This window comes from Eisenbergiella tayi (genome assembly GCF_001881565.1).
GTDB classification, from domain to species: Bacteria; Bacillota; Clostridia; order Lachnospirales; family Lachnospiraceae; genus Eisenbergiella; species Eisenbergiella tayi.
Map to the genome: position 1 here is coordinate 1 of NZ_MPDJ01000008.1, position 57,671 is coordinate 57,671.

Consider the following 57,671-nt stretch of genomic DNA (forward strand, 5'->3'; position numbering starts at 1 on the left):
TCACTTTTCTTCAATGAAAATGATACAGTCATCTCCGTTTGGATGTATCTTTTTTTTATTATTGCACACTACTAAATCTGCTTACTCAATCTTCGCACCTGCCCCTGTCCCTACCGGCCCCTGTTTTCGTGGCGTCGGCCCGGTTTGGAACCCCTTCCCTCTGCACCGGCCATGCAGGAATCCTTAAAGGGGACGTTTTCGCTCGGATAAACACGCAGCGGTACTAAGGCCGCAAAATACGCGGCCTAAGGACCGGCGAGTTTATACGCCCCTTACAGGAAATCCTGCATGGCCGGTGCAGAGGGAAGGGGTTCCAAACCGGGCCGACGCCACGAAAACAGGGGCCGGTAGGGACAGGGGCATGTGCGAAGTTTGAGTAACCTATATCAAGAAAGAAGGTGATGCCCATGAATACAGCTGAAAACGTACCCAATCGCTTAATCAATGAAAAGTCTCCATATCTGCTTCAGCATGCCTACAATCCGGTGGATTGGTTCCCCTGGTGTGAGGAAGCATTTGCGAAAGCAAAGGCGGAGGACAAACCGATTTTTTTAAGCATTGGGTATTCTTAGGTGTGTTCGATTAATCAGTTTGTCACTGGTGCCATGTTATGGAACGGGAATCCTTTGAAAATGCTGCAATAGCCGGACTTTTAAACAGGGAATATGTTTGTATAAAGGTGGATCGGGAGGAACGGCCGGATATTGATTCCGTATATATGTCGGTCTGCCAGGCTATGACAGGGCAGGGCGGCTGGCCGCTGACCATAATCATGACACCTGACTGCAGACCATTTTTCGCAGGCACATATTTTCCTCCCACAGCCCGTTATGGCAGTGTGGGGCTGCAGGAGCTGCTGACGGCAGCGGCTGCACAATGGAAGCTGGAAAAAGAAAAAATCCTGGACAGCGCTAAGCAGATAACCGCATACGTAAAAGAACAGGAACAGCCGACGGCGGCCGAACCGGGAAAAGACATGGTACATCTGGCTTTCCGGCAGTTCGCGGATAACTTCGATAAAAAGAACGGCGGATTCGGCGGTGCCCCGAAATTTCCCACACCTCATAACCTGATGTTCCTTCTGGAGTACGGCATTCGGGAAAACAGCCGGGAGGCATTGGATATGGCGGAAACGACTCTGATACAGATGTACCGCGGAGGGATATTTGACCATATTGGCGGAGGATTTTCCAGATATTCTACAGATGACAGATGGCTGGTGCCGCATTTTGAAAAAATGCTGTATGACAATGCGCTGCTTGCCATCGCTTACCTGGAAGCGTACAGCCGGACAGGGCGGAAGCTGTATGAATGTGTGGCCAAGAAGGTTCTCGGATATGTGGAACGGGAGCTTACGGATGCACAGGGCGGATTTTACTGCGGACAGGATGCGGACAGCGACGGTGTGGAAGGAAAGTACTATGTGTTTACACAGGAGGAAATAAGGCGGATCCTGGGAAAGGAAGAAGGAGACGCTTTTTGCGTGCAGTATGGGATTACCGCGAATGGCAATTTTGAAGGAAAGAGCATACCGAACCTTCTGGGGAATAAAGATTATGAAAGGATCTGTGAGGAACAATTCGGCTGTGACGGTGGAGGCCATATGGACGGAATCGGAAGAGAAGCCTTCCAAAAGCTTTATGAATATCGTATCAGGCGTGCACCGCTTCACAAGGATGATAAAATACTGGTTTCCTGGAACGGCTGGATGATCTGTGCATTTGCAAAGGCAGGCGCCGTGCTTGGAGATAAAAGATATGTGGATATGGCTGTCAGGGCAGAAGGCTTTGTCAGACAAAAACTCATGAAAGACGGTCGTCTGCAGGTGCGATACCGGGATGGAGATGCGGCAGGAGAAGGAAAGCTTGATGACTATACCTGCTATATTCTTGCCCTGCTGGAGCTTTACCAGGTGACATTTCAGACAGCTTATTTAGAGCAGGCTGCCCGCTGTGCGGAGATTTTGCTTGAACAGTTTTTTGTTCAGGAAAAAGGGGGCTTCTATCTGTATGCCGAAGACGGGGAGCAGCTTTTTATGAGGACAAAGGAGAATTACGATGGCGCGATGCCGTCAGGGAATTCTGTGGGCGCCCGGGTGCTTCATAAGCTGGCACAGATCACAGGTGAGACAAAATGGCAGGAAGCGCTGGATAAACAGCTGTACTATCTGGCCGGTGCCATGGAAGGGTATCCCTCAGGGCACAGCTATGCGCTCTTAACTATGATGGAGGTGCTTTATCCGACAAAAGAACTGATATGTACGCTTTCCTGTGATTTTGATTCCGATACGGAAAGACGGACGAAGCGGCTGGCACAGCTTGCATATCTTGCGGAGACAATACCGGGACTGTCTGTTATAGTGAAAACACAGAAGAACGGAGAGGTGCTCGGAGGACTGGCGCCATATATACAAAATTATCCTATACCGGAGAAGGGTGAACAGTTTTACCTTTGCAGCGGCAGTCAATGTATGCAGCCCGTATCCGAGCTTACACAGCTGCAGCGGCTGTTGGGAGCGGAAGGGGCAGCGGAACACGATATTTTCAAGGATTTTAAGCGCTTTTAGAGTCACAGGCTGATCCGCCGGACATAAGATAATTATTTAAAGAATTTGGATAATATCGTGATAACAGAAACGGAACGGTATGTAATCAGCTTCTTTGGTGTTGATTCAAAATATTATACAAATGAATTTGTTGCACATCTTTGGGAAGAGAGTTCAAATAAAGAATACCGGAATTCGGGCATTTTTATTACAGCGCGGATGAGCATAGAAAGGCTTGTGTGCGGACAGATAAGAGGGTGCACATTAGGCGATACCGCACACATTATTACGTCGGTAAGAAATCCGGTGGAAGTGAGAAGCCAGGAGGCGTTCTGGAATTCATATATAAATATTACGAAGGAAGTCAGAGAAAAACTGGGGAATCCAAGCTGTACGATTTCCATTGAAAATATTAATTACAGGTATTTTACTGAAATATGATATTTTCAATGGAAAAGAGGATACAGGAAACGGCGCCTGTATAAGAAAAAGGTGGATTATGCTCCGGTTAGACAGGGCGCCGTAATCACAATAAATGTTGTGTCAACTTTTGCTTGTATGTCAACGAAAGATACTCCTTGAACGGTTTTATAGGTTTTATCGCGGATAAAAGGGTCATATTGAATGAGAACTTTTTGTATGCTATAATTCGGTTAAAATCGGCAAAGAAAGGTAAGGGCAGGACATATGAAAACGCTTGATACCGGAGAATTGATGCAATTACTGCAAAGTAAAAAGAGTTTTGAACATATTATTTCTGTGGGAGAAAGCAGCATGAAGCCGCTTTCTCTTGAAGCTTTTATGGAGAGGAAAAGGCAGGAAAAGGGATTAACGATTCCGCAGGTCATGATATCTTCCGGGTTGAGCAAGTCTTATATTTATCAGATCTTTGAAGGAAAAAGAAGGGCGGGAAGGGATGTAATGCTTCGGATTGCTTTTGGAATGAGGCTATCCGTGGAAGAAACACAGCGGCTGCTTACACTTTCAGGTAATAGTATTCTATATCCGAAGGTAAGAAGGGACGCCGCTCTTATTTATGCGCTTGATAAAAAAGGTACGCTGATAGAAGCCGAGCAGTTGTTGGAAGAACTGGACGAAAAACCATTGTATGGAGAAAATCGGAATGAGTGAGGCTGAAAAATTTATCGGGCGGTATGAGCAGGATATTTTGAGCAGGGTATATCTTCCAAAGGCCATAAAGGAGAGGTGCCGGTTAACAGCATGTTTGAAAGCAGAGGATGACAGGGAAGTGTACCTCGTAAAAGGAATGGACGAAAGGAAGATGATTCTGAAGATTCGGGCGGTGGGGAGACCGGATTCCCTGGAAAGAGAATATCAGATTCTGAAGGAACTTTCACATCCCCAGCTCCCGGAAGTCTTTTTTTATATGGAAGAGGCGGGTAAGGAATACATGCTCCGCTCTTATATTATGGGGAGAAGCCTGGAAACAGTGGTGAATGAAGAAGGTGCATTATCGGAAAAAGAAAGCATCCGGATTCTGCTATCATTCTGTGATGTAATTGAGTACCTGCACAGCAGGAAACCGCCGGTGATTCACCGAGATATCAAACCTCAGAATATCATACTGACGCCGGAGGGTAAGTGTGCACTGATAGATTTCGGTACGGCCAGGTTGTATAAGGAAGCAAATAAAGAAGATACGATTTTCATGGGAACCCAGGCGACTGCGCCTCCGGAGCAGTTTGGTTATGGGCAGTCGGATGAAAGAACGGATATCTACGCGTTGGGTATGCTTATACGTTTCCTGCTGACAGGCAGTCTTGAAAAAGAAAGCAATGCAATATACTCTGGCGCTCTGAAAAAAATAGAAAGTAAGTGTACGGCATTTGACCCCGATAAACGTTATACCGATATTCACAGAGTTATCATCGCTTTAAAATTTGTACAGCACAGGAAAACGACGTATAGAGCGGCTGCAGCCATTTTTTCTGTCATTATAATTTTCATAGCGGCAGCAGGAATATGGAAAGTGAATACAGGTGCGGAATTTAGCAGCCCGCTTCTGGAGCAGGCGATCCGCCAGGAGCTGGACATCCCGCCGAACGAAACCATTCCGAAAAATAGGCTTTCAGAGGTACGACAGATTACTATCTGCGGCAATGATGTACTGTCGGACTGGACGGAACACAGTTCATCTCACTATGATATGAAAAATGACAGCACACTATGGAGTGGGAAAGGAGATATATTTGAGCTGAAGGAATTAAAACAATTGCCGAATCTCGAGGCACTGGTTCTGGATTATCAGGATATTTCCGACATTACGCCTTTGGCAGATATGCAGCTGAAGTATTTAAGCCTGTGCGGGAATCCCTTTACGGATTTGACTGCTCTGGCAGAAATAAAGACGCTGCAGGCACTATGGCTGGAGGATGTGCCTGTATCGGATGCTTCTGTGTTAGCACAGCTAACTTCTCTTCAGGAATTGGAAATCAGCGGGACGAACCTGGCAGATGCGGAGGATTTCTGCAGGCTTCCGTTGGAAAGCCTGAAAATGGGCAATACATTAATAACGGATTTATCTCCGTTGAGATGGCTGAGAGGGCTTACCGTCCTTAATGCAGGCACAGTGAATGAACAGGGAATGGAAACCATTCAAACCATGACACAGCTTGAATATCTGACAGTCAGTGGCCGGTTAGAGAATCTGGAAGGTTTTTCAGGTTTCCAGCGGCTTAAAATGCTGGATGTGAGTATGAGCCGCCTGAAAAGTCTGGAAGGAGTAGAAAAGCTGCCGCATCTTGAATATATGGGATTTGGTTATACCGAGCCGGACAGTCTGGAGCCTCTGACGCGGAATAAGGTTTTTTATATTGCGGAAATGGTGGGGGCAGAAATAGAGGATTACACGCCGCTTCTTCGCTGTGAAAATCTTAGAGAAGTGCATGTGGGACTTAGCCAGAAAGAGGAAACGGAAAGACAGCTGAAGGGATCGGGCCTGAAGATTTATGCATGGGAAGGATAGGGCAGTGCGAGAAGTCCGCAGTCTGCGAACCATATCTAGTGACCGTTTTGCTATAATGAGAAAAATAGTAAATATGGAAACGGAGGATAGATATGAAAGGATTGAAGAAATGGACTGCGTTTTTAATTGCATTAACACTGTTGGTATCGAGCTGTATTTCAGTGTTGGCTGCGCCCGAGGTAGGAGAAGATTGTACCTTCGATGACCTTTCACGTTTTACGGAGTATTATTTTGATGAGTTTTTTAGGAATCGGGATATATGGGAGCGGGAGGACGGGGAATCCATGGATCCTAAAGATATCCCGGAGGGGCAGGAATTTGTCAGTAAAACCTATGCTGATGCTTTTAAAGAAAAGGCAGACGAGCTGTGGGCTGTGGGAGATGCAGGTGAAGATGCTATTAAGGAATTTGACGTACCGGAGAATAAAGATGCACGTCGTGAGCTGTATCAGGCATTGAAGGAGCGGGCAGAAGCATTAGACAATAATGTGGAGACGGGGACGCGCCCGGCTGTTTTGGATTCGCTTTATACGAAAATGGATAAGGCATGGGATCTGGTGAACAGCCTTACGGACAGCTATGGGGATGTGGAAGACGAGGACAACAGTGCGAAAAATGTCCATGTGATTTGGCTGGAAGAAGAGGAAACAGTGGATGAAGAATTTATTAAGGAAATGAATGCTGAGATTCCGGGTGGTCATTATTGGATTCTGGGTGATGACTGGATGAATTATTGGCAGGGCTCAGAGGCTATGGATTGGATTCTTGAAACATTGAATGACTGCGGTGCGAAGCTGGAAAAGGCTGAAAATGCAGGAAGCTGGGACGAACTGGATGGTTTGTCGGGGACAATAGACAAGGCGGCTGACAGAGCGCAGGAAATGCGCCGGTATCTGGAAAGCCATCTGTATCCCAGGCCGGAGCCCGGAAAGCAGGAGGCCTCTTCACAGGCGGAAGAGAGCCGTGGAGAAGCAAAGGATAAACAGGAGACACCTCTTCCGGAAAGGACCGCGAATCAGGTAAAAGGTTCTGACGGAAGGGAAATAGTATCCACGCTTGCGGGTGTGTATTCCGCCCAACAAATAAATGGGATCGCTGTGATAACAGGAAAAGAACAGGCAGAAGCGGCGGCGGGGCTGCAGACTGCAGGAAGCAGACTCAGCATGTATACCAGTGATGTCTCTGAAAATAAGGAAATAGTAAGTGTAATGTCGGATGCGGCAAGGCTGTTAGGAGCGTATACAGCATGTTCTTTACAAATTGATTTATATGAAATCGAAGGGAACAGGGTAAATGCTGTCAGAAATACACAGGAACCCTTACGGCTGGTACTGGAACTTCCCCGGAACATGATTAATGCCAGCCATACATTCAGCATACTTGTTCCGGACGGCATCGGCGGCGTGCTGGAAATGAAGGATTTGGATCAGGATCCGGCAACAATTACCATAGATGCCACAGTTTTTGGAATGTGGACAATTATATACAGATAACAGAGCGGTTAAAAGAAACAGGGCTGACATTTTCAATTATCCATATGCATACCATAGAAAGAAGAAAAAGAGTCTGAGGATCATATGGAAAATTGTAACAAAGAAGAGACATTTCCCACATCCTTTCCTCCGCAGCACCAATGCAGGCAGCCGGGAATAGAGTGGGAGATGAGGCCGAGACCCGTATTTGAGGACCCATGCTATACAGGAAGCTGTAAGCTGAAAGGGAAAACAGCGTTAATTACCGGAGGGGACAGCGGAATCGGCAGGGCGGCGGCAATTGCCTTTGCCAAAGAAGGCGCCAACCTGGCCATCGTTTATTTGAATGAGAATGAAGATGCAAAAGAGACAAAAAAGCGGATAGAAGAATTGGGGCGGGAATGTATCCTGCTCTGCGGGGACATCCGCAGGGAGAGTGTATGCAGACAGATGGTGGAAAGCACGGTATCCGAGATGGGCAGCCTGGATATCCTTGTGAATAATGCTGGCGTGCAGTTTCCGCAGAACAGCATTGAAGATATTACCGAAGAACAGCTTCGGACTACTTTTCAGGTTAATCTGTTTCCCATGTTTTTCTTTGTAAAGGCGGCACTGCCTCATATGAAGAGAGGGGATTGTATTGTAAATACTGCCTCGGTTACCGCATATGAAGGCGAAGCGGATCTGATCGATTATTCCGCAACCAAGGGAGCCATTGTTGCTTTTACCAGATCTCTGTCCCTGTCCCTGGCAGACAGGGGGATACGCGTAAATGCGGTGGCTCCCGGCCCTATCTGGACACCGTTAATTGTATCTTCCTTTACGGCGGAAAAAGTAGCCGTATTCGGCCAGGATGTACCTATGAAACGGGCGGGGCAGCCCTGTGAGCTCGCACCGGCTTATGTATATCTGGCAAGCGGTGATTCGTCTTATGTTACAGGGCAGGTGATACATGTGAATGGCGGGACTATAACGGGGAGCTGATTAAGTCCGGTGGTTCATATGATAAATTGTAAGAGCAGCGGTCCCGTGGGATTCCCACGGGACCGTTTGTTATATAGTGGGGAAATCCTTTTGCTGAAGGGAAAATGAATAGGAGTATTTGATTTTGGAGGTTTGTTCGTATAATATGAATGTGAGAACCTTTCTATTCTTTCAGGAAGAAAATCAGTAAAGGGAGGTGCAAGGCTATCAGAAAGTTTTTGACAATTCTGGGATGGTGTCTGCTGATTGGCGGATTCATGGCAGCGATCTGGTTCGTATCCGCTCCCGAGAATCAGGTGACGGGGCCTGTGACTGTAGTATGCATGCAGACCGAAGATGATGCGGATGCTTCGCTGCTGTATCAGGATGGTGCGGCAGTATTGATTGATACAGGAGAAGAGACGGATGCGGATCATATTCTGGAGGTATTAGAACAATACGGAGTTACCAGACTGGATTATCTGATATTGTCTCATCCGGATGCGGACCATATCGGAGGAGCGATGAAGATCCTGAGCAAAATACAGGTGGAAAGAGTAGTCCAACCCTATTATCCGAAAGAGAATAAACGGCTGAAGAAGCTGAATGAGTGGCTGGACGAGCAGGGGATTCCGGTGATATATCCCACGCGGACACGGCGTCTGCAGGCCGGCGGAATGAGGCTGCTGGTATACCCGCCTATGGAGAAAAAATATAATGATTCCAATAATTATTCTCTCGGAGTGCTTGTACAGCATAATGATGTAAATCTGATGTTTGCGGGAGACGCACTGCGTAAGCGAAGCGAGGAGCTGCTTACTATTGATTGGCCTGAGATTAGTCTTTATAAGGTAGCGCACCACGGGAGAGCCAACTCGGCATCTGAAAAACTGTTCAGGGCTCTTCAGCCCCGTTATGCCGTGGTGACAGCATGTCCGTCGGATGAGATTATACAGGAAGTGGCCGGGGAACTGGGAACGATGCTGTACTATACGGCGGAAGGCGATCAGGTGTTTATGAGTGACGGCATCGTATTAACGCCGCAGTAAAACAACTCTGATGGCACTGGAGCAGCTAAAGGACAGGAGAACAGAAAAAAATAATAACATGTTTGGAACAATAGCGGTTCCGTGAGATTCTCACGGGATCGTTTATTATATACAGACTTAGTAAATTACCGCAATTGAGGACTGAAATGTTTCTTGTAATATAAATTTCTATATTGGCTGGGAGTCATATTCTCGGTCTTCTTAAAGGTTTTCATGAACTGCTTTTCATCGGAGAAGCCGGAATTAATGGCGATTTTCTTGATGGGATCAGAGCTGTTGAGAAGCATTTGCTTGGCAATGGAAATACGTGATATGTAGATATATTTATTCAGCGAATACCCTGTATGCCGTTTGAAAAGTGAAGAAAGATAATTAACATTATAGCCAAAATGAAGCGCAACATCATGAACCGATAGCTTGGTAATACAGTTTGCGTGTATCCATTCTTCTATCTCTTTGACATTATATGCCGTCTTATTCATAATGCCGTTTTCGGAATTAAATAAAGTTTCGTTCATGATTTCAAGAATAAGTAAACTTAATGCATAGTTCCCCTGATATTTTGAAAAATAGTTCTGCTGGGATAAATCCATAAGCAGACGGAAAATAAGACTCGGTTTATCCGCATTGTACATTGTCCCTGTTTCGGGCAGAAGATAACCTGTAAAATTTGCAGCGGACTTGTCTGTATTTTTATGAACAATGGATTTGGCAGCCTGTTCCGAAATGATTTCATACTCATTGTTTTTAAAACGAAAATGGCACCAGTAATAGGACAAACCTGGAGTGGACGGGAGATATCCATAATGCTCTTGTCCGGGAAAAAGAATGACATATTGATTGGGGTGCAGCTCATAAAGATTTTGGTTCTGGGCGATGAACAGGGTGCCGTTGCAGAGAAGGATCAGGACAAAAACATCCATACTCCGCTTGATGTGAATAAATGTATCATGAGAATATAATTGGCCGCATTCGTCATATTCAATTGGCTCACTGCTCGGAGCGAATAAGTAATTCATGTATTTTTACCACCAAATCTATTATTTGATTACTTTCATTTTCTAAAATATAATATTATAATTAAGATGTCAATGATGCAAATTGACCAAAAAATATGTCAATGATAGCGCTTGAGTTGAGCATATTTATTTCGTCAGGTTCTAATTGATAAAAAAACATAATTTTTTTGATGTTTGAAAAAGAGTGTTATATAAAAGGAAGGATTCAAAAAATGCAGGTTTTTTTATATGTGATATTTGGCACCTTATTTATCATTTTGATATATGAGAGAATACCGGACGAAAAGGTTAGTCAAACAGCTTATGAATAATGCCGTGAATATTCATAAGCTGCACGGCGGTTAAAGAACAACGATACAACGTAAATGTAAAACAAATTAAAATTGTTTTGGGGGTTTCGTATGAAAAAAAATAAAGTTTTGGCAATCATATTGTCTGTTTCTTTACTTCCCGCAATGCTGGCCGGATGTATGCCCGGATCCATGCAGGAGAACAAAGAAAGTGCTCCGGTTGAATCGCCTGCGTCGGACAGTCAGGCAGTGAGTGAAGCGGCTTCGACGGAAGAAGCTTCTAACGCGGCAGACGGATATTCTCTGCCGTTCTGTGAACCGGGAAGCGTGAGTTTTTCTTTCCTTACTTATCAGAACTGGCATGCTTCATCCTTTTATGATTCCACGGATGGTCTGCCGGTGGAAAATAAACTGGAGGAATTGACAGGGGTTCATATTGACTGGGAATGTCCTACTTCCGATTATAATACGGTTGCACAGACCAGACTCGCAGCAGGAACGGGGCTGCCGGATATTATGCGTATTCCCAATGGTACTACCGGCCTGATGAATGCTGTAAACCAGGGACTCATACTTCCGTTAAGCGATTATATGAGTCCGGAGACGACGCCTTATCTCTATAAATTAATGGATAAGCAGCCTATCTACCGTGCTTATATGCAGGCTCCTGACGGAAAAATTTATGGGGTGGCTCATTCGGAATATAATGTAAACAATGTGGTATTTATGTGGAATACGATTCGGAAGGACTGGCTGGATAAGCTGAATCTGAAGATGCCCGAAACAATTGATGAATATCATGATGTTCTTGTGGCATTCAGAGATCAGGATCCCAATGGAAACGGGGAAAAGGATGAAATTCCGCTGATATACCAAAATGAGGATATGTTTGGCCTGTATTCCTTTAAAACTGCGTTTGGTTTTAAATATTCGGATATATGGTCACAAACGGATGGGAAGGTTGCATTTGACTTAATGGATGATAAGTTTTTTGATTGTCTTACAACTCTGCATCAATGGTATGAGGAAGGTCTTTTGCAGCAGACGATCACCAGTTCGGAAGGTTCCACTTATCTGTCACAGGATCGGGCGGGCGGCCGTGTCCTTTCTTCTTCTGATAACCTGATCAGTGATGCCAACCTTTCAAAAGCGATTGAGCCGGATGCGGAATTCGTATTTATCAATCCGCTTTACAATCCGGATTATCCTGAAAATACAGATCCTTATATCAATAAAAGAAATGAATTTAATGATTATTTTGTTATAACAGCTGACTGTAAAAATCCTGAAATTGCCGCTAAATGGCTTGACTGGGTTTATGCCAGTGAGGATTCTGTAACCTTACGTTATTGGGGAATTGAAGGAGATACCTATACTGTTGATGAAAATGGGAACAAAGAATATACCAAGAAGGTTACGGACGGAAGTCCTATTGATGTTCTTCGTGAAATCGGAGGATTCCCCAATTTTGTGGGCAATGAATATGGAGAACCGATATTGGCCATGTATAAAGATACTTATGTGGAAGAAGCTTACAAGACCTTCAGTGACAGGCTTGAATCCAGGCTGCCCATAATTCTTGGAACGGAAGAAGAAAATGAGACCTATTCCAAGCTTTGGCCGGATATCGATACTTATGTCAGGGAAAATGTTGTTAATTTCATTATTGGCACACGTCCGTTAACAGACGCAGAGTGGGAGAATTATAAAAAGGATTTGACGAATATGGGAATAGAAGATGTTATTGCCGTTAAGCAATCCTGGTATGATCGTGCAGATGAAATTATGGGAACCAATAATTAATTGGAAGGATATCCTCCCGGACTGTAAAAATCCGGGAGGATATCAAAAAAAGCCCGTCTGTTCGGAAGGGAGGAACAATTGTGAGCAAGGTCAGGATTGATAAGAAAAATATACGGAAATCTTTTTTTAAGTCTGTTAAGAGGGATAAGTATCTGATTCTCATGGTTTTGCCCTGTATTTTATTTTTTGTCATTTTTCATTATATCCCCATGTTCTGGAATATCATAGCTTTTGAAAAATATAATGCCCGCCAGGGGATTTTTGGGAGTCAGTGGGTCGGACTGGAAAACTTCAGACGTTTTTTTGCAAGTCCGTATGCTTTTCGGGTAATTCGAAATACATTGGTTATCAATTTAATGGATCTTGTTTTCGGTTTTCCGGTACCCATAATATTTGCACTGCTGCTCAATGAGGTACGCAACAACAAAGTGAAACGCACCATTCAGACTTTTACCTATTTGCCGCATTTTATTTCTGTAGTAGTGGTAGTAGGAATGATGAATATTCTGCTTTCGCCTACAGATGGTTTGGTAAACAAGCTCATTGTGGGGCTGGGCGGAAACAGTATTAACTTTCTGGTTGATGTGAAGTGGTTCAGATGGCTGTATGTATTATCTAATATCTGGCAGAATTTCGGCTGGGATTCTATTATTTATTTCGCGGCTATTGCAGGGATTAATGCAGAAATATACGAAGCGGCCATGGTGGACGGGGCCGGCAGATGGAAAAAGATGATTTATATTACACTGCCGAGTATAGTTCCCACTGTAATCATTTTGCTGATTATGCGTATCGGATGGCTGCTGAGTGTAGGGTTCGAAAAGGTGCTTCTCATGTATAACGAGGCTACCTATGAAGTTGCCGATGTGATATCTACTTATATCTATCGGGCATCTCTGCTTAATGCAGACTTCTCTTACGGAACGGCAATAGGACTGTTTAACTGCGTCATCAGCCTTGTGCTGGTACTGGGTGCAAACTGGGTAAGCAGGCGCTTCAGTGAAACTTCATTATTTTAGGAGGTAAAGAAATGGCAGAAAAAATAAAACGGTCAAAGCGCCGCAGGGATGGCGGAATAACAGGAAGCATTGTGATATATCTGATAATGCTGTTTGCGTCAGTCATTACCCTTTATCCGTTCCTTTATGTTATTGCCAACTCTTTGAGCGATCCGGCCGAAGTCCTGCGACGGAGTGTGGTTTTATGGCCGGTTAATTTCTCTATCCGTTCTTATCAGGTACTGCTGGGCCAGAAGGACGTTTTTCAGGCGTACTATAATACGATCTGGTATACGGTAGTGGGTACGATTGTCAATATTATTTTTACAATTATGGCGGCATATCCGCTTTCTCTGAAACGGTTCTGCCTGAGAAAGTTTGTATCCACTATGGTGGCAATAACCATGTTTGTATCAGGAGGAATTATTCCTACTTATATCGTTGTGAATCGGATTGGTTTATATGATTCGCCATGGGCCTTGGTTATTCCTACGGCTGTTTCCGCCTATAATCTGATTGTGGCACGCAGTTTTTTTGAATCCCTGCCTTTGGAACTGTCAGAATCTGCATATCTGGATGGGGCAAATGATTTCGTGGTACTGTGGAGAATCATTGTCCCTGTTTCGAAACCGATTATAGCAGTTCTCGTTATTTTTTATGCCGTGGGCCATTGGAATGACTATTTCAATCCTCTTATTTACCTGAAGAGCGGTTCACTGAAGCCGATTCAGATTTATCTGAGAGGCATTCTTATCGCAAATGACAGCGGCTTGACAAATACAGGCGGCGAGATAGGATTAGAGCAGAAGTATTTATTCGAAGCCCTGAAATTTGCGGTAATTGTAATTACCGTTCTACCCATTACCGTTATTTATCCTTTTTTCCAAAAGTATTTTGTGAAAGGTGTAATGGTGGGAGCGGTGAAAAGTTAAGATTTAGTGCCGGTGAAAGAACGGCAGAAAGGATTTTTTATGGAAAAATATTTGTTTCGGCAAATGCCGCGTGGTTATGCCGGGGGCTGGTATGCACCGATTGATGAACCGGTGCTGGGGGGCTTATACGGTACCTGTTTTGATGTGGAGGTGGCAAAGGAAGATGATACATACCGAATGTGGTTTTCCTGGCGTCCGACGCGTTTGATCGGACATACCACCAGCAAAGACGGGATTCATTGGGAAATGCCGTCTGTAGTTCTGGCATCCGTACCGGGATCCGACTGGGAAGGATATGAGGTCAACCGTCCCACACTTGTAAAGAGGAATGGTCTGTACCATATGTGGTATACGGGACAGACAGTATCCAGTGAGTTTACGAAAGCCTCCAGTTCTATCGGCTATGCGACAAGTGTGGATGGACTGAACTGGGAAAGGCATCCTGAACCGGTTATGCGTCCTGAATATCCATGGGAAAAATATGCGCTGATGTGTCCGTTCGTTTTATGGGATGAAGAGAATTCCATTTACAGGATGTGGTATTCAGGAGGAGAACAATACGAGCCTGATGCCATCGGATACGCCACAAGTAAAGACGGCATTCACTGGGACAGGCTGGAAAATCCCATATTTGTACCCCGGGCCGACAGCTATTGGCAGTGCAAAAAGGTTACGGCTCCTTTCGTATTAGAGGTAGACGGCGGATATGTCATGTATTATATCGGATTTGACGGATCAGGCCACAGTGCTGTGGGTGCTGTCTGTTCTGAGGATGGAATAAGCGGCTGGACAGAACATCCGGATAATCCTCTGATTGCAGGAAAAGACGGCTCCTGGGATCATAACGGTATATGTAAGGTCAGCATTATTGAGGAAGAATCCGGCGGCTGTAAATTATGGTATAACGGCTGTAACCGCCAGCGTGAGGAAATAGGTATTCTTCTGAAGGATGAGTATCATACGATGTGGGGAGTGGAAGGTGCGCCTGTGGTGGAAAAGCAGAGAGAGCCTATTGAATATCAGGGACCTGTAGAAAAGAAAATGTGGCTTTAAAGGAGGAGCAAAGTATGAATCAAGCTATAAAGTGGATACCCCGTGGATGTTCCGGCGGTTGGACAAAACCTCTGACATCACCGGTCCTGGGACCAGAATATGGCACCAGTTTTGATATGCAGGTTCTGAAGGAAGACGGTAAATACCGCATGTGGTTTTCCTGGCGTCCGGTCAACCTGATTGGTTATGCGGAAAGTACGGACGGGATAACGTGGACTCTGCCCCGGGTAGTATTTACCCCGGATCCATCTTCTGACTGGGAAGCGCATGAGGTTAACAGGCCAAGCATCATTAAAAAAGACGGCATGTATCATATGTGGTATACAGGGCAGATGTTCCCCGGAAATGAAACACGGGGTTCCAGTGCAATCGGTTATACCACAAGTCCGGATGGAATTACCTGGACTCGTTATAATAAGCCGGTGCTGAGCCCTGAGGAAAAATGGGAAGGGATTTCCGTTATGTGTCCGGAAGTCCATTGGGATGAAAAACGTAATATATTCCGGATGTGGTATTCCGGCGGCGAGATGGAGGAACCGGATGCCATAGGCTATGCGGAAAGCAGTGATGGTATTCAGTGGATTCGTCACAGCAGTAATCCGATCTTTGTTCCCGACAGCAGTAAATTCTGTGAAATGAAAAAAGTTACGGCAGGGCATCTTCTGATACAGGAGGACTGGCACTATATGTTCTACATAGGCTTTGACGGCGACGGACGTCCTTCCTGCTGTCTGGCCCGTTCCAAAGATGGTATTTCCGGCTGGGAGCGCCATCCGGATAATCCGGTGATTGCCGGATCAGACGGATACTGGGATCATGACGGTGTATACCGTGTCAGTGTGGTGAAAGAGGATGATGGTTACAGCTTATGGTATAATGGCGCCAATTATCCGTACGAACTGATCGGATATGCAAGACATGAAGGATTCGATCTCGGTTTTGACAGTATGCCGGAACGTAATGACGGAGGTTACAGAGGCGTGCTTAATCTGATTTAAATACTGCTGCTCAAAGAATTCAGTACTGTATGGTGTGAACCCCATCTTTTCCCTGGAAAGATGGGGTTTTTCAGGAAAGGAATAAATACTATGTATCAGTCATTTTATTATAAACAGCTGACGCCCCCAAAGCTGAAACCGGAGGGCTGGATGTATCGTCAGCTGAGAACGCAGGCAGACGGATTATGCGGTAATCTGGATAAAGTATGGCCGGATATAAAGGAAAGCGGATGGACGGGAGGCGAAAAGGAAGGATGGGAGAGGGTTCCTTATTGGCTGGATGGATTCATTCCCATGGCCTGGCTGCTTGATGATTCTGACTTGAAGGCCTGTGCGGATAAATATATAAATGCAATTCTCAGCCGGCAGCAGGAGGATGGGTGGATATGTCCCTGTGATAAAGAAGAACGTCCCCGCTATGATATCTGGGCGGCTTTTCTCATCTGCAAGGTACTTGTGGTTTATTACGAATGTACGGAGGATGCGCGGATTGAGCAGGCTGTATACAAGGCGTTAAAATGCATTTCCAGGCATTTGGAGGTGCATACGTTGTTTGACTGGGGGGCTTCCAGATGGTTTGAATGTCTCATTCCATTGGGCTGGTTATACGATCGTCATCCGGAAAGGTGGATGCAGGATCTTGCCGTTTTACTGCGTGTACAGGGAGTTGATTATGAAAAGCTGTTTGAAAACTGGCCTTACCGGAAACCGCAGGAAAAAGGCCGCTGGAATTACCTCACCCATGTGGTGAATTTATCAATGTGTCTGAGATCAGATATGCTGTATAATTCATTTGAGGGAAGAAAAATTGGGGATTTTGCGGAAAAAGCGCTGAATATGCTTCTGGATTATCATGGGATGCCGATTGGACATTTCTCAGGTGATGAATGCCTTGCAGGGAAAAGTCCTTTAAGCGGAACGGAACTCTGCGGGATTGTAGAAGCTATGTACTCCTATGAATGGCTTTTATGCGGAACCGGCGGGGATATCTGGGCAGATCGTCTGGAGAATCTGGCATTTAATGCGCTGCCCGCCACAATCAGTTCAGATATGTGGACACACCAGTATGATCAGATGTCCAATCAGATTCAATGTTCGATACTGTCTCCGGAGAAAACTCCTTTTCTTACAAACAGCGGCGAAAGCCATATATTTGGCCTGGAACCGAATTATGGATGCTGTACGGCCAACTTTGGACAGGGATGGCCGAAGCTGGCAATGTCTGCGATCCTTTTAAGCAAAAAAGGAATTGCTGTGGGGGCGGTTCTTCCCTGTTCGGCAAGTATGGAAATTGATAGTACACAGGTATATTTTCAAATTGTGACGGATTATCCGTTTGCGGACGGATACCGGGTTATTGTGCAAACAGATCGTCCTGCTGAATTTGAAATTTCCCTGCGCATTCCGGACGGAGCTGCTGAAGCCTATGTTGACGGTGAAAAGGTTGAAGGAAATCGGTGTAAACTTCAGCGCAGGTGGGAAGGGAAAAGTGAAATAAATGTTGTATTTGCTTTCGAAGCAAAACTGCAGCCGCAATATGAAGATATGTATTATGTAAAGAGAGGCCCGCTTGTTTTTTCACTGCCGGTTAAGGCACAATGGCGTAAAAAGGAATTTGTACGTGATGGTGTGGAACGCAGATATCCATACTGTGATTATGAACTTTATCCGGAATCCGCGTGGAACTTTGCTTTTGCGGATGGGAAATTTATGTATAATAAAAAAAATCCGGGTATAGGGGCATTTGATTCCCAAAATCCACCGGTGTGCCTGAAAACAACGCTCTGTCCTGTGGAATGGCCTGCGGAAAATGGGGTGGCGGCCATAAGACCGTCTTCTCTGACTCCGGTTGGACCCGAGGTGGAAGCGGAGCTTGTTCCATACGGATGTACGGATCTGCGGATGACAGTTATGCCTGTTGCGGAACCTTACAGAAAAGAAATATAGCAGGTACGATAAGAAGCTGCCGGTATAATGATATGATATCGTATCATTACCGGCAGCTTTTTTCCAGGTAAACAAACCGTAATTCATCATTAACAGTCGTTTCTTTGAAAATCACATAGCCAAGCCGCTCATATAGCTTTATATTTCCTGTACTTCGGGTACTTGTAAATAATTCATAGCGTTCTCTTTGACAGAGCTGTTCAATTTCCAGCAGCAGCCTGGTACCAATCCCCTTTCTCTGCCAATCCGGATGAACAATTAACTTACCTATATATGCGGTGTCATGATTACAGAAGGCCCGTACGGAGCCCACGATTTTTCCGTCTTCATTAAGAGCTTTTAAAAGAATACCCTTTTCATATTCAGAATACACTTCAGGCGGAGTCTGCTTTAACGGCGGGATATCCGGATTATTAAATAATTTTGCTTCACTCTGATACGCCAGATACTGCAAAGCAAGTATTTCTTGTAAATCATCCTCGGTCGCTTTTTCAATAATCATCAGTATGCCCTCCCTTTTATCTTCCTTCTATGCTGCCTAATATATCCATATCCCCATTATGATCTTATGAAAGATTATTTTCAAGGAAAAAGTCATACGTTCTATTTTCTGATAATAAAAATTCTATCATATTCCACATTGTTTATACCTCAAAAATTGAAATGGTACAGCAGAGGTATTCGGCTTTTTTGAATGAATGCCGAAAGGTTGACACACAATAAATCATATGATTAAATAAAAATGTACTTCATAAAACGTTATTTTTTATGGAAAATATCTTATAATTAAGAGAGCGCTTTCAAAACCTATAGGATAATGGCACAAAACAAAAGGGTTCATACTTTTGAGTATTTCAGAAATTTTGAACTGGAATGGGTATCTTTATGGACTAGGTTAAGGAGGGTGTTTTTTTTATGCGAAAATATGGGAAATTAGTCAGTGCAGTTCTTAGTATCATGATGTTGGGTTCCTGTCTGGCCGGATGCGGGGCCGCTGCTGGTACGGGAGCAGAGGGCAGTACTGTGAGCAGTACGAATACAGAAGCGGACGGGAAAATAGGGGAAGAGGCCCAGGAAAATCTGCCGGAAATTATTGCCCGGGCGAAAGAGGATATGAATTTTAACGAAGAAGGATATCCGCTTGTAAATGATACGGTAAAGAAAACAATCATGATAAAAAAGCCCGGCAATATCGGTGATGTGAAAGAGATGGAAACGCTCCGTTATATTGCGGAGAAAATGAATATCGAAATAGAATGGATTGTGGTGGGTGCAGACGGCTGGAATGAACGCATTAATCTGATGCTTGCAACAAATGACCTGCCGGACATTATCATGAAAGGGGCTATTCCCAACCTTTCCACTGCGATTGAGGATGGACAGGTGATTGCGATCGATGAATTAATGGATGCCTACTCTGACGGATTAAAACCGCTGCTGGAAGAATATCCGGGAGTTGCCGTTTCGGCAAGAGCCTCCGATGGGAAATTATACACCCTGCCGGGCATTAATACGCTGAAGCCGAATCTGACAAGCCACAGGAATCTCTGGATCAACAAACAATGGCTTGACAATCTTAACCTGGAAATACCCACAACGACAGAGGAACTTCTGGATGTGCTGCGCAGCTTTCGTGATGAGGATGCGGACGGCGATGGGAATCCCAATAACGAAATTCCTTACGCAGTGGAAGATTCCGGCGCGGGACATACGGCCAGGGCGGACATTATTTCGGGGTTATTCGGACTGTATTATAACCTGGACTATGAAAATATAAAATTGGAAGAAGGAAAGGTCAGTTTCTTGAAAAATACGGACGAGTGGAAAGAAGTGCTTCAGTACATGAACGTTATGTATAAGGAAGGCCTTTTGGATAATGAGGTATATACGCAGACAGGCGACTCGTCTATCGGAAAAATATCCTCCGGTAACTGCGGCGTGTTCGGCTTGTCCTCAGATGACCTCTTTACCATGGTAAACGACCAGTATGTTGCTTTGGCCCCTGTGAAAAGCCCGAACGGAAAGGAGCCTGTGATTCAATTGGCGTCCAACAGCATGGGAAGTAATACTTTTATCACTGCTGCAGACGAAACACCGTGGGTTTCCTTCAGATTCCTTGACTATTTCTTTACGGAAGAGGGTTCCATGACGATTGGCTGTTTCAATGAAGACCTGATAGGGATTACCTGTCAGAAATATGATGACGGAACATGGGATTATACGGATGAAATGCTTCATGATGAACGAGGCGTTGCGGTAGCGGTTGGAGATGCCTGCCCGCTTCCCGGTGGCGGTTTTGGGTATTGGAGAAATGAAAAGAACTCAAATTATATTTATTCCGCCAAGGTACAGGAAAATGTTCCTGTGTGGGAACCGTATTATCAGAAGGATCCGGTTTACGGCACCCCGTTGTTCGATTCGGATACGCAGAAAAAGGTGGATGCGATCAGAACGGATCTTGATGTTTATGTTTCAGAATGTCAGGCGAAATTCATCACGGGTGAAATGAGCTTTGACGCCTGGGATGACTACTGTGCTACATTAAAATCTCTGGGTGTTGATGATCTGGTATCGTACTATCAGGACTATTATGATTCCCTTTCATAAAATTTCTGCCGATTATGATTACAGATAATGAATTTAATTAGGGAAGGGGGACGAGAAACTTGTCATCTAATCAGACAAAGAAAGAATCTTTATGGAAACGGATTCTGGCATGCAGGGAATTGTATTTGATGCTTCTGCTCCCTGTCATATGGTATATCCTGTTCCTGTATACACCCATGTACGGCATTTTGATAGCTTTTAAGGACTATCGTGCGGCGAGAGGCATATGGGGAAGTGAGTGGATCGGCCTCGAACATTTCAAACGCTTTTTCAGCAGTTTTTATTTTGGAAGGATTGTGGGAAACACACTGACGATTAATATCCTGAGCCTTTTGTTCGGCTTCCCTTTCCCTATTTTTCTGGCTTTGCTGCTGGGGGAACTGCGAAACGGAAAATTCAGGAAAGTGCTTCAGAATGTTGCTTATATACCGCATTTCCTTTCAGCGGTTATTGTGGTAAGTATCATGCAGCTGATCCTGAATCCCAATACCGGTGTATATAATATGATACGCCAGTGGTTCGGACTTCCCGTTACAAATTACTTTGCGTCAGTCGGTGCTTTTAAGCCGATGTACATCATATCCGGTATCTGGCAGAACATGGGATGGGATGCCATCCTCTATATTGCAGCCCTGGCGGGAATCGATACCACGCTCTATGAAGCGGCATCCATAGACGGAGCGGGAAGACTTCAAAAAATATGGCATATTTCGCTTCCGGGGATCAGCAGTACCATTACGATTATGCTGCTGCTGCGCTGCGGGCAGATTATGAATATCGGATATGAGAAGGTGCTCTTAATGCAGAACAGCCTGAATCAGGCATCCAGCGATGTGATTTCCACTTATGTGTACCGTGTGGGAATCTTGGAGGGTAATTTCGATTATTCAACGGCAATCAGTCTTTTTAATTCCGTATGTAATATTCTTCTGCTTCTGCTCGCAAATGCGATTGCAAAGCGGGTAAATGGGACGAGCTTATGGTAGGAGGCGGGTAATGAAACAAAGAATAAAAGAGAAAAAAGAAATTCCGCAGGATAAAGCGGTCAGTATTTTTTTCAATACGGTGGGAATTTTGATCCTGATTGTGGAAGCATATCCTTTGATTTATGTACTCAGCGCTTCCTTCAGTTCTTCGGATGCGATATCCCTGGGAAAAGTTTATTTGTGGCCGGTAGAATTCAGTATGGAAGGCTACAAAATGCTGGTTCAAAATTCCCAGATCCTGAACGGATTTAAGAACAGCATTATTTATATGGGACTTGGTGTTCTCCTTAATATGTCGCTTACGATGCTGCTGGCTTTTCCGCTGTCCAGAAAGGAGCTGCCGGGAAGGAATCTGATCACTGTTTTTGTCGCAGTTACCATGTATGTCAGCGGCGGGTTAATACCGACATTTCTGCTCGTAAGCAAACTGGAACTGGTTGATACGCTTTGGGGGCTGATTTTACCGACTGCGATCTCGACGACAAATATGATTATAATGAGGACATATTTTAACTCCACGATACCGGAAGAATTGAGGGAAGCGGCTTTTTTGGACGGCTGCAGCTATACGAAATATTTTCTCAGGATAGTAATTCCGTTATCGGCGCCCATTTTGGCAGTGATTGCCCTGTATTATGCGGTTGATTCATGGAATACATATTTTAACGCGCTGATTTACCTGCGTTCCACGGAGAAAGCAAATCTTCAGCTTGTACTGAGGGATATCCTTTTGGCGAATCAGGTGAGTTCAGGAGACGGTTCCTATGCGGAAAATTCAAAGCTTGGCGTTACGATAAAATATGCGGTTATTGTAGTCAGCTGCGTACCCATGTTAATTGTTTATCCTTTTGTACAGCGTTATTTTACAAAGGGTGTTATGATAGGATCGATAAAGGGCTGAAATCAAATGACGGAAAGGCAGTGAAATCTAAAATTGGGAGGAAAAGAGAAATGAAGCAATCCTGCTGTGAATTATGGAATCAGGAGCTGAAAGGGCATCAGATTGAACGGGTGCAGTTTTATCGGTGCCGGGCAAGATATCCGAGGCTGCACGGGAAAAATGCAATCCGGGGTTATCACGGTTTCGGCGGAGAGATTGAAGTGGCCAAACTGACTACGAAGGACGGAATCACAGGCTGGGGACAGCTGAGCAGAGGCATGGATGAGGCAAAAAGGAATAAGGAGCTTTTGCTGAAACGTCCCCTTACGGAGCTTTTTGATTCCGGGACGGGAATCCTGGATGAAAAGCTGCTGGCCTTTGATATCCCGCTGCACGATTTGGCAGGGAAAATTCTGGGAATTCCTGTATGCCGCATGATCAATCCGGATTCGGTGCTCCGCGCACCTGTGTATGACGGGGCGATTTATATGAACGATATCATACCGGAGGATGCTCCTTTTGGAGTCGATCGGGTGATACAGGAGAGTGTGGCTGATGTGCGTTTGGGCCATACGATACTGAAAGTAAAAATCGGCAGAGGGCATCGATGGATGGAGCATGGGGAAGGAATGGCGAGGGATATTGAGATTGTCAGACGGATTCATGAGACTCTGCCGGGGATTGCCATTATGGTGGATGCAAACGATGGGTATACGCTGGAGGATGCCATTGCCTTTCTTGAGGGAATCGGTGATACGGAGATATTCTGGTTTGAAGAGCCATTCCGTGAGGAAGAAGGGAAAAACCGGCTGCTGAAGGATTATTTATTGAAGGAACGGCCCGGTACTCTGATTGCGGACGGAGAATCCGATACAGATATCCCGCTGTTGAGAGGACTGGCGGAAAAGAAGCTTCTTGATGTATGGCAGCCGGATGTCTGCGGCTATGGATTTACCAAATGGAGAACCCTGATGAAGGAAATCAGCCAAAACGGCTGGCTGGCGTCACCGCATGCATGGGGAAATGTAACGAAAACACATTATTGTGCACATCTTGCCGCAGCGTATCCTCATCATATTCCCTGCGTGGAAGCTGTTTTAGGCTCCATAGAGGGTGTGGATTTTGACGGATACTGCCTGGAAAGAGGAACAATGAAGATTCCCGACAAACCGGGCTTTGGCATGGATCTCATCTGGGCAGGTGAAATAACCGATTCCTGAAGGGAGGACTTGAAATGATAGACAGTGGGAAGGAAACAGCGGAGTTCAGTTTGGATGATAAGCACGGCCTGCGGAAGATGGCAAGGGCGCTTTCCTCTGAAACAAGACTTACTATTCTGGAAACGCTGCAGTCCGGAAGCAGAAGCATCGGCGAGTTATCTGAGGAACTGCAGATCCCCATGTCTACCGTTTCAACTTCGGTGAGTATTCTGGAAGAGAGCGGACTGATTATTGCCAAAAATAAATCACAGGAGCGCGGCATGCTAAAGCTTTGTTCTCCTTCCGTATCCCAGGTGATTTTCAATCTGAACAATATCGGATCCGTTGAAACGGATGAGACACCCCAAAGTCTTACCATGAGCATGCCGGTAGGATGTTATACGGATGCACAGAATATTACGCCTACCTGCGGTATGTGCAATGAGTATTCGATAATTGGGGAAAAGGATAATCCGCTTTGCTTTTTCCATCCGGATCGATTTCAGGCCCAGAGAGTCTGGTTTCATTCCGGTTTCCTGGAATATCGTTTTTCCTTTGCCTTTATGTATGACATCACTCTGAAATGGCTTGAAATATCCTTTGAAACATGTTCGGAAGCGCCAATGTACAGAGATCCGTGGAAGAGTGACATCAGTGTTTTTGTGAACGATAAAAAACTTGGAATTTTTGAGAGCCCCTGCGACTGCGGGGGTGCCCGCGGAGTTCTGACTCCATCCTGGAACAGCATATTATCCACTCAATATGGATTTTTAATCACATGGCGGCTGGACGAAAGCGGCACATATCTTGATGGGATCAGGACCAGCAGGCTTACTATTTCGGATATCCGTTTTTCTGACTTGCCTTACATCAGTGTTAAAATCGGTGTTGCGGAGGATGCTGTTCATTTGGGGGGCGTGAATCTGTTCGGGGATAAGTTTGGGAATTATGCACAGCCTTTGGTGCTTAAACTGGGGTATCAGCTGGATAAATGAAGGCTGTTGAGGTGTAAGGGATTCTGGAATATAACTTCTGATATTATGATAACGGACTTAGAGGGCGTCGGTCAGACGCCCTCTATTTGTTTGCCTCTATTAAAATTCGTGATTTATTGCCTTATAAATTCACACAGAGAAATCAGAGGATAACGTAAATAATTATACATAAAAAACAGTAGAGATGACTAATATATTGAGAAAATATGCCGATTCTATAGTATAGAAACAAACAGATTATCACATAAAAGAAAGGAGTGTTTCCAAAATGATTATTCTAGGTCACGTCGGAATACAAAGCTATTATAACAAGGTTTCTTCCGCATCAACGCGTTCTGCTTTGGAGAAAATTGCGGAACGGTTACTGGCCAGGCAGCCCCAGAATTACAACCAACCCAATGTAGACAGGGTAGAATTGTCTTCTTCTGCAGAAGAATATGCCAGAATGCATGGATATGAAAACAAACTGCAGAGAATAGATTTTGGGTGCGAGGTCAAGCAAGCGGAACCAATGCACGTTCCAGAATTACTGCCACCATCAGAAGTGATTGATTATACGGAGCATGACGCTCTGATGAACCAGTATATGAAGCAGTACCGCTTTGAGGAGGGGAAGCCGATGAGGCTGTGTGCCCCCGGTATGGTAAGTGACGAGAAGCTTGAAAATTTCCGTAAGGAACTCAATGAAAATGGCCTGGGCGAGGATATTGATTGGCGGGGTGTCATAGAAGATTTTTGTTCCATGGATATCAGATTTGGTAATGTGGAACGTCTGGAAACCAAAGCAGATTATATAGCCTCCAGGTATGCGGTGCTGAAGGACAGGATTCAGACGCAGTATGCCGGCGATGAACAAAAGGCTCAAATGGATAAGCTGGATAGTATATATAATCAGGCAAAAGAGGAAATGGCCGATACATATGCGCAAAATATCGGAGGATTTTATGAAGATTTGGGGCAGACAGGAGTCATAGAGGATATGAGGTCAAGTGTCCTGGCGATGGTAGATGAAAGGGAAGCCGCTTATGAGACGTATTTGGCTGGTGCGGGTGACTATGCCAACCTGAAAGACTCGGAAGACAGTTGGCTTGCACAGGATGATGCTTATTTAGCAGCGCGGCTGCGGGATAGTTTTGCGGCAGATGGGGGCAATATACAATCTGGTTCCTCAAAGGCTGTATACAGTGGCGATGATTTGACATTTGCGGGAGTTTATGCAAAATCACTCTCTCAGCAAATAAAAAACGCCGGACACGTATGGGAGGTATGGCGGCCGTGCGAATCCGACAGTGAGCTGGGAAAATTTTTGGTTAAACAATATCAGGACACAAGACAAATTGTTGCTGATGCGGGTGTCAGCGATAAACTGGCCGGAATAATCCAAAACACATTCCGTCCATTCATGGAAAAATTTATGGATGCGCTGGACGGCCAAATTGATAAGAATCTGGCAATGGTAGAAAACAAACCCTGGATGGGCGGAGTCCTTCGCTTGGACTATATTAACCGCAATGCCGTTTACCGGATGTATCTTTCTATTATTGGCAAATAATATTTCCTCATGTTCCGAAAGGATAGAAAGCTGTCAAACTAATAAAAACAGAACAAATGTTCCTGTGCCTATTGCATGCCATATCCCAGTCTATTATAATGAAAATAGAAACTGAACACCTATAATTTATCTGGCTGGGAGGTGACCGGATGGCAGTTTGGAATCCATGGCATGGCTGTAAAAAGATCAGCCCGGGCTGCAGAAATTGTTATGTTTACCGGAGAGATGCCGAGTTCGGCAGGGACAGCAGCGTCGTAACACAGACGGCAAATTTTTCCCTGCCCATAAAATGCAGCCGAAGGGGAGAATATAAGCTGAAAACGGACGGGGAAAGTATTTATACCTGTATGACATCGGATTTTTTCCTGGAAGAAGCGGATCAATGGCGGCCTGAGGCCTGGAACATGATACTGCTGCGGGGCGATCTGCATTTTGTCATCATTACCAAAAGAATCCACCGTTTCCGCACAGGCCTGCCGGAAGACTGGGGAGAAGGGTACGATAATGTTACCATCTGCTGTACCTGTGAAAACCAGAACCGGGCAGATTACCGGCTTCCCATTTTGCTGGAGCTTCCCATAAAACACAGAACCGTGATTCACGAACCCATGCTGGAACCCATAGATATCCGCAGGTACCTGTCAACAGGATGTATTGAACAGGTAACCTGCGGAGGAGAGTCCGGCCCTGAGGCACGCCTCTGTGACTTCGGCTGGATTTTAAATTCCATGGAACAATGTGTGGAATACAATGTCCCATTTTGGTTTAAACAGACCGGCGCGCTCTTTAAAAAAGGGAACCGGATATATCACATTGAGAGGAAGGACCAGATGGACCAGGCGGAAAAAGCGGGGGTTAATTATAACTGTGGAGTATAAATGGGACGTACCCGTCTTTTCTGTCATTTAATAAAATGCACTCATGTCTTTCTGCGAATTTGCTTCCGGCTGTCCGGAGCTTCCGCTTTGGGAGCCGGAATTTACCGCGTGTCCAAGAGTAACGGATACCGTTTTTTCCGTGTAGGCGTTATCACTGCCGATAGTCTGGATAGTGAGTTCCACGGTTTCCCCTGCCGGATAATACTGTAGAAGTTCAGTCAGCTCCTGGATCTGGGTAATGTTTTTACCGTCAAATTTTGTAATGACGTCGCCCTTCCTGAGCCCTGCCTTCTCTGCCCCGCTGCCTTCAGTTACGCCGGCAACATAGACACCGGAAGGAATGCCATACACACTGTTTACGGATTCTGTGACTGTGATCCCGGTAATACCGATGCTGGATTTCTGATCTTCAGTAACTTTGCTTCTGGTAGTTTCGTTCATCAGTTTTTCGATAATGTCGGAAACTCTGGAAACAGGGATGGCATAGCCCATGCCTTCCACTTCCGTGCTGGCTAATTTAGCGGAATTGATTCCGATGACTTCACCCTTCATATTAACCAGCGCACCGCCGCTGTTGCCGGGGTTGATGGCCGCATCGGTCTGGATATAGGCGGGCTGGTCTGCGGAGTCCTCCGATGTATTTGCGGTATTCATGTTGGAGTTCAGGGTACGGTTGGTGGCGCTTACGATACCCGTGGTAACGGACTGGCCATAACCCAGGGCATTGCCGATGGCGACAACCTGTTCGCCGACCTTAAGGGAATCGGAATCGCCGATGGAAGCAACGGCTATCTGTGACATGGTATCCGCAGATATGCTTTCCAGAGGAACTGCGATTACGGCAAGATCGTTGTCCGGATCCGTACCCTTTGTATTCGCTTCATATACCTGGTTGTCATTGAAAGCGACGGAGAGTGTATCGGCGTCTGCAATCACATGATAATTGGTGACAATCAGGAGTTCCGTATCATTTTTCCCAATGATAATACCGGAACCGCGGCTTTCTGTTTCCTGGGGAATGGTTTCTCCGCTGTAGCCGTAACCGAACAGGCTGAAATAATTCTGTACCTCCTGTACCGATTTATTTGTAATGGATACAATGGAGGGCATTACGGCTTGTGCAATGTCGGAAACATCCAGGCTGCCCTTTCCGTCGGCTGTACTCGGAAGAGAGGCAGTCTGCAGAAGGCTGGCTGTATTGTTTCCCGCAGAAGCCGCTGCGGATTCAGCTGCCGGTGTTTGGTAGCCGGTTAAATAATTGACTGCCTGGAAGGAACCTGCGGCTACACCGCCGAAAAGGATGGCGCTTAAGGTGATGGCTCCGGCTTTTTTCAGGATCCGCGCCTTCTTTCCCGTATGTCCGGGATTCGGAGAGGCGGACGGTTTATGAGGCTCTGCAGGCCCGTTCTCCGGCATGCCGTTGTAATTATACATCTGGTTTCTGTTTTCGTAGTGTTCATTCTGATATTCAAACATAATGGTCAGCTCCTTTTTATGCTAAACTTTGTTTTCCTTGTTTCGATAGTTGTAGTATAAAAAGGAATTGTGATGGAATTATTATAAAATTGTGATGAAATTGCGAAAAAAGCAGGGAAAAAGTGTGTTTTCCTGCTTTTTTCTTTAATACGGAATCATATCCGGTTCCGTATTTCAGTTGTTTTCCACTCCGGGCAGCTGTGTAAGGGAACGGAAGCTGTACCCCATTTCCTCCCATTTTGTGAGAAGTTCATCCAGGATTTCCCCGTTGGTTTTCGAAGTATTATGTAACAGGACGATAGCGCCGGGGTGAACCCTTTTCAGCAGCTTATTGAAGGCTTCTTCATGGGTGGGCTGATTATCCTGCTCCCAGTCCACATACGCGAGGCTCCAGAAAAAGGTTTTGTATCCCAAATCACTGGCGATCTGCAGGTTGTTTGCACTGTATTTCCCCTGAGGCGGCCGGTAAAATTTCTGCATGGGCTGGCCGAAGGTCTGCTCATAAAGCGTTTCCAATTCTCCCAGTTCTTTTGTAAAGGCCTCTTTATCCATCTGAGACATATCCGGGTGATGGTAGCTGTGGTTTCCCACGATATGCCCTTCGTCCAACATCCTTTTCACCAGATCGGGGCTGGTTTCCAGATAATTTCCAACAATAAAAAAGGTTGCCTTAACATTGTGCTTTTTCAGGGCATCCAGAATGGCGGGCGTGTTTCCGTTTTCAAACCCGCAGTCAAACGTGAGGTAAAGTACCTTTTCCTGTGTGTTTTCCGCATAAAAAGCGTTATATTTCGCCAGCTCTTCAAAGGAGGCATTGGCAACGGGAGGCTTGCCGTCTTCCCGGAAGCTCAGGCCCCAGTTGCCTTCGGCAGGGAGGACTGACGATGAAATGACGGCATCCACGGCCTGCGCCAGAAAGCGGCCGGCTAAAAATGCCAGAATGAACAGGAAGAGGATTCCGGTGATACCTTTGATTATTTCTCGATTTTTCATATGGGATTTCCGGTTTTCTTACAGGATATGTGCCGGAAAGCGGTTTTATGTCTGTGGTATATAAGAGACGATAACAGAGAAGCAGCAGCGCGAGAAAAAAGTTCCGCCTACCGTATTGTAGTTCCTCCATATTCATATTTTACGGGAAGAAGTGTCAGGCTGGGAAGCGCGGACCGATCTTCCTCAAGTAAAATTTCCACGCATTTTTCCGCAAGCTGCCTGACGGGCTGGCATATGGAAGAAACAAACAGTTCGTCATCTTCATTCCCAAATTTATGTATGCCGTCAAACCCAATTATCTGGACATCTTCAGGAACGCGGTAGCCCTCCTGGCGAAGAAGCTTGGCAAACATGTACCCATGATAATCCGTATGAGCAAAAACACCATCAAAAGTCAGGGTATTGTCGGCTTTTTTATGTTTATACAGAAAGTCTTTCATTTGGACAGACAAGTCCTCATTGTCAAGCATATCAAGGTAATCCGGTTCAAGTCCGTGTTTGCTGCAGGCATAAAGATAACCATCTTTTCTTTTATCGGATTCGCCCGGAAAAACAGAATGAAAGCGTACGTAGACAGGATGACGGCAGCCGAATTCCAACAGCTTTTCAATGGCAAGACATGCGCCTGCATAATTGTCAGAGGCAACTCTCGGAATTACGTGATTTTCAAAGAAACGGTCGAAAACAACAATGGGAAGATCCTTTCCGATATATTTTCCTATATCGGAATAAGTAAGCGCTATAACGCCGTCGACCTTATTCTGTGTAGCCATGCTGAGACAGGAAACCTCTTTTTCCGGTATTCCGTCTGCACAGCAGAGCAGCAGTTTAAGCCCTCTCTTGTAAAGCGCGCCTTCTATATGATCGGTAAAGGCAGCAAAAAAAGGGTTGGTGGTATTGGGAATGATAAGCGCGATGAGATTGCTTTTCTGGGTCTTTAACCCGCGGGCATATGTGTTTACTTCATAATCCAATGCTTTGATTGCCGCCTCTACTTTTTCTTTATATGCATCGCCTACAGGAAGGCCGTTAATGACTTTTGAGACAGTGCCAAGAGCAACACCGGCTTCCCTCGCAACATCCTTCATGGTAGGAGCATTTTTTTTGTTCATATTTTGTATGTTCCTTTCAAAATAACAATATTTGCAGAGCTGTAAAGAAAAAGATATTACTTTTAATATTAACATTTGCAGATGAATATAGAAATAGTAATTTCACCATTCAGAATCCTATTATAATACAATTAGTGAAACGTTACAATCTGAAATAATGACTGAAATCGGATATAATAGTTTGTATAAATTCAATAAAATATACTGATTGCACAAAAATATCACTTTTTACGCTTGACAGATGGGTCCCTTAACAGTAATATAAAGGCATGAATCATGAAACGTTTCACAATGGAAATATGAGGAGGATGGAGGATGAAGAAATCAAAGCAGAATGCTGTGACACTGCCGCCGCGAAAATCTATAGGAAAGCAGATGCTGAAGCATTGGGAATTTTATGTGCTGCTGCTGCCGGGAATTGTATTAACAATTATTTTTAAGTATGTTCCTATTTACGGAGTGCAGATTGCATTCAGGGACTATAATGCGGTGGATGGCTTTTGGGGCAGCGCCTGGGTGGGACTGAAATGGTTTGAGCGCTTTTTCAACAGCTATAACAGTGTACGTATGATACGGAATACGGTACTGCTAAGCCTCTACAGCATATTGTGGACATTTCCCATACCGATAATATTAGCATTATTGATAAATCAGGTAAAAGGGAAAAAGTTTCAAAGGGTAACACAGACTGTAATATATGCGCCTCATTTTATTTCCATAATGATTTTATGCGGTATGCTCCGGATTTTTCTTTCACCCTACGGCGGTCTGATAAATGTTATTGCACAGGCGCTGGGAGCGCCGGAAGCGGTGAATTACATAGATTCGGCATCTGCATTCCGGACAATATATATCTCTTCCAGTATCTGGCAGGATGCGGGATGGGGAACGATTATTTACCTGGCTACCCTGTCCAGTGTGGATGCATCGCTCCATGAAGCCGCCAAAGTGGACGGGGCAAGCACCTGGCAGAGGATTCTCCATATCGATATTCCGGAACTGGTTCCCATCATAGTTATACAGCTAATTATGCAGTTCGGAAATCTGATGAATGTGGGATTTGAAAAGGCATTTTTGCTTCAGACGAACCTTAATAAGGAGACCTCTGAAATCATTGCCACTTATGTATATGAGCAGGGTATGTTAAAGGCAATGTACAGCTTTTCCACGGCTGTGGGGCTGTTTAATACAGCGGTAAATATTATTTTGCTGATTGCTGTTAATAAAATATGCAAAAAGCTGTCTGACGTAAGCTTTATATGAGGAAGGAGAATAGGAGATGAACAGGAAAAAATTCAGATTTACATCGGACAAGCTGTTCGATTTGTTTAACTATGCGTTCCTTCTTATCCTTGTGCTTATCATTGCATACCCTCTTTATTATGTATTGATTGCTTCTTTTTCGGATCCATATGAGGTTTATGCGGGAAAAACATTTTTGCTTCCTTCCAAGATTACGTTTGAGGGTTACGCCAGAGTGTTCAAGGAAAAATCAATTGCGACAGGCTATATCAACAGTATCTATTATACGATTCTGGGAACTGTAGTTTCCGTAGCGCTTATCATTACCACCGGTTATTGTGTTTCGAAGAAAACGCTGCCCTTTCGAAGAAGTATTATGCTCTTTTATGTATTTACCATGTACTTTAACGGAGGCTTGATTCCCACCTATCTGGTGGTTGCCAAAATGGGGCTGCTTAACAGTGTATGGTCGCTGATTCTTCCCGGAGGGGTGGCGGTATTCAATGTGATTGTGGCGAGAACATTTTTTGAGAGCAGTATTCCCGAAGAGCTTTACGAAGCGGCTGCTATTGACGGAAGCAGCAATATGAGAACCTTTTTCAAAATTGCCCTGCCGCTTTCCAAACCCATTCTTGCAGTAATGGTTATTTTTACAATGGTAGCTTACTGGAATGACTGGTTTACAGCCTTGATTTATATGAGTGAAAAATCCAAATATCCATTACAGCTGGCATTGCGCCAGGTTTTAATTCAAAGCCAGGCAACAGCGACAATGATAGGGAATATGGACGGCGGCTATGCGGAAGCGAATAAGATAACAGAATTGATAAAATTTGCATCTATCGTAGTGGGATCCGTACCGATGCTGATAGCCTACCCTTTTGTACAGAAATATTTTGAAAAAGGTTTTATGGCCGGTGCAGTGAAGGGCTAATCAAAAGCTGCCGGTATGAAAAACCTCCCTGGACTGCAAATAAGTGCAGATATGTAAAGGGAGTACATATTAACGAATGGAGGATATAAGTATGAAAAGGAATCTGAAAAAACTGATGGCGGCAGGAATGACTGCATTACTGGTGCTGTCCACGGCGGCCTGCGGCAGTAAAGGAGGCGGGGAAACGGCACAGGCAGACACTTCCCAGACAAATTTCAAAATATTTGCGGGCGTCAGCGCGCTGTCTCCTGATAACAGCGAAAAACCGCTGGTTAAGCAGATGAATGAAGCGATGGGAGTGACGGTTGAGTGGAACTGTGTATCCGGGGATACCTTAACGGAAAAGAAAAATCTTCTGCTGAATGCAGGAAATGATCTGCCGGATGCCCTGATGTCGGCGGCTATGACCGACAGCGAGCTTATTACTTACGGCGGCAACGGGATGCTTATTGCGCTGGAAGACTATATTAATGAAGAGACTATGCCGAATCTGATGAAAATTGTGGAGAAGCGTCCGGAACTGCTTGCCACATGTACCATGCCGGATGGTCATATTTATGGACTTCCCACAATTTCAGAAATGGGATTTGAACATACGGATGGAAATACCTACTATATTGGAGCTATCCCTCAGTTTACAGCGATAAACACGGACTGGCTGGAAGCTGTAAATATGGAAATGCCCTCTACGGTAGATGAACTTCATGACATACTGAAAGCATTTAAGGAAAATGATGTAAATGGCAATGGGGATCCGACCGATGAAATCCCGCTCTCCTTTATTTTCCCTGAGAAAAATGGTTCCTGGTGTGCAGGTATCGGAACACTGCTTGCTCCTTTTGGATGTACGGATTATCAGCTTGACCATAGGGCGATAAAGGATGGAAAAGTATATTATCAGGCATCCTCTGAGGAATATAAAAATGCGATCGCCTATTATCACACATGGTTTGAAGAGGGGCTGATTGATATCGAAGTATTTTCACAGGATTCCAGTCAGTATATTGCAAAAGGAAATGGAGAGGATCCTCGTCTCGGAGTATTTGTATGGTGGGAAATCCCTGAGGTTGTGGGTGCACAGCGCGCAGAAAGCTATGAATATCTGCCTATACTGGACGGACCGGACGGCACACACCGAGTGAAGCTGAACGAAATGGGAACTACAGGGCGCGATAAGTTTTCCGTGACGAAGGCTTGTAAGAATCCGGAACTGCTTCTTAAATGGGTGGATCAGATGTACGATCCAATCATCAGTATGCAGGCTATCTATGGACCGATCGGCACCTACTGGGCGGAAGAACCGGATGAAAACGGCTGTTATTCCATGAGAGAGCTTAAGGATGGTGAGACGGCAGGGGAACTGAAATCCAAATCGGAACTGCAGGGGCCTACAGAACAGCTGGCTGAAGATTACGGCACCTATTATTATCTGGAGGACCGTGCTCAGGAGAGGCTGGATGATTTAAAGAATTTCTGGTTTAACTATGTAGATAGTACAGAGTATTATCCTACCGTAACCTTTACGGCAGAAGAAATTGAAGTAATAAATGACAAACTCAGCGATATTAAAGCACTGACGGAGGAAAAAACCGCACATTGGCTGAGAGACGGAGGTATTGAGGAAGAATGGGATCAGTACCTGAGTGATTTGGAAAACATGGGATTAAATGATGTCATCAGCTCATGGCAGGCGGCCTATGACCGTTATCAGGAAGCGCTTGGCAAGTAATACCCGCAGTGAATGATAGATAAATACGGCTGCTTTGCATGCGGCAGATTAACAGGGCAGGCAGATTTTCTGCCTGCCCTGCTGATATCAGGGAACAGCGGATGAAAGAATATCCGGGTTATGTCTATTTACGTAGGGGGCTGAAACATGGATAATTTGAATTTATGGATGCAGAAAATAGAACGCTGCGTGAATGCCTGCAGGGAATTGATTCATGCATATGAGGTGGAAATACCGGAAAAGGGCCTTCTGGCAGGATTTCATGAACCGGTATTTAATAAGGATACCTATCGGATGCTGTTTGATGCAGATAACATGCATTACCCTTTGGGCGATGCTTTTCTCGAATATGGAATTCCGGGTATTCTGCGGATGACAGAAAAAAAGCAGCCCTTAGATACAGAAGAAACTGCTGCGTACAGGCATGGTATTTATCTGATTTATAGGGAGGTGTATTGTTTTATACAAAAGCATGCAGCGAAAGCCGGGCAGCTGGCAGAAAACGAGAACGATAAGGAAAACAAGGACAGATTGTTCAGGATTGCCGATATTTGCAGAAAACTGACACAGAGCAGACCTGAAACCTTTATGGAGGCATTACAGCTGTTCTGGTTCCTGTATCTGCTCAGAGGGGGATTCGGAGGAGGCTGTATCGGAAGGCTGGATCAGAAGCTTTATCCGTTTTATGCCGCGGAAGTGGGAAATCATACCTGGAAACGGGAGGAGGCGCTGGCGGCCATCATTCAGTTTTATGAGAAGCTGAATAAGATGTCCGCAGGAGATACGCTCAGAAATATGATGCTGTCAGGTAAGAATGAGGAAGGAAACGATGAGACCAATGAGCTTACCTATCTTTTCCTGGAGGCCTATGAACAGACCGGTGACGCGGAACCGCATTTGAACGTGCGCATACATAAAAATACGCCGGAGAAACTGAAGGAAACCTGCATTCGAATTATCGCAGAAGGAAAAGGACAGCCGACTCTTTATTATGACGACTTTATTATACCTTCTATGGAACATGCGGGAATAAGCCATAAAGATGCCTGCCGGTATGCGAACGACGGCTGTACGGAGACGTTAATTGACGGAAGGAGCGCCATATCCTTCTGGCAGCATGAAATGGTGAAAACAGTGGAACTTACCTTCTTTAATGGAGAGGATAATCCTTTTGTGCATCCGGTGGAAATGAAAAAGAACAGCAGGTATGGGCCTTCTTTTATTCCGCATACAGGTTTGAAAACAGGTTTCCGATCAGGGGAAACAGCCCGGATGCACTGTTTTGAAGATTTTTTGACGGCTTTTTTCAGACAGCAGGAATTTCAGGTGGGAGAATGGATAAAAAAGATTGATCGAAAGATAGAGGAAGATGAAAACGATACGCTTACTTCCCCGTTAGTGGGCGGTACATTAAAAGAATGCCTGATGACAGGGAAGGATCCATTGAGGGGCGGCGGCTTTACAATACCCAATTATCAGCTGCTCTCAGGGACGGTGACCACAGCGGCAGACTGCCTCCGGGCAGTGGAATACTGTGTGTTTGAAAAAGAATATTGTACCCTTGACCAGCTTAAAGCGGCCATGAAGGCGGATTATGAAGGATATGAACCGCTGCGTCAGAGATTGCTCCATGCACCGAAATATGGAAATGGAGAAGAACGCGTGGATGAATTGGCGGCTCTTATTGCCAGGAAGTTTCTGGATCAGGTGGCAGCATACAAAAGCAGGAGCGGTAAGCGGATCTGGCCGGGGCTGTATAATATAGATTTCAAAATCATTGCCAATATAACGGGAGCAACTCCTGATGGAAGAAGATTCCGGGATCCGATCGGCGAACACTGTTCTCCCACACCGGGGGCGGCTCAGAAGGGACCGACGGCGATCGTGGAATCGGCCAAAAGGCTTCCGATGGCGGAAGGTTACGCTTCTTCGCCTCTGCATCTGACCCTGGACAAGAGTGGATTCGTGCTGGGAGCAGACAGTATGCAGGTTATAAGGCAGTTGATGGAGGCTGCTGAAAAAGCGTCTGTTCCTGTACTCAATATATCAATGTATGACAGGGAGGAATTGATGGACGCGAAAAAAAATCCGGAGAAGCACCGCGGTTTGATAGTGCGGGTATGGGGCTTCAATGCCCGGTTTGTGGAGCTGGATGAGGAATTACAGGATCATATTATTAAGAGGGTTAACTGAAAATATGAAATCAGCAATAATAATGGATATTCAGCGTTATTCTATCCACGACGGGCCGGGGATCCGAACGACTGTATTTTTCAAAGGCTGCCATATGGCGTGCAGATGGTGCCATAATCCGGAATCACAGCGAAGGGAACCGGAGCTGCTGTTCTATGAGAACCGCTGTATAAATTGTGGAGAATGTATGCTGCTGTGCCGGAAAAACGCACATAGCATGGAGAGTGGAAAACACAGGATAGATCTATCGCTTTGCGCGGAATGTCCGGGAAAAGAAGCCTGCAGCCGGATTTGCCCGGCAGAAGCCATAAAGCTGTGCGGCCGGGAAATGACAGCGGAAGAAGTCCTGTGCCAGGTAATGAAGGACAGGGATTTTTATGGTTCGCAGGGCGGTGTGACATGTTCCGGCGGGGAGCCTTTGCTTCAGGATGATTTCCTGACGGAGTTTCTTCCTCTTTGCAAGGAAAATCATATTTCCGTATGCCTGGATACGACATTGAATGTGGAGTGGAAACGAGTGGAAAAGATACTTCCCTGGACAGATTTATTTTTAGTTGATGTTAAGTTTATGGAGAATGACAGCCAGCTTTACTATACCGGAACGGATGGAAAAAGAGGTTTGGATAATTTATACCGATTATCTGAACGAAATGTTCCGGTCATAATCAGGATGCCTTTGATTAATGGAGTGAGTGATACAGATAAAGAAATCTCGGAAAGGAAGAAGCTGCTGAAAAACCTGAAAAACGTACGGCGTGTGGACTGTTTTGCCGTCTCTGATCATGCGGCGGGAAAATACAGGGGATTGCAGAGAACTGAAGAAAAATTCAACAGGGGTGTGGAAGAAGGTCCTTTTGTGAAAAGTATAGAGAATAAATTGGGAATATTACATGAATTCTGAAAGGAAGAAGGGAATGATTTGTTTAACCTTTGAAAGAGAAGCAAATGACCGGATTATCTGCCATGACAGGAATGAGCTTATCCGGCTTGAATTAAATGAAGGCACTAAATTTGAGAACAGGGAATGCATATGCAGTGAGGAGGCCTTTCAGTTTGACGGATATTCAACCTGGTTTGAGGGAGGAATGGATTCGGAAAAAGCAGCAGATAATTTTACCCTCAGTTTTTGTCTTGCGCCCCAGGAATATTCGGATCAGGGAGACGGTATTTTTTCCTGCTTCAATGAAGCGGAGAGAAAAGGACTGTATATCAAATTGATGAAGCATGGAAAAATCGAGGTGGGTTTTGGAAACGGCCGTGAAATCTTTTTCTTTTCTTCCATTAATAAACATACAGAAAAAAATACATGGAATATGATTTCGGTTATTTTTCGGAAAGATGCGGGGTGGTGTGATCTTTATATTAACGGGATCCTTTCTAACCGCAGACAATTCCCTAGGCATATGCGGCTTGATTGGCCGGAAGGGAAGCTTTGTCTGGGAAAATATATGGCTGACAGTACATATGAGGAGAAGAAAACCGGTGTTTTTTGCGGTTGGATGAAGGGTATTTTGGTTCATGATTACTGCCTTTCCTTCGCGGAAGCGGAAAGGCTTCATGCCCAATATCCCTGCGGGCAGAAGGTGGCTGCTCTGTCCATAAACCGTGCGGCCTGGAAAAACGACATACAGCGGCCTGCGTATCATTTAATTGCACCCGGGAAGTGGATGAATGAGCCTCATGCCCCCGTTTATTATAAGGGGAATTATCATATTTTCTATCAGGCCAATGTCCATGCTCCTATTTGGAATCACATCCAGTGGGGACATATGATCAGTACGGATATGGTTCACTGGAGAGATTTGCCTCTGGCTTTGGAGACTGAGGAGGGAACCCTGGATCCGGACGGCTGCTGGTCAGGAAGTGCTCTTATAGATAAAAACGGACTTCCCAGGATTTATTATACGGCAGGAAATAATGAGAAATTTCCAAATCAGTCAGTAGCTATGGCTGTATCTGATGCGGAGGATATAGAATTGACACGCTGGCATAAGCAGGACAGTCCGGTACAGGAACAGACGGAAGGGTGGATGGGAGAATTCAGGGATCCTTTTGTCTGGCTGGAAAAAGACACCTATTTTATGCTTGTGGGTACGGGAGACGAAAATAACGGCGGAGGAAATGCCATATTGTATTCTTCCGGGGATGGATTGGATTGGACATCCCATGGTTTCCTGCTGGATTACGAATATGAGAAAAATGAAGAACTGGGCCATGTATGGGAGCTGCCGGTATTGCTTCCCTTAAGGGATGCCAACGGCAACATATATTGTCATATCCTGCTTCTTTGTGCATGCCAGATAGAAAATGCGGCAGTTGAAACGTATTATTTTCTGGGGTACTGGAACAGTGAAGAGAAAAGCTTTCATAAATTTCATGAGAAAGCGATGCTATTGGATCTGGGAAATGGAACCTTCACAGGGCCGAGCGGATTTGTGACACCGGATAAACGAAGTGTTTTGTTTACGATTGCACAGGGGAAACGGAAGGGAGAAGAGGAATTTTATTCCGGCTGGGCACATAACGGAGGGCTGCCGCTGGAGCTTTCCATAGCGGAAGGAAAACTCAGGCTGAAACCCATCAGGGAAATTTATGCGCTGAAAAAGAAGAAGCTGTTGGAGCTTGCCGATGTTTCTTCCGGAGAAGCGAACCGGCAGCTGGCATTAATAAAAGGGAACCGGCTTTGGATGCTTCTTTGTACAGACTGCGATGAAGCCGGTATCGTAACCTGCTGTGAAGAGCAAAGGATTAAAGTATATTATGACAGAAAAACAGGACGTTTGGGAGCAGAGGATGAAAAGCAGATCTGTATGGGAAAATACAGAGGAACAGAGGACTTGGTTGCTTTGGATGGCGGGGAAATACGGATGGAATATTTCTTGGATCATTCCATGATTGAAGTCTATCTGAATGAACAAAAGTCCATGTCTCTGCGCAATTATATCCGGGGAACGGAAAGGACAGTCAGAGTGTCGGAGGGGATGGAGAGAATAACGAAGCTTGAAGTGTGGGAAATGGAAAACGCATATTGAGAATACACAAGGAGGATCCGGAATGGGCAAAAAGCTTTTTTATAGTGCGCAGGGAGCGCGGACAGGAGATGTCATTCCCAAATATATAGATGGGAAATATCAGTTATTTTACCTGAAAGGATGGAAAAATCCCCGGGAAGAGGGCGTTGTTCATGGCTGGCACCGGATGGAGAGCACGGATTTGGTACATATGAGTGAAGAAGTACCGATCCATGTGCAGGGTGGGACAGGTGATTTGATTTTTCATGATGGGAAATGGCATCTTTTTGCCTGCATATTTCCCGATGGAAAACAGTTTGTTACCCATTATGTCAGCAGGGACGGCAGCTTGGATCACTGGGATTATTTGGAGGAGGATACCTTCGGGCCGGACGGGAATATTTATCAGGGGCCGGACTGGAGAGATCCCCGTATTGTATACAGAGAGGAGCTTCAGGAATACTGGATGTTTCTTGCTGCAAGGGCAAATGACACTCACAGCCAGACCGGCTGTGTGGGATTATGTGTTTCAAAGGATTTGAAGCACTGGGAATACAGGGAACCGGTGTATTATCCCAGGCGGTTTAACGGTGCATGTGAATGTCCGGATGTGTTCCGTATGGGAGACTGGTACTATCTTGTTTTTTCCGGTTATACGAATCTGTTTGGGAATTATTATATAAAGTGCCGGGCAGGCGAGTCCGAATGGCAGATACCTGATAATCACAGGCTGGATGCCAGAGCTTTTTATGCCGCAAAAACGGCGGGAAATGAAAAGGAAAGATATCTTTTCGGATGGAATCCCACAAAAGAAGAAAATCTTTTTGGATTTTGGCCGGATGAAATGAAAGCACAGGATTACCGTACTTGGGATTGGGGAGGGGAAATGGTGATTCATCAGCTGGTGCAGCTGCCGGATGGAGATTTGGGACTGACACTGCCGAAAGGGAAGAGAGAACTGTTTAGGACTCCTATTACCAACTGCTTTATCCCTGTTACGGATGGCTGGAAGGAGCAGGACGGCGGTTTTGCCGCAGTGAAAACTGCCGAACAGCAGATGATGCTGATGCAGCAGCTGCCAGAGAGATACAGGATCAGTGTGGAATTGAAAGTACAGGGAGCACAGCAGGCAGGGGTTATCTTACATGTGAAAAAAGAGATGAAGGAAGGCTATTATCTGTATGTGGAACCCAAGAGAAATAGACTGGTAATGCGTTCCTGGATTAGAATGTCGGAAGAAGGCGGCAAAACATTCCCATATGATGTGGAGCTGGAGACACCCGTAAGGCATGCGGAGGACAGCCGGTATCATCTGGAAATAATAGCCGAGGGCAATATCGGAACAGCTTATGTGAATGAGGAGGCCGCCCTGAGCTTTCGTATGTATGACCTGGAGGATGGAAATCTTGGATTGTTCTCTTTTGGTAAGGCCATATTTGAATCAGTCACAATGTCCACAGAAAGAAAGGAAAATGAAGAATGATTGAAAAACAACAGAATGAAAAAGAAGATAAACTCACCCGTGCAAGAAAGTACGAACAGGAAAAAGCAGAACCGCAGGACGCGGAAAATCGTCCGGCTTTTCATGTGACGCCTCCTGTGGGATGGATGAATGACCCGAATGGTTTTTCCCTGTATCAGGGAGAATACCACCTGTTTTATCAGTACCATCCATACAGTACCCAATGGGGGCCCATGCACTGGGGACACTGCAAAACGAAGGATTTTGTCAAATGGGAACAGCTTCCCTGTGCGTTGGCCCCGGACACGGATTATGACGGGCAGGGCTGTTTTTCCGGATCCGCAGTGGAGCATGAGGGAAAGCATATACTCATGTATACAAGTGTCCGGGAACTGGAAACAGAAGACGGGGCACGCGTAATCAGACAGACACAGAGCATTGCTGTCGGTGACGGCCTGAATTATACCAAAATACAGCAGAACCCGGTAATTACGGCAGATGTGCTCCCGGAGGGAAGCTCTTCCATAGATTTCAGGGATCCGCGGATATGGAAAGAAGGGAATACCTATTACTCTTGTATAGGAAGCAGAAATGCGGATGACAGCGGGCAGATTGCTTTATTTTCTTCCGGGGATGCCGAAACCTGGAAATGGGAAGGAATTATCGATCGCTGCAATAACCGGTATGGGAAAATGTGGGAATGCCCGGACTTTTTTACACTGGAAGAAAAACAGGTGCTGATTGTGTCCCCTCAATTTATGAGAGCGGAAGGGCTGGAATTCCATAACGGCAATAATTCCATCTATTTTGCGGGAACCTTTGATAGGGAAGCCAAACAGTTCCTGCGTGATGAAGCCGGATCCATAGATTACGGACTGGACTTTTATGCGCCGCAGACCGTGGAAACTGCTGACGGAAGAAGAGTTATGATCGCCTGGATGCAAAGCTGGGATAATTACCTGACACCAGAGGATTCCACGTGGTCAGGAGTGATGACAATACCCAGGGAGCTGTCTTTTAAGGGAAATAAATTAATCCAGAAGCCAATCAGGGAACTGGAAGCATACTGGAAAAAGGAAATTGTCCATAAAGCGGTGAAACTTGAAAAGCAGGCCGGAGAAAAGATGCTGGATGGAATTCACGGACGCATATTTGATATGACCGTTGAATGTACAGGCAGTGATTACCGTTCTTTTGAAATAATACTGGCTGCGGATTTGGAAAACAGGACTTCCCTTATCTATGACAGAGAAAAAGGAACCCTTACCACAGACAGAACCTATTCAGGGCTGGTTCATGATTTGATCAGCACAAGAAGTATGGTTACAGAAGAGCAAGATGGAAAAATATCCCTGCGGATCCTTATGGATAAATTTACGCTGGAAGTCTTTGCAAACGACGGAGAACAGGCGATGACATCCCTGATCTATACACCGCTCTGCGCACGGGATATCCGTTTTTCCTGCGATGGCACGGCTGAAATTTCTGTGGTTATGCATGAACTGGTATAGGGGGGTTTTTAATGACAGACAGGTTTTTCTTATTTACCTTTCTTATTTAAAACAAGATCATAATTATAATAAAGTCGCACAAATAAAAAGTACCATATATACGACAAAATAACCAAACTTGCTCTCTATATGATAAATTAACGCTTATGAAACGTCCCGGAACCTGTTAAAATAAACAGAAAACAATAGGACAGGTAAAATCATATGGATGAAAACAAGAAAAAGGCATTGGATGCGGCGGTTATGCAGATTGAAAAGGATTTCGGCCGCGGAGCGGTGATGCGTCTGGGAGACACATCCGCTTTCGGAGAGGTGGAGGTGGTTCCCACGGGGGCGCTGAGCCTGGATATTGCGCTGGGACTTGGCGGCGTGCCGCGGGGCAGAGTGGTGGAAATCTACGGACCGGAGTCCAGCGGTAAAACTACGGTTTCCCTTCATATGGCGGCAGAGGTGCAGAAAAGAGGCGGTATCGCGGCATTCATTGACGCGGAGCATGCGCTGGATCCCAAATATGCCGCCGGGATCGGCGTGGATATTGATGAGCTTTACATATCCCAGCCTGATACGGGAGAACAGGCGTTGGAAATAGCGGAGATGCTGGTGCGCTCCGGAGCTATTGATATCATAATCATTGATTCGGTGGCAGCGCTGGTGCCCAAAGCGGAAATCGATGGGGAGATGGGGGACAGCCACATCGGACTTCAGGCAAGGCTCATGTCCCAGGCGCTGCGCAAGCTGACTCCTGTGGTGAGCAAATCCCGGTGTATAGTGGTTTTTATTAACCAGCTGAGGGAAAAAATCGGGATTATGTTCGGTAATCCCGAAACGACCACCGGGGGCCGTGCCCTGAAATTTTATGCTTCCGTCCGGCTGGATGTGCGCCGTATAGATATGATCAAAAGCGGCGGGGAAAGAATTGGAAACAGAACCCGTGTCAAAGTGGTAAAAAACAAGATTGCCCCGCCCTTTAAGGAAGCTGAATTTGATATTATATACGGCACGGGTATTTCCCGGGAAGGGGATATTCTGGATCTGGCGGCGGATATTGATGTGGTGGGAAAAAGCGGTTCCTGGTATTCGTATCAGGGCAGCCGGATCGCCCAGGGACGCGATGCCGCCAAAATATTCCTGAAGGAGCATCCGGAAATCATGGCGGAAGCGGAAGCAAAGGTGAGAGAACATTATCAGCTGAAACCGGACACGGTTTCCCTGTCGGGATCCGTTGGATAAAGTAAAGGGGCATCCTATACAGGTGAATATCTGAGAAAGTATCTAACAGAATCAAAAAATATCTGACACAACATACATAATATTCCATATATCCGAAATACTAAAGAAAAAAGAGAGGTATAACGGCAATGGAAAATTCAGATACGCGGAAGCTTCTGCAGGAATGCGACGCCGGCGCGAAGATGGCGGTAACTTCCATAGATGAGGTTCTGGAGAAGGTTTGTGATTCTGACATGAAGCATTTGCTTCAGGAAAGCAAAAAGCATCATGAGAAACTGGGGAACGAAATTCATTCTCTGCTGGACCGCTGTGATACGGATGAAAAAGATCCGTCCCCCATGGCAAAGGGGATGTCATGGTTAAAAACAAATATGAAGCTGGGGATGGATAACAGCGATGCCACAGTAGCGGATCTTATTACAGACGGCTGTAATATGGGGATAAAATCACTCAATAAATATTTGAATGAATACGAACAGGCGGATTCTTCCGCAAAAAGGCTCTGTAAGGAACTGACAGATATAGAAGAGCAGCTCTGCACGAAGCTGGAACGCTATTTATAATAAGCGATTATCCGGAACAGAATTAAAGTACAGTATATGGAAATGCAGGAGCCGTCAAAGTTCCTGCATTTTCCATATCTCCGGAAAGGGCTTAAGCTTAAAATATATTTACAAAACGAAATAATCGACATTTTACGCTTTTTTTAAAAATTAATTTGTGATATAATGGTGCAAAGTTTGAAATTTCCGTAATTTGTCATTGCATTAGGAAAGAGATATTATTTATAATAAAAGCAGATTATACAGGAGGTAATTCATATGTTATTAATGTTTAAAGTGAAAAATTACACTTCATTTAAAGAGGAAGCAATTTTAGATATGAGGGCTACATCGTATGTACAGCATCCTTCCCATGTTATTGAGGCTGATAATAAAATAAACTTGCTGAAAACCACAGTTTTATATGGTGCAAATGCATCTGGTAAGTCAAATTTCATTTCTGCTATGTTCTTTTTTGAACAATATATATTCTCGCAATTTATTAATAAGATAGAAAATGAAGATTTTGAATCTATAGAAAACCAGATTAAAATAAAGTTGGAGCCTTTTTTACTTTCAAATAATGAAAAAGAAGCTTCTGAATTTGATATTATATTTATTCGAAATGGAAAACAAATACAATATGGATTTGAGTGTACTTCAAAAGAAGTTTTAAATGAATGGCTTTATATTGATGAAAAAAAGGTTTTCGAACGAAAAGGATTAGTCCTTTCTTTCGGCAGTAAATATCAAAAAATGTTGAATGCATATAAAAAATTGCCGGCAGAAAGACTCTATATAGCGGTTTTGGAATATTTTCTGGATAATGAAGAAAAGGAAGCTGTTTTGGGAGATTTTATAAGCTTTTTTGTTGAAGAATATGATGTGTTTTCAGAAATACTTTTTGAGTCAACAGTAAAAAGGCTGGCAGGTTCAGTTATGCTTTCAGAAAAATTAATTCATAGTAAGAGTTTTAGGCAAAAGGTTGAAAATTATCTTCGATTAATTGATGTGGGTATAAAACGTCTTGATGTCAGTACAGAAATTGTTTTGGATGAAAATACTGGTAAAAAAAAGAAAAAGAAAGTGGTTCGAACCGTTCATGACGTATATGATGATGATGGTAATGCAGTTGGAGAAAAACTATTTGAATTGCAACAGGAATCAACTGGGACCTTACGGTTTCTCTCTTATATTCAAAATATTGTGGAGATGATTTCTAAGGGCGGAGTATTTATCGTAGATGAAATGTCGGCAAGACTGCATCCTCTTTTATCAAAACTGATTGTTGATATTTTCGGTTCCAGTCATAATAAACAAGCTCAGCTGATTTTTACCACACACGATATTTCATTGTTAAACTACAATCAATTCCGTCGGGATGAAATTGCATTTATTGATAAAAATGAGCGTGGTGAATCTGTTCTATATGCGCTTTCTGACTTAAAGGTTCGCGAAGATGCGACTTTTAGCAAGGATTATTTACAAGGAAAATATGGAGCAATTCCGGTTTTTAATTATGATGAAATTATAGGTGGTGAACACAATGGGTAGAACAGTATTATCTTCACAGCGTCGTTCTGAAATTAAAAAAGTTAATTTAGGACACATTATTATCTTTTGTGAGGGAAAGACTGAAAAATATTATTTCGATTATTTTTCGGAAATTATAAAGAAAAATAAGTATACAGATGTTAAAGTAGTATTAGAAACAGCAAATGGCAATGCACGGGCTGTGCTGAAGTTTGCAGATAATTTTATGCTGGAAGAGGAAAATGGACGTAAATATAGTAATTATGGAAAATATTTGGCATTCGATTGTGATGACCCACCGGATATTGAAGCTGTAATAACATCTGCGAAGGATTATAAGTTGCTGATTACAAATTATCTTTTTGAAACATGGCTGCTAATGCATTTTGAAGAATTAGACGAAAAACTAACAAAAAAGCAGATTTATCAACGCCTTACAGGCTATTTACATAATAACTATTCTAAAGGACATCGTGGAAAGATCCGCGAAATCCTCCTCAATGGAGATGTTGAAAAGGCCATAGATAATGCCAAATTTCTTGAGCATAAGTATAAAGAACAAGGATTGACTATGTATGCTGATATAAGAGAGATGAATCCTTTTACAAGTGTTTATGAGTTAATTGAACAATTAATGGTTGAAATTTCATAATAACTTAATATTGTCCATTATTGAGACTTAATTTGTACTGAAAATGCTGCCGCAGCCTTCGGAATGAGGCAGGATTCACAAATGACTGCGAAGCCGCAGAAGATATCGTCGGCTTCGCGTTTCCTGGCTGAAGTACCGTTCATCCATCCGATATTAACGGGGCTCTACTCATATGTAAGCACATTTATATTGTATTCATCAGGGATTACTTATTCTACTTTCACGGATGTTCCATTTACGGATATTCCGATCATATTACCGGAAAAGGTGATATAACTATATGAAATGCCAATGATAGCATTACCTCCTTTGCTGATGGAATCCATAATCATATCGTATAGTGCTGCTTGTTTGGCATCTTTTAAGTTTTGGGAATATGCTTTTGATTCCATTCCAAACAAATCGGAAAAACTTGCTTTAAAGTCGGAAATAAAACCGGTGCCAAGTACGGTTTCTCCGGAGACAAGTCCCAGATATTCAGAAATACATTTGTTCTCAAAGTTGAAACCGGTAGTCAGTTTGTGTTCCTTTACTTCTTTTTTGCTAAAAGGGTTAATATCACCAGCCTGTTCTGATATTTCACGGATTGTTTCTGTGTCTAAAAAAGACTCGTCTAAAATTTTGCCGCATTCCCAGCACATATTGGCATCTATCATTTCCTGTGTGAGTTTACAGCCACATTCGGGGCATTTATTGAGTGTCATTAAGTCATCCTCCTTTGATATAGATAATTGTATTCTATCACAGGTTAATGGTGCGTGGAATAGCATCTTTGTATGGAAAAACTGGCGATGGCAAAAAGGAACCCGGACAGTTTTTCAATTATGTTAGCCTTTGTTTCCTGCTTATTATGCCGTTTATCATCCTGAACATGGAACTGTTCAGGATACCCTGGTGGCACGGGGCTATTGGATTTATTACAAAGCAGCAGCCACGGCAATCGCGCCGGGGCTGTCATTCGTGCGCCCGGCGGCGCACGTTTCTAACCGGTGCAAGTCCGGAATCCGCCCGGTACATTCCATCCAGACAGAAGGATATTTTGGAGATATCAAAGAAAACGAGAGCTACAATTAAATAATTGACATAGTTAGCCTGATTAACTATAATGATAGTTAATCAGGCTAACTATTCAGGAGGAACTATTTTGAAGGATATCAAAATCGAAGCGGCAGAGACTGTTTCCCTGTTCTGCCGCCTTAACCAGCGGGTAAAAAAAGAACTGCCGATCCGTTCCAGTGAGATGGGGCTTCTGATTCTTCTGGTCACATCGAAAGAACGCATCTCATCCGTGGAAGCAGCCCAGTTTTTCCGGGTAAGCAAACCCGTGATCACGGCAATGGTCAAGACGCTGACGGCAAAGGGCTATTTGAGAAAGGAACCCCAGTCCCATGACAGACGGAGCTTCCTTCTTATCCCGGAACAGAAGGCAGTGGATTTAGTCACCGAGACATACGGCGACTATTTGTATACAATGACTATCCTGCAGGAATCCATGGGGGAGGAAGCTTTTGAAGATATGATTCGTCTGCTCGCACAGGCAAATGCCGTTATTCAAAAGGAGGAGGACAGAAAAAATGGGTAAAATACTGATTACGGGAGCCACCGGAAATGTGGGAAGATACACAGCGGAATACCTGCTGGGGGCAGGGGAAGAAGTGAAAGCCGCAAGCAAAAGTAAGGATAAGGTCACAAAGCTGTTTGGCAATGCGGCGGAATACTGTGAATTTGACTTTCAGCGTCCTGAGACCTTTGACGGCGCTCTGAAGGAAACCGACCGCGTCTTTCTCATGAGGCCCCCTCAAATGGGAAATCCGGAAGAATTGTATCCGTTTCTTGACGCAGTAAAGAAAAAAGGAGATATCCGCCTTGTGGTATTTCTGTCTTTGCAGGGAGCGGAGAAAAATCCCATGCCCCCTCACCATAAGATAGAAAAATATATGATTCATACAAGCCTGCCCTATTGTTTTATGCGGCCCGGTTTTTTTATGCAGAACCTGAGCGGCGTACATGCTTTTGAAATCAAATATTTTGACCGTATCGTAGTCCCGGCGGGAAAGTCCCTGACCGGATTTATTGACGCCAGGGATATCGGTGATATTTCCGGCATGGTTCTTTCACGGCCCGAAGGACATGAGGAAAAGGCCTATGAGATCACAGGGCCGGAGGCTATCGATTACTATAAAGCGGCAGAAATCCTTTCGCAGGAGTTGGGACGGAAAATCACCTATACAGAGGTTTCCCCGGGAAAAGCCCTGTATTACTGGACACATATCCGCGGGCTGGAGGAGGAATACAGCAAAGTCATGAATATGCTTTACCGGCTGACCCGGATGGGTATGGCCAAAACGGTTACGGATGATTTTGAGAAGATTACGGGAAGGAAGGCCCGTTCGTTTCAGGAGTTCGTGAGGGAGAACAAGGAAAGCTGGATTTAACCCCTCGTTATTGAAGAACTTTAATCATTTCACGAATATGTGATTCATCCGTACCGCAGCACCCTCCATAAATTTTCAAAGGAAAATCCCTGTGCAGCAGCCGAAATTCCTCTGCCAGTTCTTTCGCATCAGAAGTCTTTAAAGCACAGCTGTTATCAAGCTCCTGCAAAGAAAGACATGCCGCATTAGCCTGTATGCCGCAGAAGCGCGCCCTCACTGCCTCCGTCCTGTTTTCCGGCTGTGACAGCGCGCTTCTGAGAATGGCCGGATGTACACAGTTTGTCATATAGCACAGCGGTTTTGTCTTAGTATGCGTATCAATCACAGAAATAGCCTCATGAATTGTATTCCCGTCAAGCAGTGTGCCACGTTCGTTAATCATAAGGCTGATAATATACGGAAGCTTTGATTCCTCCATGACTTCAGCCATACCGAGAGCTTCCGGCAATGCAGGCATGATACCGGCAAAGAGAAAATCAATACTGTCCGCGTCAAACATATTCCTCTGCCAGGAATGATATTCTATCGCTTCATCGGTGCTTAACCCCTCTGAGCCGCTGTACGCATCCCCTTTGCATCCCATCATTCCGCCGATAAAAACAGGACACGTATAGTCAGATGCCAGTTCACGAAGAAAACAGGCATAATCACGCATCATATTTTTATCCCGGTATTCAGAGCGCAGAACCCTGTCCTTATTGGCCCGCCTCGTATTTGTCATGAGCAGGATGGGAAGCCTGTAATCCTCTGCTGCCTGCAGATAGCTCCGATAGATTGCCGCCAAAGCATCGCGCCCTTCGGCGGAATAAATCAGAGAAGCATACATGATATCGGCATCAGGCTTAAGTGAAAATTCATGTTCTATTCTTTGCCCTACGGCGCCTTCCGTAAGAATGAGTTTATTGCTGTCAAAGCATATTTCCAATTGTGTTTTTCCCATTTTATGTACCTCTTATCTCTATCAGTAAGTCGGCTTATTATAGCATGAAAAAAAGTTTGTCACAACCTGTCCGTTACTGCGTCTAAATAAAAAACACAGAAAAAGGAGAAAGTTGTTATGAAAGGAATTTTACTGACTTGTCTGATCGGAGTTATCGCGGGTGCCATTGATGTACTGCCGATGATAAAAATGAAGCTGGATCGTTTTTCCATTGTTTCAGCCTTTGTTTTCTACTTCGTCCTGCCATTCATCATCCTGAACACGGAACTGTTCGGGATGCCCTGGTGGCTGAAGGGCGGAGTCATCGGATTTGCCCTTGCCCTCCCTGTGATCATCATGGTGGCGGGACAGGATAAAAAATCTGTTCCGCCCATGGTGGTCATGTCCGCAGTTTTAGGGACTCTGATCGGGATTGCAGGCCATTTTATTATAGGGTAAAAAAGATAATTTCACCATGTGAAGAACAAAAATTACATAATTACAAAACAACAGCCCCGGTAAACCGCGCCGGGGCTGTCATTCTTTTACCTATATTTCAGCAATCGCTTCTGCTTTTTTCAGGGATACCCGGTACATAATATACATGACAGCCGATATCACAACAATCAGGATACCCACCACTCCCAGCATATTTAATTCAAATACATCTATCCTCATATCATTGAAAAACGTGAGCAGCGCGGCAAACAGAATTCCGATAATACAGCCGGCGGCTGTGGGGAAAAGATATATTTTCTTAAGCTGTATCCTGAGAACCCGCTCCGTGTAGGCTTTTGCGGCGCCCAGCCTGCGAAGATCCGCAAACATGTTTTTATTATCCAGGGCGACGGTCAGGCTTCGTACATAGCTCATGACCGAGCAGGCAGTCAGGGACAGAATAGATATATATATGGAAAGCAGTACAAAGACAGCTACCAGCTGCATGGCGTCCTGTTTGGTTAAAACCTTAATAAAAGGGGCATATTTCCATGAACCCGTCTGAAAACCGGATTCATCAAACAAACCGCAGGTACCGGAATAGCTGTAGCTTTTTCCTGCCTCTGCAGCCAGCTTTTCCTCATGGGCATCATATAAACTAAGATGATCGGAAAGAACTGTCGCACGTCCGATAAACGCATCCTGCAGGGCATGGGCAAAGGCGTAGGTGGAATAGACATCTTTCACATTAAAGAATACCATATTTTCCATCCAGGCTTCATCCAGGCCGGCGCTGAGCCTCAGGTAATCCTCATCGGAAATGATGAAGACGAAGGGATCGCTCATGAGGGCCAGGTTTTCAAATGCAGTCGTTCCCTGAAATGCCGGGCTGAAGGAGTCGCCGGTAACCGGATTGGTGACAGCCTGCAGACAATCAGGACCTACCCAGATGGTACGCTGATAATTGCTGCCGACAACTGTCCGGTATTCCCCGGAAGAAAGTGTCACAGAGATACCGGAAATACGCGTGAAATCAGAAGCGGAAACAAAAGAAGCCAGTTTTTCCGTTTCTATATCAAAATATTTCCCGTTATCATCATAATCCCTGCTGACATGACGGATGATGAGTTCCAGAGCCTTTGCCTCCTCATAAAAGGTAATATCCACCCCATATTCATCGGCAAGCCCCTCGATTTCAGCTTTGGTCAGCTGTGATTCGGCAGCAGGATAATGCAGAGAGTAGTCCACCGGCGCATTATCCCCGTTGATAAATGCGGAAACATAGTACATGATCCCCCAAAAGGCGGAAATCAGGATGACGAAGATCAAAAGGGCAATAACACACATATTTCTGGTAGTCTGCCTGGCTGTAAAACGCATGAGGTTAGTGGAAATAATATTTTTATAATAGGTTTCCCTTTTCTTCCCGATACCGGAATGGGCCACTGCGCTCAGAAGAAAAAGGTACAGGCCTGCCAGGGAAATCAGCCAGGTAAGATTCCAGACAGGGGGCATCAGCTGCAGGAAGAGGTGGGCGGACAGCTGAGGAACCGCCATAGCCAGTAAAAGTCCGATTATAATAAGAAGCAGTCCCAATTTCCCTGTCCAGGGCTTGATTTCCTTCACCATTTCCGTCTTACGCCGGTAATTGAGGATATCCATGATATTGGTGCGTTTCACAAAGCGGATCCCGGCTGCTCCGATACACAATATCAGAAAGGCCGTGAAAAGAAGCCCGGCAGCGATCCCCAGCGGGGTGAAACGGTAACGCATCTGATCCGCGCCGATCAGCATTTTGGAAAATGCTTTCCAGATCAGCCAGGAAACGGGTATGGCAGCCAGGATTCCGAGAAACACATATTTCAGGAGGATCAGGGCAACTTCCCTGAACAGCTGCACCTCCAGTTTCCGTTTCTGTTCGCCAAGGGCGAGGAACACACCGAATTCCCTGCTCTTATTTTTGAAAAACAGATCCGCGCCGTATATAGTGAAGATGGTACAGCCTGCCGCTGTTACAAAAAAGAGCAGCCATGACAGTTTTCTTGTATCTCCGCCGGTTGGCAGGAGTTCCTGTACCGTGGGAGAAAAGTATAAAAACGCAAAGGCGGACACCATGAGTACGGACAGGAAAATACAGACACCCAGGAGTGTATACTGTCCTTTGCTGTTTTTGCGCAGCTTTGCCATAATCTTATTCATTGTCATCGTCTTCCCCCAGTTCCCGGATCGTATCGAGCAGCACGTCCATGAATTCACGCCTTGTCTGGCTGCGGATCAGTTCCCGATAGATGCATCCGTCTTTAAGCACAATGACCCTGTCACAGAAGGAAGCGGCAAAGGTGTCATGGGTAACCATGAATACGGTGGCTTCCAGTTCCTTTTTTGCCTGCAGAAAAGAGTCGATGACCGCCCGGCAGGACTTGCTGTCCAGGTTTCCCGTGGGCTCATCGGCCAATATCATATAGGGCTGGTTCATCAGCGCTCTTGCCACCGCGGTCCGCTGTTTCTCGCCGCCGGAAATCATGGCAGGGTATTTGTCCATAATTTTATCGATTCCGAATATGTGACAGAAGTTTCCGGCCTTTGCTTCCATCTGGGCAGCCGGCTTTTCTGCGATGATCTGGGGCAGGCAGATATTTTCAAAAACAGTGAGTCCGTCCAGCAGCATGAAATCCTGAAAAACGAAGCCCAGCTTTTCATTCCTCACCCTGGCAAGTTCATCCTCCTTCAGGCCGGAGATATCCTGGTCGCCCAGAAGGATTTTCCCTTCATCATGAGGGATGAAGCAGGATATACAGTTAAGCAGAGTGGTTTTGCCGCTCCCGGACGGTCCCATAACCGCCACGAATTCTCCCTTCTTCACCTCAAATGAAATATCCTTTAATACCGGATAAAGCTGTGTCCCTGTCTTATAGCTTTTGGTTAAATGTTGTACCTGCAGCATGGCTGTTCTCCTTTTCTGTAATGCAGTGTATGATATCTTGTTTCCTGTATATCAGTCTACAGAAAAAGGCCGGGGATTTCGCCCCGGCAAATGTCAGGTTTGACATGGTTTTTGTAAAGTTTGGAGGATGCAGTGTATTGCGCTGCCGTATTTAGAGGAAAAGATATTTTTTGTACAATATTGGTTCTCCCTTCTATTCTGTGGTATTATCATAGTAGCAGTTTGTAACTTAAGGAATACACCATATATTGCTATTGTTTTGGCAAAGAAAGAAGGAAAAAAGTATGAATTTTGGATTATTGGGACCCGGATCGATTGCCAGGAAATTTGCGGATGCATGCCGCCGGACGGAAGGCGTAAAGCTGCTGGCGGTGGCGTCCGGCAGCAGGGAGAGGGCGGAAGCATTCGCAGCGGAATTCAAGGTGGAAAAAGTGTGCGGAAGCTATGAGGAACTGCTTGCTCTTCCGGAGATAGACGCCGTCTATATTTCCGTCATCAATTCCCTGCACTATGAAACCGCCAGGAAATGCCTGGAAGCCGGAAAAGCCGTTTTATGTGAAAAGCCTTTCTGCGTTACTGTGTCCCAGACGGAAGAGCTGATCCGTCTGGCAGAAGAAAAAGGCCTTCTTTTAATGGAAGGTATGTGGACACTTTTCCTTCCCTGTGTCTGCGCGGTGCGTAACTGGGTGAAGGAGGGACGGATTGGAAGGCTCAAATATCTGGACAGCAGCTTTTCCTTTTATGCTCCTGCGGATCCGGAAAGCCGTCTTTTTTCCGCACCTCACGGCGGCGGAGCGGCTTTCGATGTGGGAATTTACTGCCTTGCCTTTTCCCTGAGCATGACAGGACAGCTGCCCGATTCCTGCCGGTCAAAGGTGTATGTGGGAGAGACCGGTGTGGATGAGATGGGGGCGGCGCTCCTGGGTTTCCCTGACAAAACGGTGGCAAACTGTATGTTCGGCATACAGGGCAAATCGGAGGATTCCGCCCATTTATACGGGGATGCCGGCATGATTCACCTGCCCCAGTTCTGGAACTGCCACGAAGCAAAATTATACAATGCCGGGGAGGAACTGCTGGAAACGGTGACTGACTCTCAGGAAAACGGCTTTGTCTATGAAATAGAAGCTTTCCGGGATGCCTTTTTACGGGGAGACAGGGAAGTGGAGACCGTCTCCCATCAGCTCACGCTGGCGTGCGCCAAATTGCTTGAGGAAATACGGAAGGAGGACATAAATTGAAAGGAATAGGAGTTTCATCGTGGACGATCCCCTTCGAAGGGGAAGAATTATTCAGATGGGCCAAAGAACAGGGACTTGATACAATCAGCCCCGGATTTGACTATGATGCCTGCCGGACCGAAGACGGTATGCGCAGATGGTGCCGGACCTGGTCGGAGCTTTCCGAAAAATACGGTATCGCCCTTTCCATCCTCGGGGTAAACACCCTCTGTGAGGTCGGCATGAACCGGAAAGAAAAATGGGAGGAAGTTAAAAATATTCTGCGGACAGCCGCGGCCGCAGCATCCCGGATGGGAGCCGCAGCCATGCACCTTCCCAGCTTTGTGGACGGAGAAATACAGAATAAGGAAGAACTGGAGCAGACCATTGTGTGCCTGCAGTATGCCTGTGAGCTGGGAATGCAGTATCAGGTGGAAATTGGCCATGAAGCGGTTTTGTCCGTTCCGGAATATGAATATATCCTGGAAAAGGTGGATTCTCCTGCCTTTTACATGCTCTTTGACAACGAAAACCTGTCCCTCAAAGAAATGGATCCGGCCTATATCTACAGCAGGTTTGCGGATAAATTCCGACATGCCCACCTGAAAAATTCCAATCCTGCCAATGGGTATCCCCAGATCCTTTCGGAAAACAACTGCTTTGGAGGCATCGGCCGTGTCCTGGAGGAAATGCAGAAAAACGGATTTGCAGGCTGGATCGTCTCAGAGACGGACTATAAAAAAGCGCGCAGTAAGACAGAGGGCACAGGCATGCTTCTTTCCGATGTGACATATATAAAAAAATATCTTCAGAAGGAATAAAAGCGGGCGAAGACAATCAGAAAATACCTTTAAAATAGGCAATTGTCTTTTCAGCCACCGCCTCATAATCGTACTGATAAGCATCAAAAGATGCCATACCGTCAAAACCGGCATCCCGCAGGGCGGAGATATAGGCGGGTAAATCCATATCCCCCTCATAAGGAACGAGATGATTATGGACCCCTGTTTTCATATTTTCCAGGTGCGCATGGGCGATCAGACCCTTACAGCGTGCAATGGCATCCATCGGATCCGGATCGCACAGAAACACATGCCCGATATCCAGATTGGCCTTTAAAATAGGGGATCCGACTTCCGAAAAGGCCCGGAGCATCAAATCCGTGGAGTCGATAACGAAGCCGGGCTCGAATTCCAGCGCAAGCAGAATCCCCATTTCCTGCGCCCGCCGGCAGAGTCTGCCTAAGTCCCTGATTTGCCGTTCCCACTGCTTTTCAAAAGTTTCTGTTTCTTTTTTTATGGCCCCATTAATAATTAGAAGCGGAGCTTCCATTTCCCCGGCGACGGCAATGGCATCATAAACAAGGCGGAACTTTTCTTCGCATTCCGTAAAGTCCACATGTGCGCTGACCGAATAGCCCTTAACCCCGCATGATGCCATAATATCCCTCATACGCCGCCCGAACCCGTCGGAGAAAAATTCATCCCTTACATGGAAGCCCCGGTCGAAAACCCCGGCCTCGACCCCATCAAAGCCGCATTTCATCAGCCGCCGTATACTTTCTTCATAACTGCAGGTATCAACCATTTGCGTACGTCCTAATAACAGCATATAAGCCCCTCCTTTTATAACAATGTTCTTCATGAGATTTATTTTCAACATTCCTATTATATCATAACAATAAGAAGCAAAAAAGAACCGGAAAAGGAGGAAAAATGATTCAAGACAAAAACGAACCGGAAACAGCGGTAACACAGGGGGCTTCGGAGAACGCGGCCGGAATAACAGTATCAGACATCGAAGAGCTTATATCCATCCTCAAAGAAAAGGATACTTCGGCAGCATACAAGGCTTTGCAGGAGCTGGAGAGGATATCGGATGAAACAGGGGCGCTATATGGACATACCGCAGAATTCGCGGATATGATAAAGAGCGATAAATATGTGCTCAGGGTCCGCGGCATCCGGCTTTTCTGCAGGCAGGCCAGATGGGATAAGGATTACATCCTCGATGAAAATATCGACGAGGCGCTGCTCATTCTGAAGGATGAAAAGCCGACTGCAGTCAGACAGGCCCTTGCGGCGCTGTTGGAAATCGTGGCGTATAAGCCGGAATTAAGAGAAACGGTAAAAGAAGCGGTATCTGATTTGAATTATCTGAAATACAAGGAAACCATGCACAGCCTGATCGCGAAGGATATTCAGGATGTGCTTGACAGGATCAAGGCGGCGGAAGAGTAAAAAAACCGGCTGCCGGAAGTGTTTAAGGGAGGGTAACATATGCGTCATTCCTATTTATCAGTCTTGGGAAAGCCGTTTTTTTCCATCGGAGGGCAGGTACATAATTCCTCTGCCTATCCCATCGGGAGAAAAGGGAACCCGCAGTATGAAGAGGACAGTGAACGATCCTTTGAGAGCGTTAAGGCAATCGGCGGCAATACCATTGCGGTGCCGATCTGCTGGGATGCCTTTGAGCCGGAGGAAGGGGCCTATAATGCCGGCTATGTGCATACGGTGATAGATAACATACGCCGCCACGGCCTGCACGGGACTCTGCTCTGGTTCGGAACCTGGAAAAACGGGCAGATGGAATATACACCGTCCTGGGTTAAAAAGGATCGGGAACGTTTTCCCCGGGTGCTTTGTAAGGACGGAACGCAGACAACGGTGCTTTCTCCCCACAGCCGCAGGAATCTGGAGCAGGATGCCAAAGCGTTCCGTGCGTTCATGGAGATTCTCAGAGAATATGATGGGAAACAGGGAACCATTCTTGCCGTTCAGGTGGAAAATGAGCCCGGTTTCTATGCTCCCACAAGGCGTGATTTCAGCGAGGCGGGAACCGAAGCCTTTGAGGCGCAGGTGCCGGAAGAGATCAGACAGCTTGCCCGGACGGATTGCGGAGCCATCCATCAAAGCTGGGTGAAAAACGGCAGCAGGGAACAGG

At 45.3% G+C, this 57,671-nt stretch carries 51 protein-coding genes (1 of these 51 running past the window's edge); 41 read left to right on the plus strand and 10 right to left on the minus strand.

All coding sequences use genetic code 11. The features are described 5' to 3' along the window. Positions 1-407 precede the first annotated feature (407 nt). The 8 genes from BLA28_RS34460 to BLA28_RS25135 all read left to right on the plus strand — a co-directional run bounded on the left by BLA28_RS34460 (position 408) and on the right by BLA28_RS25135 (position 9,015). Positions 408-572, plus strand: a complete 165-nt coding sequence (locus BLA28_RS34460) for a DUF255 domain-containing protein (RefSeq protein WP_009253627.1) — start codon at positions 408-410, stop codon at positions 570-572. Between the two features lie 38 nt (positions 573-610). Next, positions 611-2,566 (plus strand): thioredoxin domain-containing protein, encoded by a 1,956-nt coding sequence (locus BLA28_RS25105; protein ID WP_069156937.1) that lies wholly within the window; start codon positions 611-613, stop codon positions 2,564-2,566. Positions 2,567-2,623: 57 nt separating this feature from the next. Next, positions 2,624-2,986 carry a hypothetical protein gene (locus BLA28_RS25110; protein WP_242880580.1) on the plus strand — a complete coding sequence of 121 codons (363 nt, stop codon included), beginning with the start codon at positions 2,624-2,626 and terminating at the stop codon, positions 2,984-2,986. A 246-nt stretch (positions 2,987-3,232) separates the two neighbouring features. After that, positions 3,233-3,676 (plus strand): helix-turn-helix domain-containing protein, encoded by a 444-nt coding sequence (locus tag BLA28_RS25115; RefSeq protein ID WP_069156938.1) that lies wholly within the window; start codon positions 3,233-3,235, stop codon positions 3,674-3,676. Then, positions 3,669-5,531 (plus strand): protein kinase domain-containing protein, encoded by a 1,863-nt coding sequence (locus BLA28_RS25120; protein WP_069156939.1) that lies wholly within the window; start codon positions 3,669-3,671, stop codon positions 5,529-5,531. Before BLA28_RS25115 ends, BLA28_RS25120 begins: the two co-directional genes overlap by 8 nt. A 92-nt stretch (positions 5,532-5,623) precedes the next feature. Continuing rightward, positions 5,624-7,024 carry a hypothetical protein gene (locus tag BLA28_RS25125; protein ID WP_069156940.1) on the plus strand — a complete coding sequence of 467 codons (1,401 nt, stop codon included), beginning with the start codon at positions 5,624-5,626 and terminating at the stop codon, positions 7,022-7,024. Positions 7,025-7,108: 84 nt separating this feature from the next. Continuing rightward, the gene (locus BLA28_RS25130) at positions 7,109-7,987 is read left to right on the plus strand and encodes an SDR family oxidoreductase (RefSeq protein ID WP_069156941.1); all 879 of its coding nucleotides are present in this window, start codon (positions 7,109-7,111) and stop codon (positions 7,985-7,987) included. A gap of 257 nt (positions 7,988-8,244) precedes the next feature. Beyond that, the gene (locus BLA28_RS25135; protein ID WP_141702908.1) at positions 8,245-9,015 is read left to right on the plus strand and encodes a ComEC/Rec2 family competence protein; all 771 of its coding nucleotides are present in this window, start codon (positions 8,245-8,247) and stop codon (positions 9,013-9,015) included. Positions 9,016-9,140: 125 nt separating this feature from the next. Here BLA28_RS25135 and BLA28_RS25140 read toward each other — a convergent pair whose 3' ends face one another. Next, positions 9,141-10,034 (minus strand): AraC family transcriptional regulator, encoded by an 894-nt coding sequence (locus BLA28_RS25140; RefSeq protein WP_044968754.1) that lies wholly within the window; start codon positions 10,032-10,034, stop codon positions 9,141-9,143. A 401-nt stretch (positions 10,035-10,435) separates the two neighbouring features. On the opposite strand from BLA28_RS25140, the gene BLA28_RS25145 reads away from it, so the two are divergent. The 6 genes from BLA28_RS25145 to BLA28_RS25170 all read left to right on the plus strand — a co-directional run bounded on the left by BLA28_RS25145 (position 10,436) and on the right by BLA28_RS25170 (position 18,055). Continuing rightward, positions 10,436-12,127, plus strand: a complete 1,692-nt coding sequence (locus BLA28_RS25145) for an extracellular solute-binding protein (protein ID WP_069156943.1) — start codon at positions 10,436-10,438, stop codon at positions 12,125-12,127. Between the two features lie 80 nt (positions 12,128-12,207). After that, the gene (locus tag BLA28_RS25150; protein WP_044968758.1) at positions 12,208-13,146 is read left to right on the plus strand and encodes an ABC transporter permease; all 939 of its coding nucleotides are present in this window, start codon (positions 12,208-12,210) and stop codon (positions 13,144-13,146) included. An 11-nt stretch (positions 13,147-13,157) separates the two neighbouring features. After that, positions 13,158-14,057 (plus strand): carbohydrate ABC transporter permease, encoded by a 900-nt coding sequence (locus BLA28_RS25155; protein WP_069152827.1) that lies wholly within the window; start codon positions 13,158-13,160, stop codon positions 14,055-14,057. A gap of 39 nt (positions 14,058-14,096) precedes the next feature. After that, positions 14,097-15,110 (plus strand): glycoside hydrolase family protein, encoded by a 1,014-nt coding sequence (locus BLA28_RS25160; RefSeq protein WP_141702909.1) that lies wholly within the window; start codon positions 14,097-14,099, stop codon positions 15,108-15,110. Between the two features lie 14 nt (positions 15,111-15,124). Beyond that, positions 15,125-16,108, plus strand: a complete 984-nt coding sequence (locus tag BLA28_RS25165) for a family 43 glycosylhydrolase (RefSeq protein ID WP_069156945.1) — start codon at positions 15,125-15,127, stop codon at positions 16,106-16,108. 90 nt (positions 16,109-16,198) lie between these two features. After that, on the plus strand, positions 16,199-18,055 hold the full coding sequence (locus BLA28_RS25170) for a glycoside hydrolase family protein (protein WP_069156946.1): 1,857 nt from the start codon (positions 16,199-16,201) through the stop codon (positions 18,053-18,055). A gap of 46 nt (positions 18,056-18,101) precedes the next feature. Here BLA28_RS25170 and BLA28_RS25175 read toward each other — a convergent pair whose 3' ends face one another. After that, positions 18,102-18,557: a GNAT family N-acetyltransferase gene (locus BLA28_RS25175; RefSeq protein ID WP_069156947.1), complete on the minus strand. Its 456-nt coding sequence runs from the start codon at positions 18,555-18,557 to the stop codon at positions 18,102-18,104. Between the two features lie 413 nt (positions 18,558-18,970). Here BLA28_RS25175 and BLA28_RS25180 point away from each other — a divergent pair, with 413 nt between their 5' ends. The 7 genes from BLA28_RS25180 (at position 18,971) to BLA28_RS25210 (ending at position 27,152) form a co-directional block, all read left to right on the plus strand. Next, positions 18,971-20,662, plus strand: coding sequence for an extracellular solute-binding protein (locus tag BLA28_RS25180; protein ID WP_069156948.1), 1,692 nt, complete (start codon positions 18,971-18,973; stop codon positions 20,660-20,662). A gap of 59 nt (positions 20,663-20,721) precedes the next feature. After that, positions 20,722-21,648 carry an ABC transporter permease gene (locus BLA28_RS25185; RefSeq protein ID WP_069156949.1) on the plus strand — a complete coding sequence of 309 codons (927 nt, stop codon included), beginning with the start codon at positions 20,722-20,724 and terminating at the stop codon, positions 21,646-21,648. A gap of 10 nt (positions 21,649-21,658) precedes the next feature. Then, positions 21,659-22,549 (plus strand): carbohydrate ABC transporter permease, encoded by an 891-nt coding sequence (locus BLA28_RS25190; RefSeq protein ID WP_069156950.1) that lies wholly within the window; start codon positions 21,659-21,661, stop codon positions 22,547-22,549. A gap of 50 nt (positions 22,550-22,599) precedes the next feature. Further along, positions 22,600-23,748: an enolase C-terminal domain-like protein gene (locus tag BLA28_RS25195; RefSeq protein ID WP_069156951.1), complete on the plus strand. Its 1,149-nt coding sequence runs from the start codon at positions 22,600-22,602 to the stop codon at positions 23,746-23,748. Between the two features lie 14 nt (positions 23,749-23,762). After that, a complete protein-coding gene (locus BLA28_RS25200) occupies positions 23,763-24,722 on the plus strand; it encodes an ArsR/SmtB family transcription factor (protein WP_009253612.1) in 960 nt (319 codons plus the stop codon). 268 nt (positions 24,723-24,990) lie between these two features. Beyond that, positions 24,991-26,274 (plus strand): hypothetical protein, encoded by a 1,284-nt coding sequence (locus BLA28_RS25205; protein WP_069156952.1) that lies wholly within the window; start codon positions 24,991-24,993, stop codon positions 26,272-26,274. A gap of 149 nt (positions 26,275-26,423) precedes the next feature. Next, positions 26,424-27,152, plus strand: a complete 729-nt coding sequence (locus BLA28_RS25210; RefSeq protein WP_069156953.1) for a DUF5131 family protein — start codon at positions 26,424-26,426, stop codon at positions 27,150-27,152. A 27-nt stretch (positions 27,153-27,179) separates the two neighbouring features. On the opposite strand, the gene BLA28_RS25215 is transcribed toward BLA28_RS25210, so the two are convergent. The 3 genes from BLA28_RS25215 to BLA28_RS25225 form a co-directional block, all read right to left on the minus strand. After that, positions 27,180-28,628: a S1C family serine protease gene (locus tag BLA28_RS25215; RefSeq protein ID WP_069156954.1), complete on the minus strand. Its 1,449-nt coding sequence runs from the start codon at positions 28,626-28,628 to the stop codon at positions 27,180-27,182. Positions 28,629-28,802: 174 nt separating this feature from the next. Next, the gene (locus BLA28_RS25220) at positions 28,803-29,621 is read right to left on the minus strand and encodes a polysaccharide deacetylase family protein (protein ID WP_069156955.1); all 819 of its coding nucleotides are present in this window, start codon (positions 29,619-29,621) and stop codon (positions 28,803-28,805) included. 107 nt (positions 29,622-29,728) lie between these two features. Beyond that, complete coding sequence (locus tag BLA28_RS25225) at positions 29,729-30,733, minus strand: LacI family DNA-binding transcriptional regulator (protein WP_069156956.1); 1,005 nt, start codon at positions 30,731-30,733, stop codon at positions 29,729-29,731. 315 nt (positions 30,734-31,048) lie between these two features. On the opposite strand from BLA28_RS25225, the gene BLA28_RS25230 reads away from it, so the two are divergent. From BLA28_RS25230 to BLA28_RS25285, 12 genes are all read left to right on the plus strand, one after another. Continuing rightward, on the plus strand, positions 31,049-31,996 hold the full coding sequence (locus BLA28_RS25230; protein ID WP_009253605.1) for an ABC transporter permease: 948 nt from the start codon (positions 31,049-31,051) through the stop codon (positions 31,994-31,996). A 16-nt stretch (positions 31,997-32,012) separates the two neighbouring features. Beyond that, the gene (locus BLA28_RS25235) at positions 32,013-32,909 is read left to right on the plus strand and encodes a carbohydrate ABC transporter permease (RefSeq protein WP_069156957.1); all 897 of its coding nucleotides are present in this window, start codon (positions 32,013-32,015) and stop codon (positions 32,907-32,909) included. Positions 32,910-33,000: 91 nt separating this feature from the next. After that, a complete protein-coding gene (locus BLA28_RS25240) occupies positions 33,001-34,638 on the plus strand; it encodes an extracellular solute-binding protein (protein ID WP_071699635.1) in 1,638 nt (545 codons plus the stop codon). Positions 34,639-34,785: 147 nt separating this feature from the next. Beyond that, positions 34,786-36,831: a pyruvate formate lyase family protein gene (locus BLA28_RS25245; protein WP_069156959.1), complete on the plus strand. Its 2,046-nt coding sequence runs from the start codon at positions 34,786-34,788 to the stop codon at positions 36,829-36,831. Positions 36,832-36,835: 4 nt separating this feature from the next. Continuing rightward, complete coding sequence (locus tag BLA28_RS25250; protein ID WP_069156960.1) at positions 36,836-37,732, plus strand: glycyl-radical enzyme activating protein; 897 nt, start codon at positions 36,836-36,838, stop codon at positions 37,730-37,732. Positions 37,733-38,330: 598 nt separating this feature from the next. Continuing rightward, a complete protein-coding gene (locus BLA28_RS25255) occupies positions 38,331-39,863 on the plus strand; it encodes a glycoside hydrolase family 32 protein (RefSeq protein WP_408607643.1) in 1,533 nt (510 codons plus the stop codon). A gap of 22 nt (positions 39,864-39,885) precedes the next feature. Next, a complete protein-coding gene (locus BLA28_RS25260; protein WP_069156962.1) occupies positions 39,886-41,325 on the plus strand; it encodes a glycoside hydrolase family protein in 1,440 nt (479 codons plus the stop codon). Further along, positions 41,322-42,815 (plus strand): glycoside hydrolase family 32 protein, encoded by a 1,494-nt coding sequence (locus tag BLA28_RS25265; RefSeq protein WP_069156963.1) that lies wholly within the window; start codon positions 41,322-41,324, stop codon positions 42,813-42,815. The genes BLA28_RS25260 and BLA28_RS25265 overlap by 4 nt, the downstream gene beginning before the upstream one ends. Positions 42,816-43,019: 204 nt before the next feature. Next, positions 43,020-44,045 (plus strand): recombinase RecA, encoded by a 1,026-nt coding sequence (gene recA, locus BLA28_RS25270; protein WP_009253597.1) that lies wholly within the window; start codon positions 43,020-43,022, stop codon positions 44,043-44,045. Positions 44,046-44,173: 128 nt separating this feature from the next. Beyond that, positions 44,174-44,608: a hypothetical protein gene (locus BLA28_RS25275; RefSeq protein ID WP_009253596.1), complete on the plus strand. Its 435-nt coding sequence runs from the start codon at positions 44,174-44,176 to the stop codon at positions 44,606-44,608. A gap of 258 nt (positions 44,609-44,866) precedes the next feature. Then, on the plus strand, positions 44,867-46,141 hold the full coding sequence (locus BLA28_RS25280) for an AAA family ATPase (RefSeq protein WP_069156964.1): 1,275 nt from the start codon (positions 44,867-44,869) through the stop codon (positions 46,139-46,141). After that, positions 46,134-46,772 carry an RloB family protein gene (locus BLA28_RS25285; RefSeq protein ID WP_069156965.1) on the plus strand — a complete coding sequence of 213 codons (639 nt, stop codon included), beginning with the start codon at positions 46,134-46,136 and terminating at the stop codon, positions 46,770-46,772. Before BLA28_RS25280 ends, BLA28_RS25285 begins: the two co-directional genes overlap by 8 nt. A gap of 209 nt (positions 46,773-46,981) precedes the next feature. Here BLA28_RS25285 and BLA28_RS33230 read toward each other — a convergent pair whose 3' ends face one another. Continuing rightward, positions 46,982-47,476, minus strand: a complete 495-nt coding sequence (locus tag BLA28_RS33230) for a YbjQ family protein (RefSeq protein WP_169897299.1) — start codon at positions 47,474-47,476, stop codon at positions 46,982-46,984. Between the two features lie 190 nt (positions 47,477-47,666). Here BLA28_RS33230 and BLA28_RS25295 point away from each other — a divergent pair, with 190 nt between their 5' ends. The 3 genes from BLA28_RS25295 (at position 47,667) to BLA28_RS25305 (ending at position 49,207) form a co-directional block, all read left to right on the plus strand. Beyond that, positions 47,667-47,846 carry a hypothetical protein gene (locus tag BLA28_RS25295; protein ID WP_133305340.1) on the plus strand — a complete coding sequence of 60 codons (180 nt, stop codon included), beginning with the start codon at positions 47,667-47,669 and terminating at the stop codon, positions 47,844-47,846. 70 nt (positions 47,847-47,916) lie between these two features. Further along, positions 47,917-48,354 (plus strand): MarR family winged helix-turn-helix transcriptional regulator, encoded by a 438-nt coding sequence (locus BLA28_RS25300; protein WP_159463964.1) that lies wholly within the window; start codon positions 47,917-47,919, stop codon positions 48,352-48,354. Continuing rightward, positions 48,347-49,207 (plus strand): SDR family oxidoreductase, encoded by an 861-nt coding sequence (locus BLA28_RS25305; RefSeq protein ID WP_069156968.1) that lies wholly within the window; start codon positions 48,347-48,349, stop codon positions 49,205-49,207. Before BLA28_RS25300 ends, BLA28_RS25305 begins: the two co-directional genes overlap by 8 nt. Positions 49,208-49,214: 7 nt before the next feature. Here the strand turns inward: BLA28_RS25305 and BLA28_RS25310 are convergent, their stop codons facing one another. Continuing rightward, positions 49,215-50,147 (minus strand): homocysteine S-methyltransferase family protein, encoded by a 933-nt coding sequence (locus tag BLA28_RS25310; protein WP_069156969.1) that lies wholly within the window; start codon positions 50,145-50,147, stop codon positions 49,215-49,217. 117 nt (positions 50,148-50,264) lie between these two features. Between BLA28_RS25310 and BLA28_RS25315 the strand changes: the two genes are divergently transcribed. Next, the gene (locus BLA28_RS25315; protein ID WP_069156970.1) at positions 50,265-50,585 is read left to right on the plus strand and encodes a hypothetical protein; all 321 of its coding nucleotides are present in this window, start codon (positions 50,265-50,267) and stop codon (positions 50,583-50,585) included. A 90-nt stretch (positions 50,586-50,675) separates the two neighbouring features. Here the strand turns inward: BLA28_RS25315 and BLA28_RS25320 are convergent, their stop codons facing one another. Beyond that, the gene (locus BLA28_RS25320; protein WP_242955525.1) at positions 50,676-52,763 is read right to left on the minus strand and encodes an FtsX-like permease family protein; all 2,088 of its coding nucleotides are present in this window, start codon (positions 52,761-52,763) and stop codon (positions 50,676-50,678) included. Next, positions 52,756-53,508 carry an ABC transporter ATP-binding protein gene (locus tag BLA28_RS25325; protein ID WP_009253590.1) on the minus strand — a complete coding sequence of 251 codons (753 nt, stop codon included), beginning with the start codon at positions 53,506-53,508 and terminating at the stop codon, positions 52,756-52,758. The genes BLA28_RS25320 and BLA28_RS25325 overlap by 8 nt, the downstream gene beginning before the upstream one ends. Positions 53,509-53,792: 284 nt before the next feature. Between BLA28_RS25325 and BLA28_RS25330 the strand changes: the two genes are divergently transcribed. Further along, positions 53,793-54,749 (plus strand): Gfo/Idh/MocA family protein, encoded by a 957-nt coding sequence (locus tag BLA28_RS25330; protein ID WP_071699637.1) that lies wholly within the window; start codon positions 53,793-53,795, stop codon positions 54,747-54,749. Further along, the gene (locus BLA28_RS25335) at positions 54,746-55,549 is read left to right on the plus strand and encodes a sugar phosphate isomerase/epimerase family protein (protein WP_071699638.1); all 804 of its coding nucleotides are present in this window, start codon (positions 54,746-54,748) and stop codon (positions 55,547-55,549) included. Before BLA28_RS25330 ends, BLA28_RS25335 begins: the two co-directional genes overlap by 4 nt. Positions 55,550-55,565: 16 nt before the next feature. Here BLA28_RS25335 and BLA28_RS25340 read toward each other — a convergent pair whose 3' ends face one another. Continuing rightward, the gene (locus BLA28_RS25340) at positions 55,566-56,339 is read right to left on the minus strand and encodes a sugar phosphate isomerase/epimerase family protein (RefSeq protein WP_069156975.1); all 774 of its coding nucleotides are present in this window, start codon (positions 56,337-56,339) and stop codon (positions 55,566-55,568) included. Positions 56,340-56,443: 104 nt separating this feature from the next. Here BLA28_RS25340 and BLA28_RS25345 point away from each other — a divergent pair, with 104 nt between their 5' ends. Together BLA28_RS25345 and BLA28_RS25350 are read left to right on the plus strand one after the other, a co-directional pair. Further along, on the plus strand, positions 56,444-56,968 hold the full coding sequence (locus BLA28_RS25345) for a hypothetical protein (protein ID WP_081329940.1): 525 nt from the start codon (positions 56,444-56,446) through the stop codon (positions 56,966-56,968). A gap of 39 nt (positions 56,969-57,007) precedes the next feature. After that, on the plus strand, positions 57,008-57,671 hold the start of the coding sequence (locus tag BLA28_RS25350) for a DUF5597 domain-containing protein (protein WP_069156976.1). The gene runs 1,013 nt beyond the window's last position; the window shows 664 of its 1,677 coding nt (coding positions 1-664); the start codon lies at positions 57,008-57,010; its stop codon lies beyond the right edge, outside the window.

Excerpts from the sequence above, each read along its gene's own strand:
- BLA28_RS25205 (WP_069156952.1), top strand. The coding sequence starts at position 24,991 with ATGATTATTCTAGGTCACGTCGGAATACAAAGCTATTATAACAAGGTT.
- BLA28_RS25265 (WP_069156963.1), top strand. The coding sequence starts at position 41,322 with ATGATTGAAAAACAACAGAATGAAAAAGAAGATAAACTCACCCGTGCA.
- BLA28_RS25275 (WP_009253596.1), top strand. The coding sequence starts at position 44,174 with ATGGAAAATTCAGATACGCGGAAGCTTCTGCAGGAATGCGACGCCGGC.
- BLA28_RS25230 (WP_009253605.1), top strand. The coding sequence starts at position 31,049 with ATGAAGAAATCAAAGCAGAATGCTGTGACACTGCCGCCGCGAAAATCT.
- BLA28_RS25165 (WP_069156945.1), top strand. The coding sequence starts at position 15,125 with ATGAATCAAGCTATAAAGTGGATACCCCGTGGATGTTCCGGCGGTTGG.
- BLA28_RS25255 (WP_408607643.1), top strand. The coding sequence starts at position 38,331 with ATGAAGGGTATTTTGGTTCATGATTACTGCCTTTCCTTCGCGGAAGCG.
- BLA28_RS25320 (WP_242955525.1), bottom strand. The coding sequence starts at position 52,763 with ATGAATAAGATTATGGCAAAGCTGCGCAAAAACAGCAAAGGACAGTAT.
- BLA28_RS25285 (WP_069156965.1), top strand. The coding sequence starts at position 46,134 with ATGGGTAGAACAGTATTATCTTCACAGCGTCGTTCTGAAATTAAAAAA.
- BLA28_RS25160 (WP_141702909.1), top strand. The coding sequence starts at position 14,097 with ATGGAAAAATATTTGTTTCGGCAAATGCCGCGTGGTTATGCCGGGGGC.
- BLA28_RS34460 (WP_009253627.1), top strand. The coding sequence starts at position 408 with ATGAATACAGCTGAAAACGTACCCAATCGCTTAATCAATGAAAAGTCT.
- BLA28_RS25120 (WP_069156939.1), top strand. The coding sequence starts at position 3,669 with ATGAGTGAGGCTGAAAAATTTATCGGGCGGTATGAGCAGGATATTTTG.
- BLA28_RS25180 (WP_069156948.1), top strand. The coding sequence starts at position 18,971 with ATGCGAAAATATGGGAAATTAGTCAGTGCAGTTCTTAGTATCATGATG.
- BLA28_RS25260 (WP_069156962.1), top strand. The coding sequence starts at position 39,886 with ATGGGCAAAAAGCTTTTTTATAGTGCGCAGGGAGCGCGGACAGGAGAT.
- BLA28_RS25155 (WP_069152827.1), top strand. The coding sequence starts at position 13,158 with ATGGCAGAAAAAATAAAACGGTCAAAGCGCCGCAGGGATGGCGGAATA.
- BLA28_RS25280 (WP_069156964.1), top strand. The coding sequence starts at position 44,867 with ATGTTATTAATGTTTAAAGTGAAAAATTACACTTCATTTAAAGAGGAA.
- BLA28_RS25135 (WP_141702908.1), top strand. The coding sequence starts at position 8,245 with ATGGCAGCGATCTGGTTCGTATCCGCTCCCGAGAATCAGGTGACGGGG.
- BLA28_RS33230 (WP_169897299.1), bottom strand. The coding sequence starts at position 47,476 with ATGACACTCAATAAATGCCCCGAATGTGGCTGTAAACTCACACAGGAA.
- BLA28_RS25170 (WP_069156946.1), top strand. The coding sequence starts at position 16,199 with ATGTATCAGTCATTTTATTATAAACAGCTGACGCCCCCAAAGCTGAAA.
- BLA28_RS25105 (WP_069156937.1), top strand. The coding sequence starts at position 611 with ATGGAACGGGAATCCTTTGAAAATGCTGCAATAGCCGGACTTTTAAAC.
- BLA28_RS25220 (WP_069156955.1), bottom strand. The coding sequence starts at position 29,621 with ATGAAAAATCGAGAAATAATCAAAGGTATCACCGGAATCCTCTTCCTG.
- BLA28_RS25195 (WP_069156951.1), top strand. The coding sequence starts at position 22,600 with ATGAAGCAATCCTGCTGTGAATTATGGAATCAGGAGCTGAAAGGGCAT.
- BLA28_RS25115 (WP_069156938.1), top strand. The coding sequence starts at position 3,233 with ATGAAAACGCTTGATACCGGAGAATTGATGCAATTACTGCAAAGTAAA.
- BLA28_RS25215 (WP_069156954.1), bottom strand. The coding sequence starts at position 28,628 with ATGTTTGAATATCAGAATGAACACTACGAAAACAGAAACCAGATGTAT.
- BLA28_RS25240 (WP_071699635.1), top strand. The coding sequence starts at position 33,001 with ATGAAAAGGAATCTGAAAAAACTGATGGCGGCAGGAATGACTGCATTA.
- BLA28_RS25315 (WP_069156970.1), top strand. The coding sequence starts at position 50,265 with ATGAAAGGAATTTTACTGACTTGTCTGATCGGAGTTATCGCGGGTGCC.
- BLA28_RS25245 (WP_069156959.1), top strand. The coding sequence starts at position 34,786 with ATGGATAATTTGAATTTATGGATGCAGAAAATAGAACGCTGCGTGAAT.
- BLA28_RS25130 (WP_069156941.1), top strand. The coding sequence starts at position 7,109 with ATGGAAAATTGTAACAAAGAAGAGACATTTCCCACATCCTTTCCTCCG.
- BLA28_RS25200 (WP_009253612.1), top strand. The coding sequence starts at position 23,763 with ATGATAGACAGTGGGAAGGAAACAGCGGAGTTCAGTTTGGATGATAAG.
- BLA28_RS25175 (WP_069156947.1), bottom strand. The coding sequence starts at position 18,557 with ATGATTATTGAAAAAGCGACCGAGGATGATTTACAAGAAATACTTGCT.
- BLA28_RS25190 (WP_069156950.1), top strand. The coding sequence starts at position 21,659 with ATGAAACAAAGAATAAAAGAGAAAAAAGAAATTCCGCAGGATAAAGCG.
- BLA28_RS25305 (WP_069156968.1), top strand. The coding sequence starts at position 48,347 with ATGGGTAAAATACTGATTACGGGAGCCACCGGAAATGTGGGAAGATAC.
- BLA28_RS25310 (WP_069156969.1), bottom strand. The coding sequence starts at position 50,147 with ATGGGAAAAACACAATTGGAAATATGCTTTGACAGCAATAAACTCATT.
- recA (WP_009253597.1), top strand. The coding sequence starts at position 43,020 with ATGGATGAAAACAAGAAAAAGGCATTGGATGCGGCGGTTATGCAGATT.
- BLA28_RS25325 (WP_009253590.1), bottom strand. The coding sequence starts at position 53,508 with ATGCTGCAGGTACAACATTTAACCAAAAGCTATAAGACAGGGACACAG.
- BLA28_RS25145 (WP_069156943.1), top strand. The coding sequence starts at position 10,436 with ATGAAAAAAAATAAAGTTTTGGCAATCATATTGTCTGTTTCTTTACTT.
- BLA28_RS25225 (WP_069156956.1), bottom strand. The coding sequence starts at position 30,733 with ATGAACAAAAAAAATGCTCCTACCATGAAGGATGTTGCGAGGGAAGCC.
- BLA28_RS25340 (WP_069156975.1), bottom strand. The coding sequence starts at position 56,339 with ATGCTGTTATTAGGACGTACGCAAATGGTTGATACCTGCAGTTATGAA.
- BLA28_RS25235 (WP_069156957.1), top strand. The coding sequence starts at position 32,013 with ATGAACAGGAAAAAATTCAGATTTACATCGGACAAGCTGTTCGATTTG.
- BLA28_RS25140 (WP_044968754.1), bottom strand. The coding sequence starts at position 10,034 with ATGAATTACTTATTCGCTCCGAGCAGTGAGCCAATTGAATATGACGAA.
- BLA28_RS25330 (WP_071699637.1), top strand. The coding sequence starts at position 53,793 with ATGAATTTTGGATTATTGGGACCCGGATCGATTGCCAGGAAATTTGCG.
- BLA28_RS25210 (WP_069156953.1), top strand. The coding sequence starts at position 26,424 with ATGGCAGTTTGGAATCCATGGCATGGCTGTAAAAAGATCAGCCCGGGC.
- BLA28_RS25125 (WP_069156940.1), top strand. The coding sequence starts at position 5,624 with ATGAAAGGATTGAAGAAATGGACTGCGTTTTTAATTGCATTAACACTG.
- BLA28_RS25345 (WP_081329940.1), top strand. The coding sequence starts at position 56,444 with ATGATTCAAGACAAAAACGAACCGGAAACAGCGGTAACACAGGGGGCT.
- BLA28_RS25250 (WP_069156960.1), top strand. The coding sequence starts at position 36,836 with ATGAAATCAGCAATAATAATGGATATTCAGCGTTATTCTATCCACGAC.